General features: G+C 61.3%; 63 protein-coding genes, 1 pseudogene and 1 riboswitch (1 of these 65 cut by a window edge). Of the genes and pseudogenes, 29 read left to right on the plus strand and 35 right to left on the minus strand.

Annotated elements, in window-relative coordinates; genetic code table 11:
* A protein-coding gene (locus ASH00_RS14720) for a GH25 family lysozyme (protein WP_200954830.1) crosses the window boundary here: on the minus strand, nt 1–374 show its 5' end (the start). It extends 1,495 nt beyond the left edge of the window; only the first 374 of its 1,869 coding nucleotides appear in the window; its start codon is at nt 372–374; the stop codon falls past the left edge of the window.
* A gap of 262 nt (nt 375–636) precedes the next feature.
* Between ASH00_RS14720 and ASH00_RS14725 the strand changes: the two genes are divergently transcribed.
* The 4 genes from ASH00_RS14725 to ASH00_RS14740 all read left to right on the plus strand — a co-directional run bounded on the left by ASH00_RS14725 (nt 637) and on the right by ASH00_RS14740 (nt 3,519).
* A complete protein-coding gene (locus ASH00_RS14725; RefSeq protein ID WP_235563335.1) occupies nt 637–1,767 on the plus strand; it encodes a CpaF family protein in 1,131 nt (376 codons plus the stop codon).
* Between the two features lie 244 nt (nt 1,768–2,011).
* Nucleotides 2,012–2,488 (plus strand): hypothetical protein, encoded by a 477-nt coding sequence (locus ASH00_RS16905; protein ID WP_056549789.1) that lies wholly within the window; start codon nt 2,012–2,014, stop codon nt 2,486–2,488.
* A gap of 103 nt (nt 2,489–2,591) precedes the next feature.
* Nucleotides 2,592–2,834 carry a c-type cytochrome biogenesis protein CcmI gene (gene ccmI / locus ASH00_RS14735; protein ID WP_056549791.1) on the plus strand — a complete coding sequence of 81 codons (243 nt, stop codon included), beginning with the start codon at nt 2,592–2,594 and terminating at the stop codon, nt 2,832–2,834.
* A 19-nt stretch (nt 2,835–2,853) separates the two neighbouring features.
* Nucleotides 2,854–3,519: a DUF6308 family protein gene (locus ASH00_RS14740; RefSeq protein ID WP_056549793.1), complete on the plus strand. Its 666-nt coding sequence runs from the start codon at nt 2,854–2,856 to the stop codon at nt 3,517–3,519.
* Here the strand turns inward: ASH00_RS14740 and ASH00_RS14745 are convergent.
* The 5 genes from ASH00_RS14745 to ASH00_RS14770 form a co-directional block, all read right to left on the minus strand.
* A complete protein-coding gene (locus ASH00_RS14745) occupies nt 3,516–3,707 on the minus strand; it encodes a hypothetical protein (RefSeq protein ID WP_056549796.1) in 192 nt (63 codons plus the stop codon). The two genes, ASH00_RS14740 and ASH00_RS14745, sit on opposite strands and share 4 nt — an antisense overlap.
* Nucleotides 3,708–3,889: 182 nt before the next feature.
* Nucleotides 3,890–4,567, minus strand: a complete 678-nt coding sequence (locus ASH00_RS14750) for an endonuclease/exonuclease/phosphatase family protein (protein WP_327019706.1) — start codon at nt 4,565–4,567, stop codon at nt 3,890–3,892.
* 3 nt (nt 4,568–4,570) lie between these two features.
* Nucleotides 4,571–5,422: a hypothetical protein gene (locus ASH00_RS14755; protein ID WP_157359163.1), complete on the minus strand. Its 852-nt coding sequence runs from the start codon at nt 5,420–5,422 to the stop codon at nt 4,571–4,573.
* Nucleotides 5,423–5,607: 185 nt separating this feature from the next.
* A complete protein-coding gene (locus ASH00_RS14765; protein WP_056549803.1) occupies nt 5,608–5,895 on the minus strand; it encodes a hypothetical protein in 288 nt (95 codons plus the stop codon).
* Entirely contained in the window at nt 5,888–6,250 is a 363-nt protein-coding gene (locus ASH00_RS14770; protein ID WP_056549805.1) for a hypothetical protein, read from the minus strand. Before ASH00_RS14770 ends, ASH00_RS14765 begins: the two co-directional genes overlap by 8 nt.
* Nucleotides 6,251–6,316: 66 nt before the next feature.
* Here ASH00_RS14770 and ASH00_RS14775 point away from each other — a divergent pair, with 66 nt between their 5' ends.
* Together ASH00_RS14775 and ASH00_RS14780 are read left to right on the plus strand one after the other, a co-directional pair.
* The gene (locus ASH00_RS14775; RefSeq protein ID WP_056549807.1) at nt 6,317–6,754 is read left to right on the plus strand and encodes a hypothetical protein; all 438 of its coding nucleotides are present in this window, start codon (nt 6,317–6,319) and stop codon (nt 6,752–6,754) included.
* 211 nt (nt 6,755–6,965) lie between these two features.
* Entirely contained in the window at nt 6,966–7,226 is a 261-nt protein-coding gene (locus ASH00_RS14780; RefSeq protein ID WP_157359164.1) for a hypothetical protein, read from the plus strand.
* 24 nt (nt 7,227–7,250) lie between these two features.
* On the opposite strand, the gene ASH00_RS14785 is transcribed toward ASH00_RS14780, so the two are convergent.
* Nucleotides 7,251–8,432 carry a hypothetical protein gene (locus ASH00_RS14785; RefSeq protein WP_056549810.1) on the minus strand — a complete coding sequence of 394 codons (1,182 nt, stop codon included), beginning with the start codon at nt 8,430–8,432 and terminating at the stop codon, nt 7,251–7,253.
* Between the two features lie 109 nt (nt 8,433–8,541).
* Between ASH00_RS14785 and ASH00_RS14790 the strand changes: the two genes are divergently transcribed.
* Nucleotides 8,542–9,198: a hypothetical protein gene (locus ASH00_RS14790; protein WP_056549812.1), complete on the plus strand. Its 657-nt coding sequence runs from the start codon at nt 8,542–8,544 to the stop codon at nt 9,196–9,198.
* Between the two features lie 46 nt (nt 9,199–9,244).
* On the opposite strand, the gene ASH00_RS16765 is transcribed toward ASH00_RS14790, so the two are convergent.
* Both ASH00_RS16765 and ASH00_RS14800 read right to left on the minus strand, forming a co-directional pair.
* Nucleotides 9,245–9,691 (minus strand): hypothetical protein, encoded by a 447-nt coding sequence (locus ASH00_RS16765; RefSeq protein ID WP_157359165.1) that lies wholly within the window; start codon nt 9,689–9,691, stop codon nt 9,245–9,247.
* Nucleotides 9,692–9,700: 9 nt separating this feature from the next.
* Nucleotides 9,701–9,979, minus strand: coding sequence for a hypothetical protein (locus ASH00_RS14800; protein WP_056549816.1), 279 nt, complete (start codon nt 9,977–9,979; stop codon nt 9,701–9,703).
* Between the two features lie 162 nt (nt 9,980–10,141).
* On the opposite strand from ASH00_RS14800, the gene ASH00_RS14805 reads away from it, so the two are divergent.
* Nucleotides 10,142–10,693, plus strand: coding sequence for a hypothetical protein (locus tag ASH00_RS14805; protein ID WP_056549818.1), 552 nt, complete (start codon nt 10,142–10,144; stop codon nt 10,691–10,693).
* Nucleotides 10,694–10,819: 126 nt separating this feature from the next.
* On the opposite strand, the gene ASH00_RS14810 is transcribed toward ASH00_RS14805, so the two are convergent.
* Nucleotides 10,820–11,083: a hypothetical protein gene (locus tag ASH00_RS14810; protein ID WP_157359166.1), complete on the minus strand. Its 264-nt coding sequence runs from the start codon at nt 11,081–11,083 to the stop codon at nt 10,820–10,822.
* 74 nt (nt 11,084–11,157) lie between these two features.
* On the opposite strand from ASH00_RS14810, the gene ASH00_RS14815 reads away from it, so the two are divergent.
* From ASH00_RS14815 to ASH00_RS14845, 7 genes are all read left to right on the plus strand, one after another.
* Entirely contained in the window at nt 11,158–11,352 is a 195-nt protein-coding gene (locus tag ASH00_RS14815) for a hypothetical protein (RefSeq protein WP_056549821.1), read from the plus strand.
* The gene (locus tag ASH00_RS14820; protein ID WP_056549823.1) at nt 11,349–11,750 is read left to right on the plus strand and encodes a hypothetical protein; all 402 of its coding nucleotides are present in this window, start codon (nt 11,349–11,351) and stop codon (nt 11,748–11,750) included. The genes ASH00_RS14815 and ASH00_RS14820 overlap by 4 nt, the downstream gene beginning before the upstream one ends.
* Before the next feature lie 111 nt (nt 11,751–11,861).
* A complete protein-coding gene (locus ASH00_RS14825; RefSeq protein WP_235563336.1) occupies nt 11,862–12,317 on the plus strand; it encodes a GNAT family N-acetyltransferase in 456 nt (151 codons plus the stop codon).
* A 34-nt stretch (nt 12,318–12,351) separates the two neighbouring features.
* Nucleotides 12,352–12,834 carry a GNAT family N-acetyltransferase gene (locus ASH00_RS14830; protein WP_056549828.1) on the plus strand — a complete coding sequence of 161 codons (483 nt, stop codon included), beginning with the start codon at nt 12,352–12,354 and terminating at the stop codon, nt 12,832–12,834.
* 62 nt (nt 12,835–12,896) lie between these two features.
* Nucleotides 12,897–13,367 (plus strand): hypothetical protein, encoded by a 471-nt coding sequence (locus tag ASH00_RS14835; protein ID WP_056549830.1) that lies wholly within the window; start codon nt 12,897–12,899, stop codon nt 13,365–13,367.
* A 378-nt stretch (nt 13,368–13,745) separates the two neighbouring features.
* Nucleotides 13,746–13,913 (plus strand): helix-turn-helix domain-containing protein, encoded by a 168-nt coding sequence (locus tag ASH00_RS16825; protein ID WP_162252864.1) that lies wholly within the window; start codon nt 13,746–13,748, stop codon nt 13,911–13,913.
* 96 nt (nt 13,914–14,009) lie between these two features.
* Nucleotides 14,010–14,240 carry a helix-turn-helix domain-containing protein gene (locus ASH00_RS14845; protein WP_056549835.1) on the plus strand — a complete coding sequence of 77 codons (231 nt, stop codon included), beginning with the start codon at nt 14,010–14,012 and terminating at the stop codon, nt 14,238–14,240.
* Between the two features lie 14 nt (nt 14,241–14,254).
* Here the strand turns inward: ASH00_RS14845 and ASH00_RS14850 are convergent, their stop codons facing one another.
* From ASH00_RS14850 to ASH00_RS14865, 4 genes are all read right to left on the minus strand, one after another.
* Entirely contained in the window at nt 14,255–14,872 is a 618-nt protein-coding gene (locus ASH00_RS14850; RefSeq protein ID WP_056549837.1) for a hypothetical protein, read from the minus strand.
* A complete protein-coding gene (locus ASH00_RS14855) occupies nt 14,869–16,896 on the minus strand; it encodes a tyrosine-type recombinase/integrase (RefSeq protein ID WP_162252865.1) in 2,028 nt (675 codons plus the stop codon). The genes ASH00_RS14850 and ASH00_RS14855 overlap by 4 nt, the downstream gene beginning before the upstream one ends.
* A 478-nt stretch (nt 16,897–17,374) precedes the next feature.
* Nucleotides 17,375–18,502, minus strand: coding sequence for a tyrosine-type recombinase/integrase (locus ASH00_RS14860; protein ID WP_162252866.1), 1,128 nt, complete (start codon nt 18,500–18,502; stop codon nt 17,375–17,377).
* Between the two features lie 322 nt (nt 18,503–18,824).
* Nucleotides 18,825–20,348: a SulP family inorganic anion transporter gene (locus ASH00_RS14865; RefSeq protein ID WP_056549842.1), complete on the minus strand. Its 1,524-nt coding sequence runs from the start codon at nt 20,346–20,348 to the stop codon at nt 18,825–18,827.
* Nucleotides 20,349–20,525: 177 nt separating this feature from the next.
* Between ASH00_RS14865 and ASH00_RS14870 the strand changes: the two genes are divergently transcribed.
* Nucleotides 20,526–20,906, plus strand: coding sequence for a helix-turn-helix domain-containing protein (locus tag ASH00_RS14870; protein WP_056549844.1), 381 nt, complete (start codon nt 20,526–20,528; stop codon nt 20,904–20,906).
* Nucleotides 20,907–21,413: 507 nt separating this feature from the next.
* On the opposite strand, the gene ASH00_RS14875 is transcribed toward ASH00_RS14870, so the two are convergent.
* Genes ASH00_RS14875 through arsB form a run of 6 tightly spaced genes read right to left on the minus strand, consistent with a single transcriptional unit; the run spans nt 21,414 to nt 26,487 of the window.
* Nucleotides 21,414–21,839: an arsenate-mycothiol transferase ArsC gene (locus ASH00_RS14875; protein WP_056549846.1), complete on the minus strand. Its 426-nt coding sequence runs from the start codon at nt 21,837–21,839 to the stop codon at nt 21,414–21,416.
* A complete protein-coding gene (locus tag ASH00_RS14880) occupies nt 21,836–22,495 on the minus strand; it encodes an arsenate reductase ArsC (RefSeq protein WP_056549848.1) in 660 nt (219 codons plus the stop codon). The genes ASH00_RS14875 and ASH00_RS14880 overlap by 4 nt, the downstream gene beginning before the upstream one ends.
* A gap of 14 nt (nt 22,496–22,509) precedes the next feature.
* Nucleotides 22,510–23,895, minus strand: a complete 1,386-nt coding sequence (locus ASH00_RS14885) for an FAD-dependent oxidoreductase (protein ID WP_056549849.1) — start codon at nt 23,893–23,895, stop codon at nt 22,510–22,512.
* Nucleotides 23,896–23,934: 39 nt separating this feature from the next.
* Nucleotides 23,935–24,912, minus strand: coding sequence for a thioredoxin-disulfide reductase (gene trxB / locus ASH00_RS14890; RefSeq protein WP_056549851.1), 978 nt, complete (start codon nt 24,910–24,912; stop codon nt 23,935–23,937).
* Between the two features lie 26 nt (nt 24,913–24,938).
* Complete coding sequence (locus ASH00_RS14895; RefSeq protein ID WP_056549852.1) at nt 24,939–25,361, minus strand: arsenate reductase ArsC; 423 nt, start codon at nt 25,359–25,361, stop codon at nt 24,939–24,941.
* A gap of 31 nt (nt 25,362–25,392) precedes the next feature.
* Entirely contained in the window at nt 25,393–26,487 is a 1,095-nt protein-coding gene (gene arsB, locus ASH00_RS14900; protein WP_157359175.1) for an ACR3 family arsenite efflux transporter, read from the minus strand.
* 98 nt (nt 26,488–26,585) lie between these two features.
* On the opposite strand from arsB, the gene ASH00_RS14905 reads away from it, so the two are divergent.
* The 4 genes and pseudogenes from ASH00_RS14905 to ASH00_RS14920 all read left to right on the plus strand — a co-directional run bounded on the left by ASH00_RS14905 (nt 26,586) and on the right by ASH00_RS14920 (nt 29,040).
* Complete coding sequence (locus ASH00_RS14905; RefSeq protein ID WP_056549857.1) at nt 26,586–26,936, plus strand: ArsR/SmtB family transcription factor; 351 nt, start codon at nt 26,586–26,588, stop codon at nt 26,934–26,936.
* Nucleotides 26,937–27,290: 354 nt separating this feature from the next.
* Nucleotides 27,291–27,763, plus strand: a pseudogene (locus tag ASH00_RS14910) (ATP-binding protein); the annotation flags it as partial.
* Between the two features lie 90 nt (nt 27,764–27,853).
* Entirely contained in the window at nt 27,854–28,678 is an 825-nt protein-coding gene (locus ASH00_RS14915) for a sulfite exporter TauE/SafE family protein (protein WP_056549859.1), read from the plus strand.
* Between the two features lie 26 nt (nt 28,679–28,704).
* Nucleotides 28,705–29,040 carry a YnfA family protein gene (locus ASH00_RS14920; protein WP_056549862.1) on the plus strand — a complete coding sequence of 112 codons (336 nt, stop codon included), beginning with the start codon at nt 28,705–28,707 and terminating at the stop codon, nt 29,038–29,040.
* 422 nt (nt 29,041–29,462) lie between these two features.
* On the opposite strand, the gene ASH00_RS14925 is transcribed toward ASH00_RS14920, so the two are convergent.
* From ASH00_RS14925 to ASH00_RS14940, 4 genes are all read right to left on the minus strand, one after another.
* Nucleotides 29,463–30,032: a cation transporter gene (locus ASH00_RS14925; RefSeq protein WP_327019707.1), complete on the minus strand. Its 570-nt coding sequence runs from the start codon at nt 30,030–30,032 to the stop codon at nt 29,463–29,465.
* A gap of 213 nt (nt 30,033–30,245) precedes the next feature.
* Nucleotides 30,246–30,623: a fluoride efflux transporter CrcB gene (gene crcB, locus ASH00_RS14930; protein ID WP_056549866.1), complete on the minus strand. Its 378-nt coding sequence runs from the start codon at nt 30,621–30,623 to the stop codon at nt 30,246–30,248.
* Nucleotides 30,611–31,147: a fluoride efflux transporter FluC gene (locus ASH00_RS14935; RefSeq protein WP_082566184.1), complete on the minus strand. Its 537-nt coding sequence runs from the start codon at nt 31,145–31,147 to the stop codon at nt 30,611–30,613. Before ASH00_RS14935 ends, crcB begins: the two co-directional genes overlap by 13 nt.
* Nucleotides 31,147–31,680, minus strand: a complete 534-nt coding sequence (locus ASH00_RS14940; RefSeq protein ID WP_056549868.1) for a universal stress protein — start codon at nt 31,678–31,680, stop codon at nt 31,147–31,149. Before ASH00_RS14940 ends, ASH00_RS14935 begins: the two co-directional genes overlap by 1 nt.
* A gap of 308 nt (nt 31,681–31,988) precedes the next feature.
* Nucleotides 31,989–32,065: riboswitch (Fluoride riboswitch) on the minus strand.
* A 300-nt stretch (nt 32,066–32,365) separates the two neighbouring features.
* Between ASH00_RS14940 and ASH00_RS14945 the strand changes: the two genes are divergently transcribed.
* Nucleotides 32,366–32,806, plus strand: coding sequence for a helicase associated domain-containing protein (locus ASH00_RS14945; RefSeq protein ID WP_056549870.1), 441 nt, complete (start codon nt 32,366–32,368; stop codon nt 32,804–32,806).
* 42 nt (nt 32,807–32,848) lie between these two features.
* Here ASH00_RS14945 and ASH00_RS14950 read toward each other — a convergent pair whose 3' ends face one another.
* Nucleotides 32,849–33,505 (minus strand): HNH endonuclease family protein, encoded by a 657-nt coding sequence (locus ASH00_RS14950; protein WP_056549872.1) that lies wholly within the window; start codon nt 33,503–33,505, stop codon nt 32,849–32,851.
* Between the two features lie 159 nt (nt 33,506–33,664).
* Between ASH00_RS14950 and ASH00_RS14955 the strand changes: the two genes are divergently transcribed.
* The 3 genes from ASH00_RS14955 to ASH00_RS14965 all read left to right on the plus strand — a co-directional run bounded on the left by ASH00_RS14955 (nt 33,665) and on the right by ASH00_RS14965 (nt 36,210).
* Nucleotides 33,665–34,366 (plus strand): hypothetical protein, encoded by a 702-nt coding sequence (locus tag ASH00_RS14955; protein WP_056549874.1) that lies wholly within the window; start codon nt 33,665–33,667, stop codon nt 34,364–34,366.
* Nucleotides 34,367–34,555: 189 nt separating this feature from the next.
* A complete protein-coding gene (locus ASH00_RS14960) occupies nt 34,556–35,296 on the plus strand; it encodes a hypothetical protein (RefSeq protein WP_157359167.1) in 741 nt (246 codons plus the stop codon).
* Complete coding sequence (locus ASH00_RS14965; protein ID WP_056549878.1) at nt 35,293–36,210, plus strand: hypothetical protein; 918 nt, start codon at nt 35,293–35,295, stop codon at nt 36,208–36,210. Before ASH00_RS14960 ends, ASH00_RS14965 begins: the two co-directional genes overlap by 4 nt.
* Before the next feature lie 388 nt (nt 36,211–36,598).
* Here ASH00_RS14965 and ASH00_RS17260 read toward each other — a convergent pair whose 3' ends face one another.
* From ASH00_RS17260 to ASH00_RS15010, 8 genes are all read right to left on the minus strand, one after another.
* The gene (locus ASH00_RS17260) at nt 36,599–37,201 is read right to left on the minus strand and encodes a helix-turn-helix domain-containing protein (RefSeq protein ID WP_056549880.1); all 603 of its coding nucleotides are present in this window, start codon (nt 37,199–37,201) and stop codon (nt 36,599–36,601) included.
* Nucleotides 37,202–37,524: 323 nt separating this feature from the next.
* Nucleotides 37,525–38,169, minus strand: a complete 645-nt coding sequence (locus ASH00_RS14980) for a DUF7255 family protein (RefSeq protein ID WP_157359168.1) — start codon at nt 38,167–38,169, stop codon at nt 37,525–37,527.
* 333 nt (nt 38,170–38,502) lie between these two features.
* Nucleotides 38,503–39,732, minus strand: coding sequence for an RNA-guided endonuclease InsQ/TnpB family protein (locus tag ASH00_RS14985; RefSeq protein ID WP_056549887.1), 1,230 nt, complete (start codon nt 39,730–39,732; stop codon nt 38,503–38,505).
* A gap of 171 nt (nt 39,733–39,903) precedes the next feature.
* Nucleotides 39,904–40,164 carry a hypothetical protein gene (locus ASH00_RS14990; RefSeq protein WP_056549889.1) on the minus strand — a complete coding sequence of 87 codons (261 nt, stop codon included), beginning with the start codon at nt 40,162–40,164 and terminating at the stop codon, nt 39,904–39,906.
* Between the two features lie 109 nt (nt 40,165–40,273).
* The gene (locus ASH00_RS14995; RefSeq protein WP_056549892.1) at nt 40,274–42,226 is read right to left on the minus strand and encodes a DNA primase family protein; all 1,953 of its coding nucleotides are present in this window, start codon (nt 42,224–42,226) and stop codon (nt 40,274–40,276) included.
* 166 nt (nt 42,227–42,392) lie between these two features.
* Nucleotides 42,393–44,057 carry a hypothetical protein gene (locus ASH00_RS15000; protein WP_157359169.1) on the minus strand — a complete coding sequence of 555 codons (1,665 nt, stop codon included), beginning with the start codon at nt 44,055–44,057 and terminating at the stop codon, nt 42,393–42,395.
* Between the two features lie 55 nt (nt 44,058–44,112).
* Nucleotides 44,113–44,646, minus strand: coding sequence for a hypothetical protein (locus ASH00_RS15005; protein ID WP_056549896.1), 534 nt, complete (start codon nt 44,644–44,646; stop codon nt 44,113–44,115).
* Between the two features lie 738 nt (nt 44,647–45,384).
* On the minus strand, nt 45,385–46,107 hold the full coding sequence (locus ASH00_RS15010; protein WP_056549899.1) for a DUF2637 domain-containing protein: 723 nt from the start codon (nt 46,105–46,107) through the stop codon (nt 45,385–45,387).
* 104 nt (nt 46,108–46,211) lie between these two features.
* On the opposite strand from ASH00_RS15010, the gene ASH00_RS15015 reads away from it, so the two are divergent.
* Together ASH00_RS15015 and ASH00_RS16910 are read left to right on the plus strand one after the other, a co-directional pair.
* Complete coding sequence (locus ASH00_RS15015; protein ID WP_056549901.1) at nt 46,212–46,550, plus strand: hypothetical protein; 339 nt, start codon at nt 46,212–46,214, stop codon at nt 46,548–46,550.
* Between the two features lie 59 nt (nt 46,551–46,609).
* Nucleotides 46,610–47,260, plus strand: a complete 651-nt coding sequence (locus ASH00_RS16910) for a hypothetical protein (RefSeq protein WP_200954831.1) — start codon at nt 46,610–46,612, stop codon at nt 47,258–47,260.
* Nucleotides 47,261–47,462: 202 nt separating this feature from the next.
* Here ASH00_RS16910 and ASH00_RS15025 read toward each other — a convergent pair whose 3' ends face one another.
* Nucleotides 47,463–47,780 (minus strand): hypothetical protein, encoded by a 318-nt coding sequence (locus tag ASH00_RS15025; RefSeq protein ID WP_056549904.1) that lies wholly within the window; start codon nt 47,778–47,780, stop codon nt 47,463–47,465.
* Nucleotides 47,781–49,404: 1,624 nt separating this feature from the next.
* Between ASH00_RS15025 and ASH00_RS15030 the strand changes: the two genes are divergently transcribed.
* Both ASH00_RS15030 and ASH00_RS15035 read left to right on the plus strand, forming a co-directional pair.
* Nucleotides 49,405–50,946, plus strand: coding sequence for a hypothetical protein (locus tag ASH00_RS15030; RefSeq protein WP_056549905.1), 1,542 nt, complete (start codon nt 49,405–49,407; stop codon nt 50,944–50,946).
* 70 nt (nt 50,947–51,016) lie between these two features.
* Nucleotides 51,017–51,550 (plus strand): HAD domain-containing protein, encoded by a 534-nt coding sequence (locus ASH00_RS15035; RefSeq protein ID WP_056549906.1) that lies wholly within the window; start codon nt 51,017–51,019, stop codon nt 51,548–51,550.
* A gap of 36 nt (nt 51,551–51,586) precedes the next feature.
* Here the strand turns inward: ASH00_RS15035 and ASH00_RS15040 are convergent, their stop codons facing one another.
* Nucleotides 51,587–52,357 carry a metallophosphoesterase gene (locus ASH00_RS15040; RefSeq protein ID WP_056549907.1) on the minus strand — a complete coding sequence of 257 codons (771 nt, stop codon included), beginning with the start codon at nt 52,355–52,357 and terminating at the stop codon, nt 51,587–51,589.
* A 104-nt stretch (nt 52,358–52,461) separates the two neighbouring features.
* Here ASH00_RS15040 and ASH00_RS15045 point away from each other — a divergent pair, with 104 nt between their 5' ends.
* Nucleotides 52,462–52,797, plus strand: coding sequence for a hypothetical protein (locus ASH00_RS15045; RefSeq protein WP_056549908.1), 336 nt, complete (start codon nt 52,462–52,464; stop codon nt 52,795–52,797).
* The last annotated feature ends 480 nt before the right edge of the window (nt 52,798–53,277 follow it).

Here is a 53,277-nt window from a genome sequence, read left to right on the forward strand (position 1 = left end):
TCCTCCCCGGGTACCGGCTTTTGCGCATCTCCCGTCACTTCCAGACGCTCGATGCCCTGTCCCATGCTTGCCCCATGTTCTCCTATGAGGTCCGCGAGCAGGTCGGAGTTGTTTCGGTAATCAAGAGCAGCGGGCGCCTCTGGTGCTACTGATGACTGCGAAGGCGAGGCTGCCGGCGATGGTGCCGGTTCTCCGACGGAATCTGCGGGTTCGCTCGCTGGAGCCGCCGGCGGGGAAGCGGTGGCGACTTCCGCCGGAGCCGTGGGCATCGTCGTCGGCGTTTCAGTTCCGACCGCTGGCGCCATCCCGGCGAGGAGGCCAAGAGTGACCAGCGAGGAGAGTGCGAATGTTTTCGGGGCGCGGGAAGCTATCAAGGGAAATCTCCAGATAGTGCAAGCCCCGGCAGGGGCCGGGCGTTTCCCAGGAAAGGGTACCTGCGTGTTACTTATGTGACCAGAGGGACAGATGTGACGACTTGAAGCATGGTTGTCCACAGGTCGCTTCATCGGGCTAGGTAAGTTGTTTCGCCGTGGCCTACGCTTTGAGGCAGGGAAACAAACCTTTGATCGTGCATTACCAGTCTGACAGTCTCCGGCGTGCGTCTCCTCCCTGCATGCCGAATCCTTGGGGAAAACTATGGATGCAGTGCGCATTGTTGAGGATGAGGTAAGAGAACTTATCCGTCGTCGTGGTCTTGACCCGTCCTTGCAGGGTCCGGAGGTGCGGCGGCTTGTCGAAGCGGCAGTCAATGACTACGACGAACGCTCGCTTGTCGGTCCGCTGCCTCCGCTTGGGCATCTGGAGCAGGCCAGGCGCCATGTTTTCGACGCTGTGGCCGGCTACGGCGCGCTACAGCCGCTGCTCGACGATCCAGCCATTGAAGAAATCTGGATCAACTCTCCCTCGGAAATTTACGTCGCGCGCGCAGGAGAATCTGAACTCACCTCGCTGACTCTTACCGAGCAGCAGGTCCGCGACCTCGTCGAGAAGATGCTCAAATCGTCCGGTCGCAGGCTGGACCTCTCTTCGCCATTCGTCGACGCCTCCCTGCCGGACGGATCCAGGCTGCACGTCGTGATACCGGACGTCACCCGACGCCACTGGGCAGTCAACATCCGAAAGTTCATCTCTCGCGCCACGCGCCTTGAGCATCTGGTCGAGCTGGGGTCACTGACGCCGCAGGCCGCCAAGTTCCTCAACGCCGCCGTGGCAAGCGGCCTGAATATACTCGTTTCCGGCGCGACGCAGGCAGGCAAGACCACACTGCTCAATTGCCTTGGAGCAAGTATCGGTTCACGCGAGCGGGTCGTGACTGTCGAGGAAATCTTCGAGCTTCAGTTTCCCTTGCGTGATGTCGTGGGGTTGCAGTGCAGGCAGCCCAACCTTGAGGGACACGGCGAGATACCGCTGCGACGCCTCGTGAAGGAGGCACTTCGGATGCGCCCTGATCGCCTCATCGTAGGTGAGGTCCGGGAAGCTGAGAGTCTCGACATGCTCATCGCTCTGAATTCGGGCTTGCCCGGAATGTGCAGTGTGCATGCCAACAGTGCGCATGATGCGGCGCGTTGCAAAAGACGTGTACTTTTAGCGCGCATCTGCGCCCCTTCACCGAATGTCTCCTCGGGGTCAAGATGGGCGTTGGCTGGACGTCATGACGAGCATCTCCTAACGGTTCACAAAGACCGCCAGCCGCCTGGGATTCCCGTCGGCGGGCAAGTTCGCCAGTACCTCCCATCCGGAGGCTCCTGTGGCGCTCTGCGGGGCTAGCATGGATCCCGTGAGCGATTACCGGGTGTTCCATCAGGCGCCCAGCAACGACGCCTACAGCAGCTAGCTGGACCGGCTCGCTGACTCGTTCGGCGACGACGTCTACGACCACCCCGAGTATCACGGTGAAGCCGATGAGGAGACGCTGCGGCAGCTGCGGGCAGCCCGCGGCAACCCGGACGCCACCGTCAGGATTTACCGGGCCCTGCCCTCGGGCATCGGGGCCATCAACGCGGGCGACTGGGTGACCCTCTCCGAGGCGTACGCGCGCGAGCACGCCATCCAGGAAGACACCGCCGACGACTGGCCGGTCATCCACGCCGACGTGCCGGCCAAGCTCATCTTCACCGACGGCAACGACCTCTCCGAATACGGCTACGACGGGCCGGCCTTGACTGGCCTCGACGACGCAGCCCCCGTACAGGACATGTGGTCGGACCGGGACGTCCACTACCACGCAGCCCACCAGGCACTCCTGGACGGCACAGCACGCGCCAAGCTGGCAGCCGACTTCGAGGACTCAGGCCTCAACTACGAGCAGCTGGGGGAGAAGGTCGGCCACGACGCCCGCACCGCACGCAAAGTGGTCACCGGGAAGACCACCCTGGCCGTCTACACGGTCGCCGCATACTTCCAGGCCCTCGGGCACCTGCCCTCCGATGAGGACCGGGCAGCCCACGGCGCCGATTACGAGGTCATCACGCGGCTACGGGCATCCTGAGGCGCCGCAGGCAGTAGCTGCGGCGAATCGGCGCGCAGGCATGTATTTTGAAGATGATTCAGGGTGAAAAGCTCACCCGTCTCTACTCACATATGGGGGAAGTATGCAGATTCAGGGATGGCACATCCTCGTTCTCATCGCTCTGGTCATGATCGCGGCACTTGTCGTCGCGATCGTCCTTATCGTCAAAGCCGTATCGAAGCGTTCGCACACAACCGCAGCGGCCGCTCCTCGCCAGCCGTCGGGCAAGGAACAACGCCTTGCTGAGCTGGACGACCTGCGGGCACGGGGCCAGGTTACTGATGCCGAGTACGAAGCAGCCCGCGCCGACATCCTCCGGTCCTAGCCGAGGCCAGGGACGGCTCATGACCGTGAACCACCCCATTCTCATCGAAGCTGGGTTCGACCAGGCTGTCGATTACGTGCAGGGCTACTTCCACGACCCGGGGAAGTCTGGTCGTAAGTACTACACCGGCGCCTACTTCGACACCTGGGCTGGTGGCGGGGATGGCGCTACGGCCAATGAGTTGACTAGTGATGACTTTGTAGCGGTATCGATGCTGTCCGTTTTCGTGCCGGCCGATGCCGCTGTTGGTCTTCAGGAAAAGGCGAACGAGATCCGCGGGCTCCTGGCCGCATTGCCCGTTGGACTGGACTTCACGGACCTGAATCGTGCAGGCTTCGATCGACACTTAGGACCAGGCAGCGCCGCCCAGGAACTCTGGGATGTCCTGCGCTCACACGGCGACCCATGGGGTATCGGACCGACGACGGCCAGCAAGCTCATGGCCCGAAAGCGCTCAGCGCTCATCCCGATCTACGATTCCGAGGTCGGGCCCCAAATGGGCCTCCAGAACTCAGCCCTGCAATGGGAGAAGTGGTTCCAGGTATTCCAGGACGACCCAGGTCTGGGCGAACGGCTCGACCGGATCGGCGCGAAGGCCGGTGTCCCGCATATCTCCCGTCTCAGGATCATGGACGTCGCCCTCTGGCGCTACGCCAAGGACGAGCACCCGGACTCGGCAAGCTAGTAGTCCTGACCACCCTCGCTGCGTCGTGCTTCCGTCTCGAGCACCTGTTCGATGTCGAGGAACCGCCTCATGAACTCCTCCGTCTTCTCGTCGGTCAGGCTGTCTGGTGCATGGGCGGCCACATCCAGGAGTGAAATGACGGGTTGCAGGTGGAAGTCGCCACCCTCCTTGCCGCAAGTAAGTCTCACGTCTGGACGAAGGCGGTTGACGGCTCAACTGTCAGTGCCAGATGCTGTTATCAACTGCATCACAGCAGGATTACTTTGGGGCGGATATGGGAACAATCAAATGCAAGACCTGTCCTGGCACATGGACAGTCTCCACACCGAAGACCGAGAAGGTCATCGCCGAGAACCACACCAAAGGCTTCCTAGACAGTGGCAGCATCGATGTCGAGGATCAGCGGCATGTGGTCGCTGTAGGGTAGCCAGTCCTCCTGCCGGCCGATCTCGAGTGAAGCTGCGGCACCGCTGAGGAAGGCGTAGTCGATGTGGTGCCCGAAGTGAAGCTTCTTGGTGTGGAAGTACGTCTTCACTTCTTCTGAGCCGTGCGCGACGTCCTCCTGGCGGTGGTAGACACTATGCAGGCCCATGCCCGCCAGCTTGTCGACCAGCATCGAGTGCGTCCGGCCCGGGTGTCCCTTGTCCCAAGCGGTGTTGCTGTTGAAGTCACCGATCAGCAGCGATGGAGCAGAGCGGAGGAACTCGGCATGCCGGTCGACGATCTCGTGGGTGACCCGCACGTAGCGCAGCTCACGCGTACGGACATGAGCCCAGAGCGCGATGACGTTCAGGCCGTCCACGCTGAACGGGAGATGCCACGGCAGAAGCGTTCCTGCCTCGTGTTCGGCATAGGTGCGGTCCGTGAAGCCGAGTACGCCGAGGCCCTTGTTCGGGTTGGACCCCACCCACGTCTTGAACGGCACATCCGACTCGGTGATGGCCTTCATTGAGACTTCGGGCAGAATCGCGATGTCCGGGTTCAGGGCTTCGACGAGGTGCCGCTTCTTGGCAAAGCCCATCGCACAGTTCCACGAGACGACCCGCATCCGTCAGGCTGCCCCTGACGCCATGGCAGCGGCCTGCAGTCGGGGGAAGTCCTCCGGATACATGGCGGCCATGTCCTTCACCTTCGGGGGGTGGGCGCTGTTGTGCCAGAGGTAGCAGACGGTCCGCGGCTTGCCGCCGAGGTTCATCTCGATGACGCTCTGGCTCGGGTCGACACGACCCGTGGTTTTGTCGTCCTGGCCGAAGCGCGGGAATTGCAGGGCGACCTCCGGGTAGGCCCGCAGGAGCCGGTCACGGGCCTGAATGCCCACGACGATGATCAGGTTCGCCGGTGTCGCCGTGAGGATCCGGTCCATGTGCATGGAGCTGCAGTGGTCGGCTGCCTGCTTGACGCCGTCCTCGCTGCCGGACTTGCAGTGGACGATCTCGGTCATGGCGACGTGCTCGTACCAGGGGCGGTCGGAGCCTACCAATGCCTCGGTCTGCTGCTTGACCCAGGACCAGTATCCTTCCACTCGTCCGCGGGATTCCCCGTCCACTTTCAGGTGCTGCAGCTTCTCGTTCACCCATTTCTCCTGCTGGCCGTCGAAGCGGTTCAGCATGAAATCGGCGACCCGCTCGTCCTCCCAGTCGGCGGTTGGGTACATCTCGGCCAGCCGCTTGTAGGGTGCCGGCGCGTCCGGCACTCCGGCGCTGATAGCGGGGTTCGATGACAGGAAGACCACCTTGGCGGTCTCAAGCTTGCCGGCCCATGCCTCGGGCACCTGGAACGGGCCCTCGTACTGGTCTTGAGAATGCACGACCTTGTGGCACGGGTGCGTTGGGTCTTCCGCGGCCAGGGGGACTTCCGGGCAGCGGGCAACGCTCAGTGCGAGTTCGGCAAGATGGACAGGCATGGATTCCCCCAGATGGTTGACGTTGTGGTGAGCCTACCGTTTCGGATGCACCTCGATACGCACCTTGCACGGCAGTAGCAGCGTGAATTGTTCGGAGTGCGGCGGCAGCCACTGATAGTTCCCGCCGTCCTTGGGCGGCTCACCGTCGTCATGGCAGCGGACGCTTGTCAACCAGCCGGAGTAGGTCAACTCCCCCCCCCGGAGCTCTCCAACAGGATGACGTTGTGGAACTCGAAGTGATACAGGAAAATTGCTGAGCCCTCATCATCCCTGCGCTCATAGTCCCTCTCACTGATGGTGTAAATCCCGCGGTGCGTGAGGGACTGGATATGGGACGAATCAAAATCGGCTCCATCGATCACAGCCAGATTGAACTTGTGGGTCTTACGGGCAGCCTCCGCAACCGGCTCATGCGCGATGTGGATGAGGCTGTTGCCTTTGCCGGTGAAGTGCTTCGGCTCTGTCTTACGCATTACGGGGCCCCGCGTCTGTGGCGGCGGCTGTGACGGCGAGGTCTGCGTTGACGACGTTGTAGATGGTCCGGTCCAAATCAGCGCCGTAGAAATTCTGGACCAGTTCGACGATGGTCGTTGTTTCGAGTGGGACGAACACTTTGGTCAGCCGGTAGTCGATCAGGTACTGCTCCAGGAAGAGCCGGTTGAGGTCAGGGCCTTCACTCTTTGGCCGGTAGGAGAAGCTGTGGAGCCGGTCGTTCTCAATCAGCCACCTCCAAGCGGCACGGATCTGTGCATGCGTGTCGAAGAGGAAGGCGACGTCGGTCTCGGTGGTCAGCTTGCGGTTCACGGCGAGGATTCTCATGGCCGCCATGTGTGTGGCGTGCATCCTGTAGCTCACCGGGCAGCTGGAACACCACCTCCGCACACATGTGGTGGCATGAGAATCCTTCAGTCACTCCAATCCAGCACCAGCGCCCGGCGGTCCCTTCGACGGGCTGAGGCCCGCACCCAGCGCGAGCTGCGCAAAGCCAAAGCCCAGCTCGCTGAGGCCCAGCGCACCTTCCGTGCCGGAGGCTACTCGGGCCACCCCGAGGAGCAGCTCGAACTCATTGAGGACCGCCAGCGCCGGGTGAACCGGATCAGCGCCGCCATCTTTGAGCAGCGGATCCTCGACTGGGACGAGATCAACGCGTCGATCGCCGCACGGCGGGACTTCTACGACATGCACGGCTTCGAGAAGCTTCGCACCACGCCGTCGCTTCGGGCACTGGAAGCCAGGGCCCATGAGCGGGTCGATCTTGCGTGGGAGAGCGACCTTCGGCGGCCGGCTCCCCGACCGCTAACGGTTGCGTTGGATTGGCAGGAAGCCGCCTGACCTCTACCACCTGATGCTCGACAGTCGCTACCAGTAAGATTTCCGCATGGGGAAACATGTAGCAAAGTGGGTTGCCGCCCTCGGTTTACTTTGCGGCCTGACAGCGTGCGGTAGTACATATGGGACGCCGGACCGGGAGGAAGCTTTCTCCGTTCAAGGCGGAGAATGTACTGCGCGATGGTGGCTTGAGCCGTTGTCCGACGAGGTGCCCGTGGAAGCATCTGACGTCGCTGACCAGGCGCTATCCAACTCTGTCGTTTCCACGTCTGAGCTCGAAGAGTGGAAAGAGATCCTGCATGAGTCGAAGTCAGGTGACGGGCAGATCCCGGCACACAAGCTCGAAGGCGATGCCTACGTTGAAGCGGTTAGGGCTGACGTGCGAGCCGAGCTAGAGGCGGCCGGCTACCCAGACGCCCCAACTCGCGTCATTGAGGTCTACTCTGACTCGGACTGCAGCAGGTCCAGCTCATAAGCCAGGTTCGAAGCAGCCTGATCCTTACCGGGTGTAGGTGAAGTCGCGGATCGTAACAATGGTGGTCGGCACGTTCAGTGCAGGATAGGCCGCCAGCCCGCGGTCTTTGACCCACAGGTTGATGTTCACCTGTTCGTTGGCCGGAACCGGGATGTCCTCCGTTTCCTCGGCGTGAGCGATCACCGGTCCGGTCGTGTCGGCGCCCTGGAAGACGTCCCAAACAATCGAGTCTTCCTCCCACGTCATCCGGACGGTGGCCTGGGTGACGCCGGCTGGCCAGAGGACCCCCTTGGCGATGACCGGGTCACCACCGGTGTCCTTGAAGAAGTTGAGCAGTGCCTCGACGCCGTTGCCGTTCCAGTTGGAGAACTCGCCGGCGTTGATTTCGTTGTGCCCGCCGCTTGGTCCGTCAGTCCAGTCGTAGGTGAACAGCGAACCGAAGACGAGGTTCGGGTCGAAGTTCGCGAAGTCACCCTCCACGGTGATCTGGTAAGTGCCGTACCCGTAGGCCTTCTTGGAGATGATCTGGGCGCCCATCGGGTAGTTCCCGGACGGGTTGTACATCTTCAAATCCAGTGACCCGTCAGGGTTCTCGGTGACCAGGGATGAGTACCATTCCCCGGTGAAGTGCGGTCCCACCCCGAGCGCCGGATTCCAGGTGTCGTAGTCGCGCTTCATGAATTCGTGGCCGTTGAAGTCGAATGTGGGCATCCCCATGTCCGAAGAGTAGCGGGCCGGCAGCGGTGCGCCGATGCTACTGGACAGAGCCGTCACCGCATCAGCCTCCAGGCAGCCGGGCTGGTTGCTGTCAGTCAGGGGCTTCGCGTCGGTGCTCGTGTCCGTGAGGTAGAACGGGTCACCGGAGGCAGACCGGGAGATCGCCACATAGCAGGCGCCGGTTATGTCCGGCTGGGCCGCGAGGCTGGTGCTTTCCGCCAGAAGCCCAGCGTCCGTCATTTCCGACAGCGGAACGTACCTGCCGGAGCCGGTGGACAGGGTCACACCCGCCGCGGTCCGCAGGGCGTACAGGTCCTGCTTGGCTGCCGAATCCTGGGCGTAGGGGATGAGGGTGCCAACGCTTACCAGGACGCCCCCGGTGAGGATCCCCACCAGGACGACGCCCACCACAATGGATGAAATGTCGAACGCTCCTGCCGTTGAACGCAGAAGCCGTCCAGCGGTGCGCACCCAGTCGAGGGGTTTCATGTCAGCTCCTTCAGCCGTTCATGGCCGAGGTCCAGCCACCAGTAGATGTGCGGCGACGCGCAAATACGGTCGGAGCCGATGATCGTTCGCTCCGCACACATGTGCAGGCATGAGCACAAAACTTCACCACGGCTGCCGCCTCGCTGCAGGCACCGATGTCTTCGCTTTCATCGCCCGGTTGCGGACCGTCCTGGATCCGATCCGCGATGAGCTGGATGCGGCACGGCTGGCGGACAACGCCGTCGGCCTCGTCGACAACGCAGACCTGAAGAACGAGCCACGCCCAGAGGCTCCGCACGTGCAGGCTGTCCTGAACTGGTTGGAGGACCAGGAGAAGCTCGACCCGTCGTCCCGGTATTACGACCCGCACCGGTTCGAACTGGCCATCGGGTACGACGCCTACACCGACCGGCATCTCCTGCTGCCATTTGTTGACGCCGAAGAATTGCAGCTGGCATTCGTAGGTATGCCGGAGGTGGAGCCGTACTTCTACAGGGGCAGCTTCGACAAGCCCGAATACATCTCCCAGGAGGAGTGGGACGAGCGGCACGCGGCGTGGACCCGGGTGCTCGGCTACAAGAGCCCCAAGGAAGCGATGCTGATGATGTCGCTGCGGAACGGCCCCGATGCCGGAAGCGCCTTCGGAGAGGTCTTCTCAGCTGATGGGGCTCTCAGGTTGAAGGACGTCGCACCGAGCAAGGAGAAGCGGGCCTGGCGGCTCTCCATCACCATCTACCTTGAGGGCTCGCCGAGATGTTCCCTATAGACAAGCTGGCCAGTTCGGAAACTGCCTCGTGCCGAGTCTGGGGTGGCTAATTGAAGGAGCGTTTGGAACCGGCGCTGGTCGGTCCCAGCACCACCCCCTCAGGAAGCGGAGTGGGTGACTCACGGCTGTAAGGTACGACCCCAACCTGGAATGGGTCTTCGTACACGATTCTGCCCGGGTCTGCTGATCGTGAATGCTGATAATCGACTTTGTGGCTCTGCAATATCCCACAGAGTTCAGCAACTCGATCGACCATCTCGGCAGGAAGTGGATCTTTGAACCAGGTCACTGCACCGATCTTGTTCCCGTCTTCGTAGAAGGGAGGGTTTGGCAGTTCAGATCTGAACCAATCGTCTACGTCGAGATACAGTTCCACTTCCTTGTCGGCGAGATCACCTGCTCTTCGAAGATGATCCACTGCTACAAAAAGTCCCACCTCAACACCCAAGCGGCCGAAGTACCTTGTATGAAATCTTGAATATTCACCGGCCATAGCTGGAGCCTAGCAAGCTGTCGACTGGGTCGCATCAGCGTGTGATTGCGGCTGCCGGAGGAGCGCGCGGGGTAATCCGGAGACGACAACCCGGACACCATCAAACTCATCCGCCAGGCCGGTGCCGTCGACCGGACAGTGCTGACCGAGCTCATCATCCCGGTCCTTCCGGAGGTCACTGAGAAGCTCCTCGGCGCCGGTGTCGGTGAGCATGGCTGGAATGCCATCCGTGAGGCTCTGCCGGCCGCGTGCGGGAAGATCCACGACCAGCAGGCGGGATGAAAGCATGACCGGATTCCCGGTCCTCCTGGGTATCTGGCTGATCAGCCTGAATGGTGACGCTGTCCGTCGGGTCCTGAAGCCTCACCTCTATCGGCGGACGCCGAATGACCGTACAGTGTGCTCAGCCTCTATCAGCGGGGCAGTCTCAGACGAATACGGGGAAGCAGCATGACTCCAGTGCGGAGTGCGCGGAAATCGATTATCGGCGTATCGGCGGCGAGCCTGGCCGTTGTGGCTGGCCTCTGGCTGTGGGCAAGTGCCGAAGGTCCGATGCGCAGCGGAGGGGACCCTTCCGAGCTATGCACGCCAGCACCGGACCAGGGGTTCGCTGCCATCGGCGATGTAGTGGCCAACGATGGTGCCAGGCCGCTGACCATCACCGGTGTGGAACTCGTCGACCCGGTCGGGCTGACCATCGAGGACAGCTATGGCATGGTCATCGACGAAGTATCCGACAGAGACTCTCAGGCAGTACTTGGATCGACCACTACGGAATACGATCATCCGCTACACGTCGCAGCCTGGGAACGACGAACCAAGCTCGGCGAGCTCGATCTGGGTCCGGGGGAGAGCGCCAATATCGTCCTCACACTCTCCCTGCCCGGTGACACGGACGGCTCAGCTCAAGCGATGCGCGTCTCCTACACGGACGGCTTCCGAACCTTCACGGCCGACACATCCATGAGGCTCGTCCTCACCCACAAAGAGGCCTGCTTCTAACCTGTTCGCCGGGTTTAGTGGTCCGAATCGGCATGCAAACAGCAATATATTGCCGATTCGACGTTTGCGAGAACTCCCTGAGCAGGGAAACGCCAGAATCGGAAATATCTTGCCGATCGAGTGCTCTCAGGCGGCCGCCGGGATAACAGTGCATTCCAACGCGCCGTTCATATCGGCCATCAGCAGGTCCGCATCCCAGTTCCAGTGGGTGACTGCCCCGCGCGGAGACACCTTGATGACACCCCACATGCCGTCTCTGTCGTGGACTGCAATAACTCTGATGCCTTCAGGGTTGACGTACTGGAGTGCCTCTCCCACCGGAGGAAGGGTGCTGGCACTGCCGCCAGCCTGAATTGGGTGGACACTCTGGGAAAGGGCGTGGGATGTCATGGATCCCATGTGTGCGGAGGGCGGTACGGGTCTTCCCGGTGAGGATATTCAAAATGCCCGCACACATGTAGGACATGAACCCTTACCGCGTAGCCCAGGTCCTTCTGCTTCTCGCAGCACTCGTCATCGGTGTCAGCACCCCGGCCTTCAACGGCCTAAGCTTGCTGGCGCTGCTCCTTGCCGGGTCCACCCTGGTCATCGAAAAGCACCGCACGGCACGTGTTGCCGCCCCTGCCACGACCGAAACGACAGAGGAAGCCGCCGCATGACCGGCTCCCGCATGAACACTGTCCCAAGCGACAAGGAGATTGCTGGAGCGTTCGCCCCGTTCATCCACCGCACGCAGGTCGCAGCCCAGCTGGAGCACGCCAGCATCGCCCAGGAGAAGCTCGACGAACTCAAGGAATCCGGTGCCGGGCAGGAAGCCATCGACGCAGTCAACGAAGTCATGCGCACGATCTACGGCTTCGCACCCGAGACTCCGCTGAAGACGAAGGCAGCCCTGCAACAGGAGACGCTTGCGTCCCTGTCGTTGTATATCAGCCGTCACACCTGGACGCAGCTCACGACCGAACAGAAGGAATGCCTCGCCGACGCCATCGACAAGGAGTTCCGTGACCGGGATCTGGAGTTCATCTCTCCAGTTGACCGCTGGTGGCGGGAATAGGCTCTGTCGCTTTGCTTGAATGGGAGAATGATGCGCCTCGCGAGGATGGATGAGCTTGAGCTGTTGCGCGAGATCGAATCTGCGGCGGACCAAGCATTTCGCACAATAGGCATGGACTTAGTCGCAGAGTCTGACCCCGCACCTCTCGCGAGCCTGCAGGATTACCAGCATGCAGGACGAGCCTTCGTCCACACGGAGGATGCAGGCCTGCCGGTTGCGTTCCTCCTGCTTGGCCTGTTGGACGGCTCAGCTCACATCGAGCAGGTATCGGTTCACCCCACGTATGCACGGCAGGGGAGAGGCCGTGACCTAATCGATGCCGCAGAGGCATGGGCTGAAGCTGAGAAGGGATTGCACAGCCTGACACTGACCACCTACGCGAACGTCCCGTGGAACGCGCCATATTACGCACGTCTCGGCTTCGACGTTGTCCCGCCCCCGGCGTGGAGTCCTGGTATCCGCGCCCTTCGCGAGCGGGAGGCTGCTATTGGACTTGATGCCTGGCCCCGAATCGTCATGGCTCGAAATCTTCACCGTACGATCGGAAACCGTGAGCATCCGTTGTGATCACTCCTACGACTCGGACCGGTAGGTTGGGCGGATGAACGAGGTAGAAGTCCGCCGAGCCCAGGCCGATGACGCACCTGGAATAGCCAAAGTCCACGTCCAGTCCTGGCAGGAAGCGTACGCCCACCTAGCCCCTGCCGAGGCCCTGGCAGCCCTGAACGTCGAGCGAAGGGCCCAACGCTGGGCCGACATCATCAGCGAAGGCGCGACGGAAGTCTGGGTGGCACTGGACTGCGGTCAGATCGTCGGGTGGATGTCTGTTGGTCACGGGCGCGATGATGGTCCGCGGCCCACTGAGCTGGTAGGGCTCTACGTTCTGGCAAGCCACCATGGAACAGGAGCAGGGCAGGGACTGCTGGAGGCGGGTGTCGGCACGGATCCCGCCTACCTATGGATGGCGGCTGACAACCCCCGGGCACGAGCTTTCTACGCACGTAACGGCTTCGCCCCAGACGGCGAATCGGACACCCACGAAATCGTCGGCACGCCGGTCGAGATCATCCGCCTCGTTCGCTGAGTCGCTTCCGCAGGCCCGCCTGGTTCTTGCTTATTCTGAACGTATTCAGAATAATTGGGGACATGAGTGTTCCTACCGTTAGCCGTCACGCGACCTCTTCGGACCTCTCGCGTAACCCAGCACAGGTGTTCCGCAGCGCTGACGAGGGGCCGGTGACGATCTCACGCCGTGACGGTGAGCCGCTGACACTACTTCCTTCTCGCATGATCGAGCGTGAGCACGCAGCCTTTGGCGTGGTGGCGAATCTCGCTGCCGCTTCGTTGGCACCTGGCGGCCTCAGCTTCCCCGAGCGTCTCCTGGCGCCCTTCCCCTGGCTCGGTTTCCTGCCGATCAGACAGCGTGAACAATTCGCCGCAGAGATCGTGGAAACTACGCGGGCCTGCGTCTCCATCAACAACTTCGACCGGCTGTTTGTCGTCCTGGCCGAGTGGAAGGCCACAGCTGAAGCAGTTGCGTCCGGTGTCACCCCAGACGCCGAACTCGATTGGCTCGACGAAGCCGAATCGGTCCCACACCCCGGGGCAGGCGCTTGAGCCCGAAGCGGGAAGCTGTTTCGCGACCTCTGCGCAAGAACGAGTACGAGATCGTCTTCGGCACGTCCAACGCGCAGAAGGGCTGGCGGGACGTAGTAGCGACACAGCGCAACGTAGTCGTCACGGCCTGGGAGCGACTGACAACCGACCCCTTGACTGATGACACGACCTGTCACGGGATGAAAGGAGACCTTGAGTTTGTGACCACCAGGGCAAGGGCCATCGCCGACGGCAATACGAGCTGTCGAATGGAGCCCGGATCTGGTTCTACGTGGACGGCAGGAGCGTCATCCTCATCGACGTCCACACTCATCATCCCAACGCAACGAAATGACCGCCTCCACAACGGTGGCAGTCCTGCCCGGTAGGGTTTTTGACATGACCGGACCGCGTTTCCTGAAGCTTGATGACGTCTGTGAGGAGCTCAGCATCTCCATGTCGCAGGCGCGCGCTTTGGTGCGCTCCGGTGATCTTGTTGCCATTCAGGTGGGCGGCCGCGGTTATCTCAAGTTCTTGAGCCGGTTTGTCGAGTCAACCTGCTCCTGACCTGCGCAAGCGTTGCTTGTCGGTCTTTTGGTGAGGGTGAGTATCGTGGGTTTCGATAGGGCGTGTCGAGCATGTTTGTGATGAGGGAGGGGCACGATGGCGGAGAAGCGCTTCCTGACTCTGGCGGATGTTGGGGAAGTTTTGAACATTTCTTCGTCCCAGACTTATGCGATCGTTCGTTCTGGCGAATTGCCAGCGATTCAGGTGGGTGGCCGGGGTCAGTGGAGAGTTGAGGCTTCTAAGCTTGAGGAGTATATTTCGGATGCTTATGAGCGCGCCGCTGCCTCGATACGGGAGTTGAACTCGCAGGAAGGGGACGAAAAGTAGCCCCCCTAGCTGGTTTATCTGAGAGGTACGACGGACCTCTCTTGAGAGTTCTCTCTCATGAGCATTTGGTTGATTCTCCTGGCCGCCCGCAGCTCATCCTGCGCGTCTTCAAGGTCGTCTCGTAAGAGACTGCTGCGAGTTTGGGATTCTTCGAGGTCCACGCGGGCTCGTTCGAGGGACCGTTCAAGTAGCCCGATGCGGGTTTTGAGTTCACCTTGGGTTTCGAGCTCAAGCTGCTCACCGATCTTCTTTCTCAGTGCTTTCTTCAGCTGATCCCTTTCCGCGGCGGTTCTTGTGAGCCTGGCGCTGAGCATCACGACTTCGTTGCGCAGGCCGTTCATGGTGGGCGCAGAGCCGGTCGATTTTCTACCAGCGTCCTCCTTCGCGTGGCTATGCGCTGCAGCGCTACGGACGGCCTCGAGGAGGTCCGGCACGTTATAGATCAGCCAGGTGCTCACTCCAGCGGACCGGGCGATGCCCGAGACCGTAATCGACCGTCCTGCCTTCGTATGCGCCGCTATAGCTTTGAATACTGCTTCACGCCGCCGTTGGCCGTCGGTCCTCTTGGCTGCGATGAGCCGTGCTGTCCGAAGGGCAGACTTACTCGATGTCTCGTTGTTGTGGACGTTCATGCTTCCTTTGGCGTCAGTGGCAGGAGCTTGCGTGGAACTGCGGCAAGCGGGTCCTGGGCTGGCGCGGTGGAAAGAGCTTGGAGAAGTTCGGCTGCCCGGTCGATCTCGCTTTGCTCTGTTGGAGAGAGTTTGGTCTTGGTGTCGGCGAGCAGTCGCCTCATTTTGCGGTAGGAGTTCAGCTCGGCGGTGAGGCTCTCGAGTACCCAGGTATCGGCGATGGGTCGGGCGAGTTCCAGGTCGGTCGTGAGAGCGACGATGTGAGCGTCGATCAAGGGTAGGTGGGATACGTTGGCGCGGAAGTAGGTGCATCCACCGCATTTGCTGCGTGCAGGACACGCTTGCCCGCCTGCTTTGACGTTGGATGGCTCGGTGCAGAGCCCCAATGGTGTGGCTACGGACCCACGAGTGTACGCGGGGTAGCTGTGCGGGGGTTGCGTGGCGCCGTGGCGGTCAATGGTGGTTCTATCGACGATGCGGATGGCATCGGCTTTGCGTTGCCGGTTGATGCGAATGTAGCCGGCGGACGTTTCGAACCTCTTATGGTTCATCAGTTCCTGAATGACGTCCGGGGCCGCGTTGTTGTCGGAAAGCCTCTGAGCGTAGGTGTGCCGCCATGAGTAGAGGCGCAGCCGGGAACGATCGAACGCTTCGGCAACGCCGCCTGCACCCTGGATGTGGCCGGGCAGGTCCTTTATGCGCTCGATCCACCGCCAATAAACGGTGTGATACCCGCTGATCGTTATAGGTTTACGTGCCGCTGGCCCAAACCCTGAGAGCGAGGGAAACATTAGGTCAGCAGCGCGTGGTTCTATGTCCGTGACTGCGTTGAGACGGTCAAGCCATGCTGTGATGATGTTTGCCGTGGAGTGATGGATGGGTAGTTCCAGACCGATGTCGCCGGTCTTTGGGGCGTCGTAGCGGATGAATGGCCGCGCGTCATCGTAATGCTGCAGCGCATCGCGTTTGAGCCCGAGAATCTCAGAGGGGCGCCGGCCTAGGTCCCGCAGTAGTTGATAGATGGTTTGATGCATGTGGTTATAGAGTTCGGCTGGACGACCATTGGTGTAGGGGTGATCTTCGGCGACGGTGAACAGGTGCAGGTTCTCGTCCAGTACCTTGATGACCTCGTCCGGAATGGATTTGTTGACCGTGCTGCGCTTGCGGCCGCTGGAGATGGTGTCGGTGGCGAGAAACCGGAACGTTGGGGCCAAGCGTTGAAGGGCGTTCAGCTCGCGTCCTTCGTGCAGGAGCCGACGGAATCGGTGGAAATGTTCGTATCTGTATCGTTCCGAGCGGGTAGCCCCATCGTGGGTGGTTAGCGTGGAGTAGGCGTGGAATGCCGCTTTCGCGTCAGCCCTGCCCAACCGATCTGGGGTGGTTCCATATGGGCGTCGTAGTAGTGCGTCTGAGGCGATGCTGCAGGACCGGATAAGGTCGCGGATTTTGTCGGCTGGCAGTTCGAAGACGGCGGCGTATTCCTTCGCCGCTTCGCGTAGCCAGTGGATGCGGACGGGGCGGAAGTCCAGGGTGCCTTTCGAGCAGATGGTGTCGCTGCCGGACTGCGCCCGGAGCATGAGCACCGCGGCGTCCCAGACATCGTCTTTCCTCGCATCGGTTCCGGTGTGCTGGTACCGCCAGCGGGCCGACCACATCCGTGCGTAGTTCGTGAAACCCTTTTGCAGCTGCTGATTCGTCGTGCTCGCCAGCATGATCTGGTGAAGCTTCTCCATTGTTCGTGCCCCATTCTCCAAGGCGATGGTGATGCAGCGCCGAAGCACCCAGGGATCCAGCCGGTAGCCCTCCTGGTCACGTTGTTGCAGAGTCAGGAGGAACTCATGCCGAAGAATTGGTGGAAGATCGACCAGCGAGAATTCGGTGGTGGACCACTGCCGGCCGATGGGACGCGGGACGGCGATGAATTCCTCCAGAGTGATGCCTTGGCTTTTGAGCCGTTTCCATTGGAAACGGTGGCCGAGACACAGTGCCTTCTCAAAACGCCATTCCTCGGTCCGGCATCCCGGCACGGCGCACTGCTGGCCACGTGGGAACACGCCCCGAGCTGTCGCTTGATACTTTTCCAGCGGGTAGTCACCGCCCGCGGCGGTGAGACGTTTCCGCCAGGCGTGATAGTGGTGATAACACAGACCGTGGTGGCTCGACAAAGCCCTGCAGGACTGTCCGCTGACCGTGACGGTGCACCGTTCGGCGGCCTTTGAGGTCCGATCTGCCCCATGGTCTGCGCGGCGCCCGCCTTTCGTGCTGCTCCTGGCCGCCGACTTGCAGGGCACGCAGAGGGCTCCATTGCCTCTGGCTAACCCGGGGCAGCCGGCAGCCCTGCACGGATAGGCGGCTGTAAGCGGGTTGGCGGGATCCGAGGTGAAATGCCAGAGCTTGCCGTCCCATTCGCTGGGCCGCCAGCTTCTGTTGATGCGTTGCCGCAGGAATGCGAGGTACGTCCCCGGTTCCGTGCCGGGAGACTCTGTGAGTAGCATCTGCCGGAACTCAGCTGTCATTGTTCCCGCTACGTCCGCAGGTGACCGAATCGACTGCTGCTCTCATCTCCTCCGCAGACGCGTGCAGATAGACCTGCGTCGAGTCCAGGCTTCTATGGCCCAACAGTTCCTGGACCACATCGAGGGGATGTCCTGCCCGAACCCACCTGGTGGCGGCAGTGTGCCTGAGCTGGTGCGGGCGCACCCGCACCGTTGTCCTTCCTTCCCATCGCCTGAACATGGCATGGACGCTGGCATAGCGGAGCGGCTCATCGGGTGGGCTATTACGGGAGTAGAGGTTCACGAAGACGTAGTCGCCCGAGATCCCGCCGAGGAGCTGGTAGCGCTCATCCTGGTAGGCGGCGTACGCCTGTGTCATTTCATCCGTCACTGGAACGCTGCGAGTCTCGCGAGATTTCGCCAGGGCACCATTGCTATTGATTCTGCGGTGAATGTGAACATGCGGACCGCGTTCGAAGCACCCAGCATGGGTCGACTCCGGCAAAAAGTGGAGGTCTTCAAGGCGCAGGCCCAGGGCCTCTCCCACTCGTAACGCGCAGTGCAGCATCAACCGGACCAGCAGCGCATCGCGCGGATTCGTCGCGCACGCCATCAGTCGCGACTCCTCATCAGCGCTGATCGGCTGTGGGCGTTTCGTCGCCTCCCGCGATTTGAGCATCCGGCTCAACCGCGGCACGCGATCGGGATCTCCGCTTCCGTCTTGTGGGTTCGCGGACCGCAGCCCAGCCTGATCGAAAAATCTTCTATCGACATCAACATCGCATAAGCCTTCGTGGGTGCAGAACCTCAAGAACTGCAGGACCGCGACAAGATACACGTTCACTGTCTTTCCCGACCGGGAACGTTGACCGGGAGCGGAAGTCTGCAGGTGCAGCTTGTATCTGATCAAATCGAGCAGCGCCAGATTCCGCCAGTCCACCCCTTCAGCAGACGCCCACGTGAGGAAAACCGCCAACTTCGTCTGATAAGACCGTTGAGTGTTGATAGACCGGCCCGCCTGGCTCAGCCAGAGTGAGTAGAGCCTGCTCGCCTCGGGCACCGTGAAGTCTGAGTCAACGACGACGTATACCCGTTCCCCGTTAGAAAGAGGAACCTCAACCGCGCTGTATTTGGTCACGAGGCCTGACCCTACCCCGGTACCGACTGGCATCAAGTCAACGCAAACAAATCGATCGGGCTAAATCCACCAAAATCAATCCAACGCACCAGAAGTCACTCAACGCTAAGGTCGAAGCAACGTAACAATGAGCATGTCAGATCGCACGGCGGAATGGGCCAGCACTTTCAAGAGCGTTCCAACGTTCTGACAGCTGAAGGGAGATCGCATCCGGTTACCCCCTCCTGGCATTCATTTGACGCTCACGGATCCGGCCCGGTGTGCGCATGAAGGAGGCCTCTACCGCAATGAGTGGAAGAGGCCTCCTATTTGGGTTGCTGAACTAGTGGCCGGCGCTCAGTTTGCCGCCGAGGCGTTCGCGCATCAGAGCGCTGGCGTCGTTCAGACCGATGATCTTCACTTCTTTACCGTGGTGGTGGTATTTCTCGGTGATGGCGTCCAAGGCAGCGATAGTGGAGGCATCCCAGAGGTGGGAGGCGTGCATGTCAATGATCACGCGCTCGGGGTCCAGCGCGTATTCGAACTGGGTGTAGAGGTCGTTCGAGGAGGCGAAGAACAGTTCGCCGTCCACGACGTAGGTCGCAGTTTCGTGGTCGCCGATGGTCGTGACGGTTCGTTCGACGGTGACGAAGTGCGCGACGCGGCGGGCGAACATCACCATGGCGACGAGGACGCCGGCGCCGACGCCGATGGCGAGGTTGTGGGTGGCGACGGTGATGATGACGGTGGCGAGCATGACGACGGTTTCGCTCTTGGGCATCATTTTCAGTGTGCGAGGCTGGATGCTGTGCCAGTCGAAGGTTGCGACGGAAACGAAGATCATCACAGCGACCAGGGCGGCCATGGGGATCTGCGCGACGATTGTGCCCAGCGAGACGGCGAGGATGAGGACGAAGACGCCGGCCAGGAAGGTCGAGATCCGGGTGCGTGCTCCGGAAGCCTTGACGTTGATCATGGTCTGGCCGACCATTGCGCAGCCTCCCATGCCGCCGAAGAATCCGGTGATGATGTTCGCGACGCCCTGGCCCCAGCTTTCCCGGGTCTTCTGGGATCGGGTGTCGGTGATGTCATCAACGAGCTTGGCGGTCATCAGGGACTCGAGGAGGCCGACAACAGCCATCCCGAGGGCGAACGGTGCGATGATCTGGAAGGTTTCCAGGTTCAGCGGAACGTTCGGGAAGAAGAGCGAGGGCAGACTTTCGGGGAGGTCGCCCTTGTCTCCCACGGTGGGCACGTTGATTGCGAACACGACAGCTACGAGGGTGAGGACAACGATGGCGACCAAGGGGGCCGGGGCGACCTTGGTGATCCGTGGGAGCAGGTAGATGATGACCAGGCCGGCCGCGACCATCGGATAGACCAGCCATGGAACGCCGATGAGTTCGGGGAGCTGGGAGCTGAAGATCAGGATGCCGAGGGCGTTGACGAAGCCGACCATTACCGAGCGGGGGATGAAGCGCATGAGCTTCGCCACGCCGAGAATGCCGAGGATCACCTGGAAGACGCCGGCGAGGATGACCGCCGCGATGAAGTAGTCGACGCCGTGGCTGCTCACCAGGGGTGCGATCACCAGTGCGGTTGCTGCGGTGGCGGCGGAGATCATCGCGGGCCTGCCGCCGAGGAAGGCGATCGAGACGGCCATGGTGAAGGAGGCGAACAGGCCAAGTCGTGGGTCCACGCCGGCGATGAGGGAGAACGCGATGGCTTCTGGAATCAAAGCGAGTGCGACGACGAGCCCAGCCAGGACCTCGGTCTTGAGCCGCCGCGGGGACATCAGGGTGAGCCTGACGGATTGAAGCTGTTCAGGTGTGAACGCCGGAGGGCGCTCGGTTTGCGTGACGGCCATTTCTGGCTCCGTTCATGGTCGAGAAGACGCGCGTCAGCGGCTTCGTTTTGCTAGTGAATAAGGGACGCAGCGCCGCGCCATGAAAGTGGGGATAGCCATAGCGTCTCAACCCCGACCACCACAACCCTAACCTAACGTAATGGTAGAGTTTAAATCCGAACCAGACGGAGGACCCTCATGACGACGAACACCAGTGACACCAGCACCATGCATATAGGTGAGCTGGCGGAACGGACGGGCCTTTCCCTGCGGACCATTCGGCATTACGACGAGGTCGGCCTCCTTCCCGCCACGGCGCGCACGGACGGTGGATTCCGGGTGTACTCGGAGGAAGATTTCGAGCGTCTGACAGTCATCAAGCAGATGAAGCCGCTGGGATTCTCACTCGAGGAGATGGCTGACATTTTGAGCCTACTGTCGCCCCGAGACGGCGCAGACATTGGACAATCAGAGACGCTCGCGCGATACCTGGAAACAGCCTTACATCAGCGGGCAAAGATGGCGCGGAACCTGGCCCAGGCTGACGAGTTCATTCAAAAGCTCAGCAGCCAGGCCTGAAATCGTGCGTGCCGGGGGTTGAGTGACTCCTCCACCCGGCACGCACCAAAACGGCCCCAAATAGGGATCCCGGTAGGAGTCGGTCATCATCGCCGTGGAAGGCGAAGAGCGAACCATAGTCCGCATCGTCGGCAGATGTAGGCTGCTCCATCTTCCACCGCGTGCAGCTTCCCCAGGGCAAGGTGACGTCCGCAGCATGGTCAGGTTGCAGTCGTTCCACTGGTCTTGCCGTTGGGGTCATGTGCCAGATTAGGAGTGCGCACGAGGTGCCGGGTATTGGACCCCGATCCAATCCTCATCGCTCACCACTTCGGACATGGCTATGTGAGCAAGCGAACACCATCAGCGTCGCCATGAAACACGGGCTGACAACCCGGCAACTGAAATCAACCACCGCCGTTTTACCCATCAACGGTTCCGATCTGGGCTCCATGCTCTAACTGGCCCCACCGTCATCGATGGTCCGATAGGTGTGTCTCGGAGAACTGAAGCTTCCGAGCGGATGCGCTAGTTGTGGGCGGTCAGTTCGCTGTGCAGCTGTTCTACGCGGTGTTTGATGTCGTCGCGGACCAGGCGCATCCGTTCCATGCCTTCGATGCCGCGAAGTGATGGTTCGTCGGTTTCCCATACTTCGATCGGTTGTCCGGGCAGGGCCGTGACCTTGGCTTCGGTACCGAGGACGATGACAATGTCCACCGCTTCGAGTACCTCTTTGGTGACGGGTTTGGGGTATTCCCCTTCAACATCGGCACCGATTTCGCGCAGCGATTCCACGGACTGCGGGTTGAGCGCCTTCCCGGGTTTAGTTCCGGCGGAGTAAACGGTCACGGCGCCGCGGGTGAGCTGGCGCATGAGGGCTGCGGCCATCTGGGATTTGCCTCCGTTCTTGCTGCAGACGAACAACACACTCGGGGTGGTGGGTGTCTGATTCATGCTAGCGACTGGTCCTTTTCCAGGAGAGAAGCGCTGAGGGCCTTGACCCGTTCGTGAATAGCGTCCCGGATGGCCCGGACCCTGTCGACGGGTTCCCCGGCCGGGTCGGGGAGGTCCCAGTCCTCGTAGTGTTTTCCCGTGTAGATGGGGCAGGAATCACCGCAACCCATGGTGATGACAACGTCGGAGGCGCGCACGACATCATCGGTCAGCGGTTTGGGATAGTCCTTGGTGAGGTCCAAACCCATTTCGGACATCACGGTGATCACGTTCGGGTCGACTTCTGCTGCGGGCATGGACCCGGCGGAACGGACGCGGATCCTGCCCTTGGATTCCACCGTCAAGAGCGCCGCCGCCATTTGGGAGCGGCCGGCGTTCTGCACGCAGACGAACAATACTTCCGGGGCCTCGGACACCGAGATGCCCTTCGAGGTGGCCAGGGCGGTGAGCCTGTCAGCGGTGAAGTGTTCGGTGGTGGCCGGCAGATAGGTGGTAATGGTCGCGGTCCTGGCTAGTGCTGTGTAGGACTCGAAGACGTACCGTTCGACCGTTTCGGTGGCGAAGACTCCGGTGAAACGCGTTGCGAGGCGTTCACTGATCCGGTGCAGGACCGCGGAATGGTCCTGCAACCCCAGGCCGCGGGAGGAATGAGTCATGGCGTGCTCCTGGTCTAGTTGTTGTCGCCTGAGCGGCCGTGGGCAAGTCCGGTCGGGATGCCGATGAGTACCGGTTCCGGGGACCCGCAGCAGGAAGACTCGGTTTCCGCAGCCGCAGCCGCAGCCGGAGCTGGAGCGTCGCAGCTGGTGCCGGCGTCGGAGGAACAGACCCCGGTCTCGGGCAGTTCCAGGTGCACCGTGTCCGCGGCTTCCCGGTCTCCGGCCAGCGCGGCCGCGACGGAGCGGACCTGCTCATAACCGGTGGCCAGGAGAAAAGTGGGCGCCCGACCGTAGGACTTCATCCCGACAATGTAGAAGTTGGATTCCGGGTGGGACAGGAGCTTCGCTCCGTGCGGGGCGACGGTGCCGCAGGAGTGGAATTCCGGGTCGATGAGCGGGCCGAGCTCACGCGGTGCGTCCACGGCCGGGTCCAGATTCAGGCGCAGTTCCTGCAGGATGCCCAGATCGGGCCGGAATCCGGTGCAGGGCACGATGACGTCGGCCAGTACGGTGCGGCCGTCCACCGACTCCACTGTCACACTGTCCGCGCTGTCGTGGAGGGCTTTGATGCCGAAGCCGGTGTGAAGTTCGATGGTCCCTGCTTCGACGAGGCGGCGCAGCCGCGAGCCGAGCTGGCCGCGGGCGGGCAGCCCGTCGAGGTCTCCACCGCCATACACCTTGTCTGCGGACGGTCCGCGCACTGCCCAGAGGATCCGGGTGTCGGGTGCGTCCTTGGCCAGTTCGCTGAGGCTGATCAGGGTATTGGCCGCAGAGTGGCCGGCACCGACGACCAGGACACGGCGGCCGGCGAACGACTTTCGGTCCCTGTCCTTCACGTCCGGCAACGGGGAGGACACCCGGCTGGCGGCCGCGTCTTCGCCGATGGCCGGAAGGCCGGAGACGCCCAGCGGATTACGGGTCGACCAGGTCCCGGACGCGTCGATGACCCCTGCCACCATATGGTCGCTGGTCTGCCCTGTGGTGTGTTCGACCCGGACCAAAAAGGGCGTGTTCTCGCGGTTCCTGGTGTGGGTTTTGTCCATGCCCTGCCGGGTCACGGCGACAACCCGGGCACCGGTGTGCAGACGGGAGCCGATGGCCGGGATGGCGGCCAAAGGTGCCAGATACTCATCGATCAGGTCGCCGCCGTAGGGCAGGGCCGTGGGCCGGGGAAACTCCCAGCCCGTCCCCTCCAGTAGCCGCGCAGCAGCCGCGTCGATGTTGTATTGCCAGGGGGAGAACAGTCGGATGTGTCGCCACTGCTCAATCGCGGCACCGGCGGTGGGCCCGGACTCGAAGATGACCGGCTCCAGGCCTTGTTCGAGTAGGTGGGCGGCGGCGGCCAGTCCGATGGGTCCGGCACCGATCACGGCAACCGGGAGGTTCGTCAGCGAATCCATGGTGTCCTCTTTCAGCAATGGGATGGGCAATGAATGTGTCTAGGCGTGGGTGGGTGCTTCGACCAGGGCGGTCGCGATGCTGTCGGCATCCGCCAAGGCGGCGAGGTACCGTTCGGCGTCCAGGGCGGCGGCGCAGCCGGTGCCGGCGGCTGTGATCGCCTGACGGTACCTATGGTCGACCGCGTCACCGCAGGCGAAGACTCCGGTGAGGTTGGTGACGGTGGTGGGGGAGTCCACCTTGATGTAGCCCTCCTCGTCGAGGTCGATTTGACCGGTGACGAGCTCGGTGCGGGGCAGGTGACCGATCGCGACGAAGATCCCGGTCACTTCCTGGTGCCGGGTGTCCCCGGTGCGGGTGTCGGTCAGGGTCACGCCGGAAACCTTGGTCTCGCCGTGGATGGCGGTGATCGCGGAGTGCCAGGCGAAACTGATCTTCGGGTTGTCCTTGGCGCGTTGGGCCATGATGCGTGAGGCGCGCAACTCGTCACGGCGCACCACCACGGTCACCGACCGGGCGAAACGGGTCAGGAACGTCGCTTCCTCCATCGCCGAATCCCCGCCGCCGACGACGATGATGTCCTGATCGCGGAAGAAGAACCCGTCACAGGTCGCGCACCAGGACACCCCATGCCCGCTGAACTTCTTCTCCTCGGGCAGGCCGAGCTCCTTGTAAGCGGACCCGGTCGCCAGGATCACCGCAGGCGCTTTATGGATGTCACCGGCACCGGTGGTGACCCGCTTCAGGTGTCCGGTCAGGTCCACGTCGGTGACGTCGTCGAAGACGACTTTCGCGCCGAACTTCTCCGCCTGCGCTTGCAGGCCTTCCATCAGGTCCGGTCCCTGCACCCCGGTGGGGAAGCCGGGGAAGTTCTCCACCTCGGTGGTGTTCATCAGAGCGCCGCCGGCGGTGACGGATCCGGCCAGGACCAGCGGGCTCAGCCCGGCCCTTGCGGCGTAGATCGCGGCTGTGTATCCGGCAGGGCCGGATCCGATGATGATCAGCTGTTCGGTGCTCACTGGCAGTCTCCTCGATACCCGGTGGGTTACTTGGCGGCGGGGGTCAGGGACTCGATGAGTCCTTCGATGCGGGACTTGATCTCATCGCGGATAGGGCGGACGGACTCAACGCCCTTACCTGCCGGGTCTTCGAGGACCCAGTCCTCGTAGCGTTTGCCGGGGAAGTAGGGGCACTCGTCGCCGCAGCCCATGGTGATGACGACGTCGGATTCCTTGACGGCCTCGGTGGTGAGGACCTTCGGGATCTCATTGGACATGTCGATGCCGACTTCTGCCATGGCCTCGACCGCGGACGGGTTGATCTTGTCGGCGGGCTGGGAACCGGCGGAGCGGACCTCGATAGCGCCCTGGGAGAGGGTGGTGAGGAATGCTGCGGCCATCTGGGACCGGCCGGCGTTGTGGACGCAGACGAACAGGACGGATGGCTTGTTGGCGGTTTCGGTAGTCATGAGAAGTCTCCTGGTGAAAAGGGAAAGGCAGTCAGTTGGCGGGCAAAGGGCAAGGGGTGAAGAAGCGTTTCCGGGCCCAAAGGGCGACATAGACCAGTGCTACGAGGACCGGCACTTCGATGAGCGGTCCGACGACGCCGGCCAAGGCCTGACCGGAGGTCACTCCGAAGGTGCCGATCGCCACCGCGATGGCCAGCTCGAAATTGTTCCCGGCCGCGGTGAACGCCAGCGTCGTCGTCCGTGCGTAGCCGAGGTTGAGCCACTTGCCGGTGAGCATGCCGGCGGCGAAAACCACCAGGAAGTAAACCAGCAGGGGCAGGGCGATGCGGGCGACGTCGAGCGGACGGGCGGTGATGGTTTCGCCCTGCAGTGCGAAGAGCAGCACGATCGTGAACAACAACCCATACAGGGCCCAGGGGCCGAGCTTCGGCAGGAGCGTGTTCTCGTACCAGTGCCTGCCCTTGGCCTTCTCGCCGATCGTCCGGGTCAGGAATCCGGCCAACAGGGGTATGCCCAGGAAGATCAGGACGGACACGGTGATGGCCCAGAAGGAGAAGTCCGCACTGGTGGTGGACAGGTCCAGCCAGGCCGGCAAGACCTGAAGGTAGAACCAGCCGAGCGCCCCGAACGCGATGACCTGGAAGACCGAGTTGATGAACACCAGCACGGCTGCCGCCTCGCGGTCGCCGCAGGCCAGGTCGTTCCAGATCATCACCATCGCAATGCAGCGGGCAAGACCAACGATGATCAAGCCGGTGCGGTACTCGGGCAGGTCAGGCAGGAAGATCCACGCCAGAGCGAACATGAACGCCGGCGCCGCCAGCCAATTGATCACCAGCGACGCGATCATCAGCTTCCGGTCAGCCACTACCCGGTGAGTCTGGTCGTAGCGGACCTTCGCCAGGACCGGATACATCATCACCAGCAACCCGATCGCGATCGGCAAGGACACCTCACCAATTTTCACCGCCTCGAGGGCAGTGTTCAACCCCGGGATCAGTGACCCAAGGACCAGGCCGAGCACCATGGCAGCGATGATCCACACCGGAAGAAACCGGTCGAGGGTGGACAGCTTGCCGACGACGGCGGCGTCAGCGCCAGGGGACGGCAGGGGGTCAGTCTGGATACTCACGGAACTCCTGGGAAGCAGATAAATTGATAGGAATCGATATGAATACCACCAGCTATATCGATCATTGTCAATCCATGTGCATAATGGGTCCTATGAACACTGCGCAAACACTCGAACCCACACTGGATGCTTCCTGCTGCCTCCCCTCCGAGCAGCCAGCAATCAGTGTCGAGGACGCGCAGCAGCGGGCCCTCATGTTCAAGGCGCTGGCGGACCCGAACCGGCTACGGTTGCTGTCCATCGTGAAAGCAGGTAGGTCAGGGGAGTCCTGCGTCTGTGACCTGACTGAACCCTTGGATCTCGGGCAGCCGACCGTCTCGCACCACCTGAAAATTCTCGTCGAGGCCGGCCTCCTCCACCGCGAGAAGCGCGGCACCTGGGCCTACTACTCAATCGTTCCCGGTGCCCTCGACAAGGTTGCAGGCCTGATCATCAGCCTCTAAGTGCAAGTGCCGCCGTCATTCATGTGGTAACCGGCATCGCTCAGGCATCTCTTCCCACATAGTCGATTGAGGGAACGCAGTCAGACCATCGATTCTCACTCGAACGGAAGGCACCGAGAAATCGAGGGCGGGATTGATCGATCCTCATGACACTGGCAACATAAACTGCGCTTATTCCGGAGAACAGCGTGGTCTCCCTACCGAACGGCAGCAGAACTCCTACCGGCTAGAACCTTCCCGGTGGTCAGAGTCAGCACCCTCTCGGGCAGCGGCAGCCGACTTCTCGTAAGCGCGGGCGATGAAATCCTCCAAAATATGGGCTTCGACACGCCACAGACCCCTCTTATCCCAAGTCGCAAGGGCGCACCCCGATGCCTGATCGGCGACTCCGGTACCGGCAAATCCCACCTTCTCATCGGGCTCGGAACTCCCCCGAGAAGGGTTACCGGGTCAAATGCACCCTCGCGACCCGCCTCGTGAACGAACTCGTCAAAGCGGCGGACGAGAAGGTCCTGGCCAAGATCATCGCCCGCTACGGCCGCGTCGATCTGCTGTGCATCGATGAGCTTGGCTATATGGAACTGGACCGCCGTGCCGCCGAGCTCCTCTTCCAGGTCCTCACCGAAAGGGAGGAGAAGAACTCGATCGTGATTGCTTCCAACCGGTCGTTCTCCGGCTGGACCAAAACCTTCACCGACCCACGCCTTTGTTCCGCGACCGTTGACCGATTGACCTTCAACGGCGCAATTGTTGACCGGTTGACCTTCAACGGCGCAATTATTGAAACCGGCACGGACTCCTATCGCCTCGCCCACACCCGTCAATAGCAACAGCCAGCCTGAAGCCCGTTACCCACTGTGTCAGCACCGATCCTCCGCGCGTCATGCTCCACTGGCTGCTGCTGATAATTTTCAGGTATGACAAGCACCGCTCTGCCGCCGGTGACCCCGGGACCGGCACGCCAGCACTCCCTGGCCCTGGTCTTCCTTGCCGGCGCTATCATCGGTGTCCTGGGCGGCATGATCGGCCTGGGCGGCGCCGAGTTCCGGCTGCCCCTGCTCATCGGGGTCTTCGGCTTCGCCGCGTTGCAGGCCATCATCATGAACAAGGCCATGAGTCTGATCGTCGTGGTCACCGCCCTGCCGGCCCGGCTCTTCGGCGTCCCCCTGGCGGAGCTCTCGCCCTACTGGTTCATCGTGCTGAACCTCCTGGCCGGCAGCCTCATCGGCGCCTGGATCGGAGCCCACTGGGCCACGCGCCTCAAGTCAAAAACGCTCTATCGGGTCATCGCGGTCCTGCTCGTCCTGATCGCGGTGCTGCTGTTCGTCACCCATTTCTTCGCCGTTGACCCGCTCAACCTTCCGGCCGGCCCGCGGACCGTGCTCGGAATAGCCGCCGGGGTCATCATCGGCGTCGTGGCTGCCCTGATGGGTGTCGCCGGCGGGGAACTCCTCATCCCCACGATCGTTCTGCTCTACGGCACCGACATCAAGATCGCCGGAAGCCTCTCCCTGGCGGTGTCACTTCCCACCATGGTTGTCGCGTTCGCCCGCTTCAGCAGAGACGAGAGCTTCGCCGTCCTGGGACAGAACAAGCCCTTCCTGATCACTATGACACTGGGCTCCATCGCAGGGACCATCATCGGCGGGCTGCTTTTGGGACTCGTGCCCAGTCTTGTTCTCATACCGCTGCTGGTTCTGCTACTGCTTCTGTCCTCCATCAAGGTCTGGAACCACGACTAGCCGGCCACAAATGACAGGATGGGATCATGCCCATTGCCAAGTCCGTGTTGTTGTTCGCCCTCGCTGCTGTCGCTGAAATCGGGGGCGCGTGGCTGGTGTGGCAAGCAGTCCGGGAAGGCAAAGCTTGGTGGTGGGCCGGTCTCGGCGTCATAGCCTTGGGGATCTATGGTTTCGTGGCCACCCTGCAGCCAGACGCACACTTCGGCAGGATCCTGGCCGCTTATGGCGGTGTTTTCGTCGCAGGATCACTGGCATGGGGCATGATCTTCGACGGTTTCCGCCCCGACCGCTGGGACATCATTGGTTCCCTAGTCTGCCTGATGGGCGTCGCCGTGATCATGTTCGCGCCCCGCAACACCTAGCTGCCTACTGGCAGGTTCCATGGTGCTGCGAAAGCATCAACGCACCAAGGCCAGACCACGCAGGGCTTGAACCGAACCAGGCGCAATTCCGTTAGGCCGGGGCCAGATGTAACCGTCTCCCCGGGGGCACAAATGGTCGACAAGATCACTCAACCACAGTGCGTAGAGCCTGCTCTCCTCGGACACCGTGAAATCCGTACCGACACCGTGAAATCCGTACCGACGACAACGTAGACCCGCTCTCCATCGGGAAGAGGAACTTCCATAGCGCTGGATCTGGTCACGCTGCCTGACCCGACCTGCTACCAACGACATCAAATCAGCGGGAGCTATTTCGTTGGCCGAGTCTCTCCCGGCGTTCGGGGAGATCCTGAAGGAGTAGTTCTGTTTTGCGCCGTGGCGGTCGAGTTCGATATGGCCGTTCAGTCGATGTCTTCACCGGCGAGGGCTTTGGAGGCGAGGTGTTCTTCCTGGGCTGTTTCCCATACTTCTTTCGCGGCGGTGATATTCAGGACGATGATGACAAGCCCGAGAATAAGATCGGGCCAGCCGGACATGGTCCAAATAGTGGCTATTCCCATGGTGATGATGGCGATGTTTATCAGGACATCATTACGGGCGGACAAGAACGCTGCCCGTGCCATGGAACTGTCGTGGTGGCGGAACCGGGCCAGGATGAAGGAACACGTGAGGTTCACCAGTGCTGCCCCGCCAGCAGTGAAGATCAGGGCCAGTGGATCTGGTGGGGTGGGGTTGCTGAATTTTGTGAAGGCCTGCCACGCCGCGGCTAGAGCCGGGAGCAAGATGATGAAAGCCATGAATTTACCCGCGATGGCTTGTGCGTGTAAGGACCATCCCAACGCCACAAAGATCAACAGATTGATCGCGGTGTCTTCAAGGAAATCGATACTGTCTGCGAACAAGGACACCGATCCGATGAGCAGGGCGACCGTCATCTCGACGAAGAAGTAGGCGAGGTTGAGTCCTGCCACGATAAGGACCGCGGCTTTGAGCTGCGGAGCAAGAGCACTGGGGCGACGTCGTTCGGGCATCACGTGCCTTTCAAATCGGTGGGGTTTGAGACGGAGCGTTGGGAAGCACGATCACAACCGATCCGTGGGTCTTCCTCATCGCTTGAGCCTCTTTCTGGCCAGTTGGCTGGCGATCGGAAGGTTTGGTAACGAGCCGTCCCGGCTCGGCTGTTGTCATTCGATGCTTCCGAGGAACAAACCAAGGAGGGCTGCGGCGAGGCTGAGCAGCACGGTCCCGACAGCGTTCACGAGGCCGCGGCCGGTCCGTCCGTCCTGGATGAGCCGGACCGTTTCGACGCTGGCGGTGCTGAACGTGGTGTAGCCACCGAGGAAACCCGTTCCTAGCACCGCTTCTAGCTCTGCGTGGACTTTTCCTGTCATGGTTAGCCCGACGAGCAGGCCCAACAGTAGGGATCCGGTGACGTTGATGAGGATGGTCGAAACCGGAAGCGCGGTGTGGAAGCGTGTGCGGATCAGCCCGTCGGTGATGAACCGGACGGCGGCGCCGAGGCCTCCTGCAAGAGCGAGTAACGAAAGGGTCAGGATGCCCATGGTTCTTTCCTAAGGTCAGCACTTCGACGCCGCCGGCTCCTAGCACGGTGATGGGTACTGGCCGCCCAAATCCCTCCGAAGCTGGCCAGCACACCTCCGATCAGGCTGACAGCAACATACAAGAGTGATCCGGCAGCGTCTCCTGTGGTGCCCAGGGTCACCGCTTCCAGCGATAGGGTGCTGTAGGTCGTAAACGCGCCGAGAAAACCGGTGCCCACAAACAAGCGGATCACTCGGCGCTTACCTGTGTCCGTTCCGCGGCGTAGCAGCGCTTCGAGGACCACTCCGAGCAGGAGCGCTCCGCTGAGATTGATGACCAGGGTTGGCAGCGGCCACGCTCCCGGTGCAGGCAGCAGGGTTCCCAAGCTGTAGCGGGTGAGGGTTCCCAGTGTCCCGCCCACGAAAACCAGCGAACCATACCGGAACCGCAGGTGTGCTGGCCGCCCTGAGCGGTTGCCGAGCTCCCGGTCCTCCGGGGTGACATCGTGTGTACTCGTCGTGCTTCTAGCTGCTTCATCGGCCATCAGCGCCCCCCTCCGTAGCGGTGTGGATGAAGCGGTATCACCACAACCGGACGGCTTTGATGATGGGCCAGATGGGCGGCGACGGAACCTTCGACGAGTTCTTCCAGCCGTTTACTCAGCCCGGGGCGCCGGGTGCCAACCACAATCATGGATGCGTCCAACCGGTCAGCCAGGATGGACAGTTCGTGGGCTGGTTCCCCGGCGAGCCCCCGCAGTGACCAGCGCACGGTGGTCCCGGCCAGGCGCCGTTCGAGTTCCTCTTGAATCCGGTCGACGGTTCCTTGATCGAATCCGTTGAGCGAGTCAGGGTTGATCGGAATGAAGCGCTCGACACCGTCACGATAATTACGGGCGGTATAGCAACTCATATCCACATACGCGCACACCAGCCCTGTTCCGAACGATGACGCCAGCGCCGCAGCATGGCGAATGACCCCTTCGGGCTGGTCCGGGATGACGGCGGCAATCACCGGCCCTGAGTAGGTCAATGGACCGGACGGCAAACCGGACGCGGACGAATCGTTAGCGATCATTGCGGGTTCCTTTCGAGAGTCGCAGTGCCTGAATTGAAGCGCCGTGTAAGGAACCGGTCGAGGGCCTGAGCATGCCGGCGAAGGCACCGTGGATCCCGTGAGGTCCGTGCAGAGTGTTTCCTCTCAGGCATCCATCACAGCCGCGAGCAGGATCAGCTGGCACGCACGCGTCGACTGGATGCAATGCGCGATGGGTGGAGCCTCGATCAATGGGTTCTTTGAACGGCTGCTCGGTAGGGAAAGTCCTTCTACAGAGACAGAAAAGCGTCAACTGGTCGAAAACCGACATGGGTCACCTGCCTAAAGACTCGAAGGCAGGAACCATCAGCCACTGCGGCGGTTCGGACCCAAGTGGGTCCCGGCGGGATCCATCGCCGGATTCGACGACTATATAACAGCCGGACATTCCTTTCCCATAGTCGGTAGGTCCTGAGATGTGCGGTTCTTAAGTCGCAAGGGTGCCCCCGGTTCCGCGTGAGGCCATGCTGGTTCCTCACTCCACATCGAGAAAAGTGAGAATCAACATTAGACACCCTCGATTCTCAAGAAGCTCACACCGCAAACCAAACTTGAGATAACCGCGGTCAATGGCGGATTGAGCGGTCCAAGCTTGAAGAGTACATAGCCCGCATGTACGAGCAGGCGGCCAGGAACCTGGACAAGCTGCCGGCGGAACCCAAGGACGATGACGGCTGAGAAGCCTGCCGGCCGGAGCGACGACCCGTGGCCGCCAGCGGCGTCCGAGGACGAATGGCTGCTGTTCTACCTGCGCGGTCTGACCTTCGCCCAGATAGCGCGCTGGTGCCGCGTCAACGCCGAAACAGTCCGCTACCGGATCCTGCAACGGGTGGCCCTCGACCCGTCCATCGCCGGACGCCGACTGATGCTCCATGACCGGCCACGCTTTCAGCCCTCCAGAGTGGGCCGAGATCGTGCGTGGGACAAACGGTACGCGGCAGTCTTCCGGTTCGTCGCCGACCAGGGCCGCCATCCGAAACAGCTCGGCGGACCAGCCGAACGGGGCATGCAACGATGGCTCTACGTCCAGCGGCTCAAGCTCGAGGCTGGGGAGTTGGATGAACGTCGGCTGGAGCTACTCGATGCTTTGGGGGAGTGGCGGGGCTGACGGCGCTTCAGCCGAGGACCGGAGAGCGCCGTCAGGGCTCGATCAGGCTTTCGTGATGGTGAGCTTCACCGCGGCGCACTTGTCGGCCCATTTGATCAGCGCGGCCTTCTCGGTCTTGTCTACGGTCATTGCCCAGCGCGCCTTCACGACGGTCCACTGGGCAATGTAGGAGCACTGGTTGGCCGGCGGCATCCACTGTTCCGGTCCGGAGGCCTGCTTGGAGGAGTTCAGGGCGCTGGTCTGGGCGTTGAGTGATCCGGCGTAGCCGAGGTCGTTGTAGAACGCCACCCGGCGGGCCTGCGTCCAGTTGCGGGCCCCGGAACCCCACGCCTCATGGACGGGCACCATGTGGTCGATCTGGACGGTGGTGGCCGACGTGTGGGTCTTGTTGTCGAACGTGGTGATCCACTTGCCCGTCGCGACCGAGCACAGCTTCGTCGACGTGAACTTCGGGGCGACCTTGCTTTCGGAGATGAGGACTTCGTGGCGGGTGTTCTGGCAGTCCCGGTTCTGGTCGATCCACTGCCCGAAGTACCGGTTCCGGTCATAACCGACATTGTTTTCGGCCGCCACGGGTAGGGCCCGGACCGCGCTGCGCAGATCCGTCGTGTACGTGGTCGCTGCCTGCGCCGGCGCGGTGAGGCCGGTGAAAAGCAGGCCGGCGGTGAGCGCAGTGACAAGCGCGGATTTCAATCTCATGGTGTTCCCCCAAGTGATGGAGCGTCCACGTGGACGCTGGAACTGATCATGGCACCCGGCACCTACATTTCGCTTTGAAGTGCGGATAAGCTTCGCAAACCTTCGCTATTGGCCGAAGTGGCCAGCTTCCCGCGGATGGTTCATCAGTGAGGATTTCTCGTGGTCATTGATCAGCAGCGCCAGCCGATGAACGCGTCACCGGTTTTCGGCATCATCTCGACGGCAGCCGCGGGGTGCCTGTCCCTCATTGACCCGTCCGAGCTGGATGCGACGCAGCGCCGTGCTGTACACGCCGTAACGGCCGGCCTGACCGGGATTTACGTCGCCGCCACGGTCGCCGGCAGCAAGACGGGACTGGTGCCGCTGAAAGTGGCGGCCGGGATCGCGGCCACCGGTATCGCCCTGCGTTTAGCGGACGCCGGCGATAGAATCGATCTGCGCCTGGAAGCGAAGCTGCGCGAAGCGGGGGCCAGGCATCCGCGCCGCTGGATGGCAACGGTGGCAGTAGCGGCTACCTTCGCCGGTTACCTGAGCGACCGTGCTGCGGCGGCCCGGAAGGACAGGTACGAGATTGTGCCCGGCCATCCGCCCGGACAAGAGAGGGACCTGGACCCAGGGCTTCGAAGCCTTGTCGAAGGCATCCTGTGTGCACGGCGCATCCCTGGGGCGCCGGAACTCCTGACGCAGCTCGCCGCCGCGCAGGAAGTGTATTGGGGAGAAGGGTTCGATTCCACGGCTCACTTCCGCGTGCCGGAGGATCTGCCACGAGCCGTGCCCCACAATCAGGTGTTCCCGGTTCGCGCGCAGTTCACCGGGCAAAAGACGTGTACCTTGCTAGCTGTAGCGGTCTCCCGAGCGTGAATGCTTGTGAGGTAGGGCCACATCGATAATGTTCTGGCGGGGACTCTGCCCCCAAGCTGGCCCGGGGGCATACTCGGCATCCATCCGTGAACGCCAGCTCACCAAGTCAGGGCGTCAACAGGACGGGGGCAGTCCCTAGTGGCCGGGACTGCGCTTAGTCGATGGCGTGAGCGTGCCCTGGAGCGCGCAATGGTCACAATGTATGCTCCACTCACTGAAGCAGGCCGCGTTCGCCAGAGGGGATGGAAGCGCATGGGTGGAGTGCGTCTGAAGGAAGCATGGGCGGAAGCTCAGAAGAAAGGGTGGTCGACCGGGACCGCGACGAACCTGGAAACCTTGCTTTTCGAAGCAAGATTGGCTGACTGGGAGGAAGTCGAAACCAGGAATGGCCAGGGCACAACGACCGTATTGCGTCCGACAACTCAGGCCGCTGCTCCCTATCCTCGCTCGATAAGCGCGGTATACGGCCTGGATGAGCAGCCGCTGCATGTGGATGGCGCGCACACGCACTCCCCGCCGGATGCAGTGCTTCTTTTCTGCGAGGAGCCGAACGAGACTCCCACGAATGTATTGAGCATCAAATCCTTAAGCCTGATTGCCAAAGAGACCGGGTCACCCGTTCCCTACGATTCGTTGCACCATGGGCTTTTTGTCATTGGCAGTGGTCCGGCCGCCTTCTTAGCTCCGGCACTTGAAAGCGGGTTACTCCGGTACGACCCGAATGTGATGGAACCTGCTGACTTCAGAGCCAGGAGATCTGCCGCCTACTTAGCGTCAATGCAGGACAGAGCTACTGCGTTCGAATGGACGACACCAATGTGCTTCCTTCTAATCGCAAATCGCCTAGCGTTGCACGGGCGAGCGAAGGTGGATGAATCAGACGTGAAACGTAAGGTATCGCGCGTCGCCTTCCGGGTGGTGACGAAATGATGAGTCAGCGATCGTACGATTACGAAGCGCTGTGGCTCAAAGGAAAGCTGTTCATCAACCGTGCGATGGATGAGGAACCTATCTCGTTCGATGAGCAGGCGCTGTGGGCGTCCTTAGCCCTAGAACTGCTAGGGAAGTCTGCGTTAGCGAAGATCTCGCCGCTTTTGATAGCGGAGCCCACGGAGGAAGGAAAAAACATCCTCGCCGCGTTGGGTATTGGAGAAGGCGACGGGAAGTTCACCACTGTCAGCGCATCGACGGTGTTCAAGCGTTGTAAGCGTGCGTTCCAGACCTTCGACCTGGATCATGCTAACGACATCGCGTCCGCGAGGAACGAATATTTGCACGGTGCGGGCATCGGCTTTGGCGCTATCTCTGCGGATAAGTGGTGGCAGCGGTTTTGGAGCGTGACTAGCACCCTCCTCGATGCCCAAGATAAGACGATTGAGGAATTGGTCGGCTGTGAACGAAGCGACCTTGTCGCCAAGTATCTCGAACAAAATAAGCAATACACTGCACAGCGACTTCAATCACTCATTGACAGGGCCAAGCAGAGATACGCCCAGAAGCTAAGAGGCGACCTTCCGGAGAAGCTTCAGAAAGCGTGGCAATCGGAGATGCAATTAGCGGCAGGGCTTACACACTCTGACGTTGCGACCTGTCCGGCGTGCGGAAACTTGGGCAGGATCGAAGCCGAGGACGTGCAGAACGAACGCTCAGACGGCTACTTCGACTATGCAACCGGGGAGTCTGACAGTTGGGGTGTTGCAGACGCTCTTCCTGACTATTTCTCATGCGCAGCCTGTCAATTAGTGCTAAGCGAGTATTCCCTCTTGGAAGAGGCGGGGCTTGATGAGCCTTTCGAAGTGCAAGGAGATGAGTTCCGAGAAGAGCCTCAATACGGCAACGACTGAGGAGTAATCCCGATCCTTCTATGTGCTCTGCTAGAAGCAAAGAAGCGCCCTCCTCGGACGATGAGCGGCGCTTCTGCATTCTCATGTGCCGGGCCCCCTTGGCAGGCCCTCCAGCGCTCGCGTCGGTCCTCCGTCTTCGTGCAACGGCGGCAACCGTCGCGCCGGGTGACGCCGCCGCGGCGCCTGCGGATTTGGTTTAGGCGGCGCGGTTCCTGGCACGCCGGACAGGGGCGGGTCTCGGCCGTCGTCGCTGGCCGGCTCCTTGCAGGCGGCGCGATCGAGGCGCGGTGATTATCGCTTGGTAGGGTCGGAACTGAAGCGAGGCGGTGGCCCCGCAGTCGTCAGAGTGAGCCGTAGCGTCCGGTGTGGCCAACTGGACAGCTCTGTCTCATTGCCCTGTGTGATGTCTGGCCACGTCGTCGCCGAGCTCGTCCTGAAGCAGTTCGCGAACCCGGCGGATAGTGCTGTCGTCGGCGCGAACGAGCAATGAAACCACGAATCCTAAGTCAGCTACACGACTCGTCGAGAGACCTTCGCGAGCCTGCCGTGACGGGTCCGATTCTTGTGCATCTATTGCTCGGCGTGAAGAACTGATCGTAGTACGCCGCGCTTCGCGGATTCGGCTTGTAAACTCCACAAGCACTGGCTCGTCATCGGACGGATCAAGAAGAATTAGGTCTGGCCTGTCGCCGCCTGGTTGGAGCCGCCCCACTTCCCCGTCCGCGTGGTACGCATCTAGAAAGCTGCGCATCTGTCCGAGGGCGGGGGTGCGCCTGCCCAACTCTATGAGGCGCAAGTATTCAGCGGATACTCCGAGCGCCGCCGCCACCTCCGCGCGGGACAGGTCAGCGTGCTCGCGTATCCTCTCTAACAACGCCCCGAAGCGGCGGTTGCCGGAGGCCATACCAGGACCCACAGCCATGTCGTACGGCGGTTCCTCACATTGCATCCCAAACAGGTTTTGGTCTAGTCCATCCATACCAGCAAGCATACAACAACTGATTTTGTTGGAGTAGTTGCATCCAGTGATGTTGGCGATTACAGTCCAACTACTGGTAACAAATAACCAACAACTGGAGTGGAAGAAATGGATAAGAACATGAATTACGAGATGGCCTTCTCAGCCGTTCGCCGTCTGGTCACCTACATGGCACCAACCGCCACCGGCCCAACGGTGTCACGAATCGCTAAGGGGGCTTTTGGTATGTCGATGGTTGTAGCTACCGCGGCGGTTACGGTGGTTTACTGTACCGAGTCGCCCACGCGCAGGACGACGGAGTGATCTCCAGCCACCTCGTCGCATGATGCGTAGGCTTACTCGCGCTCCATGCCATAGACGGTACGAGCAGAGACAAGCTTGCGCAGTCCTTCCCGATTTAGGAGTCTGCCCCTTTTCAATTCCCGATCGACGCTTTTACCGTCAATCTGGTCGGCGACTGAGATCCTGGCTAACGCAAGATTCTTGTGGCGTGCATAGGCGTCCTTGACCGCGTCATAGAGGGCACGCTGCTTCCACCTCGATGGCCCAAGGGGGCCCAGCATTCCAATCGGGTCTGAACCTCCGAACATGCAGTCTGAGTTTTTGCTGGCCCACATTCCTTCGAGCCGGATTCGTTGGGATTTGTACTCGAACCTTTCGCAGTACTCGTCGTAGTCCGCGGACCACGGAAGTGTTTCTGCCCAGGGCAATTTGAGCGTCGCCGAACGGTACCGGTTGAAGTGAAGAAATTCGTCGAGTTCAATCTTGAGGCCATCGACCAAATTGAAATCCCAGTCGCCAGCCGCGAAATCCTGTACATCGAGTACGCCGCCCAGATGTTCGTAAAGGCGAGTTAAGGCGTCTCGCACTTCACCGGGAAGCTCATCTGTGATTGCAGCATCGTTTGGGACTTTGTCTTTGATCTTGTAGCCGGCAGCTCTGAGGGAAGCTTTCAGAGTCCTAGCCCGTATTCCTGTCATCCCTGCATGCTAACGACGCTCGAACGGTGGTGCGCATGGCCAAGCCGACCGTGCGGTTCCTGTATCGAGCGGGCGCACATCAAGTAGTCGCGCCTAGCTCTCCGATCCTCGCTCTGACCGCATACCGGGCCCCTGAGCTACGCCCGGTGACATCTGGAGTGGCGTCATCGTCACGAATGATTGAGCGGAGGGAGGAATGGCCCGACGCTTAGCCGAACACGAGGATGGGGAGATATATCCGTCATGGGGCGAAAAACTGCCGCCGACGTCTACGCATTTGACGTGCTCCCCGCAGATGAATCCTCGGAGATCAGAAAGCGGTCAGGCCGCTGTTCACGCTTGACGCTGCGCCCAATGGGTGGCTGATGCGTCCGTGGACCGCCCGTCCAGCGGCAATTTGTCGTGTGCGCGGTCAAGGATGTTTCGTCCCGCGTTGGTGTCTGCATGCGCTTTGTGACCGCAGCCTTTGCAGTGGAAGACCGCTTGGCTCTCGCGGTTCTCTTTGCTGATGTGCTTGCACTCGTTGCAGGTGATGGAGGTGTAGCTGGGGTTCACCAGGATGACTTGAGTTCGGTGGTGTTCGGGGGTTGTGGCCGCCTTGTCGGAGATCCTGCGCGCGAATTTCCCCCAACAAGCAGCGTAAATGCCTCGGTTGCGATGTGCCTTTGCTCCGGCACCATTTGGCAGGAAACCCCCTGCGTTGTCGGGGTCAGGTCGAGCTGGCGCCCTTCTGGCCATATTGACCGTGTTGAGCGCCTCAAGAGCGATCAGGTCGTGGTCGATAACGAGGCTCGTAGTCGCCTTCTCGATCCAATCGTTCTGACGATTCCGAAGTTTGTCTCGCAGGCGGTTCAGCTTCAGCTTTGTAACCTCACGGCGGGCGGAACCGGGTACTTGGCGGGACAGTCGGCGTTCCAAGGCGAGAAATTTGTCTCTCTCTGTCTTGGTGAGGGTGGGTATTCTTGCGTGGACACCATCCGAGGTGCTGAAGGTCTGTTTGATGCCACGGTCAATCCCGACCATCTTGCCGGTGGTGGTGCGGTTGAAGGGAGCCGGGTGAGTGGTGATGCTGACGTGCCATTGACCGGACTTGGACAGCGTCACTCTGGCACTTTTTGCAGCAGCGACATCAGCCCATGGTCGGCTGAGGCGGAACTTGATCTTCCCAGCTTTGGGTATCGATACCAGGGCCCACTTCCGGTTAAGCCGCTGCACCTTCAAAGTCCGAATGATGAAGCCTTGGCGCTCATTCTTCGAGCGGAAGGTTGGGTGCCTGAATTTGCTGGGCTTGCTCCACCAGTTCCGATACGCCCGGTCCAGGTCGCGCAGTGCTCCTTGCTGAACGGCAGACGATCCTTCTGCAAGCCACGGAAACGCCTCCCTGGCTTCGGTAAGTTCTCTCATCTGTGACGCGGCGGTGATCTTGAACGTATGCCTCTTGAAGGGGTGCCACATCTTGCGTTGTTCCAGCCCGACATTGAACACGAACCGGGCATGGGAGCAGTGCATCTCGAGCGCAGCGGCTTGTTCCGGTGAGGGATACAGCCGCTGCCGGATGCTCATCTGGCCTCCTTTACGGCAGACATGCTCAAGTAATAGCAGGGAGCTACTTGCTGGGGAAGGCATTCTCACCCCTTGAAGCGGATCCGAGGGTGAGCGTTGCGGCGGTCAGTCAGGCCGCAGTTCACGCAAGCTTTTCGAGACGGGGCGCGAAGACAAGCTTCAGCTCAGGTGTCAGGCTGCGACTTCAAGCATTCGGCGCACGTCTGATACCCGGATATACCGACGGCGACGCTTGCGCTTGCCATCAGCATCCGGTTCGGCATCCAGGTTCGCCTGAGCAGTATCAAGATCTAGGGCTGCATGCACAACCGGCATGCCAAGCGTCCCGTCATCAGCCCGGTTGCGGACCCCTTCGACGGACTGTCCGGTAATCTGGGCGAATTCGCTCAGTGTGACCAGGACTCGGGACTGGAGTAGCTGTTCGGCATTCATGGGATAGTTCCTTTCGTCTTTTGTAATCTGATTACATCATATAGCAGCTGTTGGCATCTGGTGGCAAGGCGGGAGAGAGTTTTACCCCCGTTGCCTGTCGGTGGGTGGATTAGGCGACTTCGGTCTGGCCTTGGTCCTGGGTGGGAAAGGGAATGACGATCCTGCCGCCCCTCGAGGAGGTGCAGTATGCGCTCGAGCATCCGGTGCAGCCTCCGCCTTCGCCTTCGCACCCATTGTCGATCAGCTGGTTGGGATCGAGGGGAACGTTGCCGCCGAGGTCATCGGTGCTGTCGTGGTAGTTGTAATCACCGTATCCACGGCCGATGTACAGCCCCGGGACCCAAGTGGCCGGTGACTGGCTCTTGCCGGCGTTCTTGCCGGCGCGGAGCGTCCACCTGACGTTCCCATCTGTACGCGGGAATCCCGCCTCAGCAAGTTCCCGGTAGAACATGCCCTTCTTCATGCCCTTCCCGCTCGTGTATTCCTGATAGTTCTTGTACAGATCCACAGCCTTGACTGGGAAGCCCGAGAGGTGCTCCTTTTCAACGAGGATGATGTTGTCGCCCAGCCAGCCCTGCAAGGTGTCCATATCGCGGGTGTATTCGGCGAGCTCGTCCGCGAAATAGTCGGGCGCCTTCAGCGCGTCGTTGTTCGCGCCGCCGGTGTACCACTTGATGGCGCCCCTCACTGCCCAGGCGAGGATCGCTTCCATGCCTTCCTTGCTCTGCAGGCTCTCCTTAACCCCCTTCGACCGCTGAGCCTTGGGGAGGGGTCGGGTGACCTCGTAAGGCTGGAAGCGCTCCATGAGCCCTTTGTTCTCCGGCGCGACGACGGTCAGCTTGTTGGATGTCATGAGGATGGACATCTTCGGGAAGTACTTCGTGGAGACTCCACCCGCCCTCCGACTATCCCAGGCGTCTCCACCGGAGATCGCCGTCAGTTTTCCGGCGTCAACCATCCCGCCCTGCATCTCGATGACACAGACCATGCGGCAGCGGCGCAGGTGGTGAAAGCCTTCATCGTGGCTGGCGGATTTCTTCTGGAACGCCTCGGGCTTGGCCGTGGATGCGAAAGAGGTTGCTTCGTCCCCGCCCTCACCCATCATGTACATCGTTGAGTTGAACAGGGTGCTCTTGCCTACTTGAGCGGCGCCAAACACGTACAGGATTGACGCGGCCGAGACCTCACCCGTGATTGCCTGGCCGATCCAGCGCTGCATGTACTCCTGAACTTCCTTGCGGCTATCCGAGAGGTGATCCAGGACGTTGTACAGGGCGTCGATCGTGGCGTCCGGGACGTAGTCGCACTTGGTGATCTGGGTGAACCTCCAGGGCCGTCGATGAGGGAGGAGTTCACCGGTGCGCAGGTTCACGACACCGTTCTGGCAGTTCAGCAGGTGCTTCGGACCATCCCACTGCTCTTCAGGAACCGAGAGGTGCATGGCGGCGCCGTTGGCTGCGGCGCGAACGGCCGTCTCCAGCTGGCAGCGCAACCCGTAATCCTTGTGGTCGTTCTCCAGCTTCTTCTTCAGCGCACGGAGCTGGGCTGCGAGTTCCTTGGCTTCTTCATCATTTGTCGCAACGGCGGTCTTGAGCTCCTCCTGGAGGGTCAGTACGCCCGGGTGATTGGCGGCGAGATACTTGGCTTCGACGTGAATGATCGCATCGGCGACGCACCGGACGGCGTTCATGACCTGCAGATTCTTCACATCGGTGACGTAGGTCTTCCCATCCCACCGCATCCAGGAATCTTCGGCGGGGCGATAGGAGAAGGTGGTGCCGTAGTGGGCGATGAATCGCCGGATCAGCCCATTCGGGCTCGCATCGAAGGCGAACGTGGTGGTGCAGATGCTCTCATCAGGGACCTTGAATTCAACCTCAGGTGCGTGCTCATCGCCGTCGGTCTGATCCGTCGCTTCGCCAGCTCGCTGGTCGGGAGCTTCATCGGACTGGTCAGCGACGGCCACGAGAGCTGGAGAGGTGGAGTCCATTGTTTCGGTGCTGTCGAGTGCTTCCTCGACAACGCCTTCATGCAGTGACTCAGTATCAGCGGCACGCTTCATGGGTTGCTCTTCCCTCTAACTGCGGTGACCCGGGTCTGGGTCTACGGCGTGTGTTCTGATTCCATCATACAACATAAACGGGCAAGTTTAGGCACGCTGTGCCAGAGAGATGGCCGAGTAAGTCACGGTGCGGTGGTGGGGTCAACCGCACGGTGCCTGGTCCTGCTTAATTGGCCTGGCGCGTCCTGGATATGAGGGCGATCCGGTTCAGGTATTCGGACCAGGCCTGCTTGGTTCGGACGCCCTTGGCAAGGCGCCCGGCCCGCTGAGCGTCGCCGTCGAGGGCGTCGACAACGATGTCCCAGGATGTTTGGGTGCACTCACCGTCGAGGGGCTCACCGTAGATGGCCAGCGCCGCATCCTCAGCCGTGCAGTTCTTCAGCACACGGTTCATGGCATCCTTGGGGACGACGCCCCGGGCCAGCTTCTCCAGGTCTGCGTCCGTGAGGTCGAACGGCTCCGAGGACGCAGCGGGCGCCAGTTCGACCTCGGGTTCTGGATCCGGCTTCACGCCGTGCACGTTCTCCTGCATCCAGTCGATCAGTCCGTCCATGTCGTCATTCATGAGGAAGCGGCGGGCGACTGCGGCGGCCATCCGGGTGCTGGTTCCGCAGAAACGCTCCACCAGCAGGCTGAACGATCCGTAGGAATCCTTGCCGGCCTGGATTGCCAGGTTGCCGGCGGTGAGCTGTCCGTTAGCCGTGAAGCGTTCCACCCCGTCTGAGTCCTGGTACAGGGTCACGTGCGCTGTGGTGCCGTTGTAGTAGCTGCCTTCGGTCAGCCACTCCTCTGGAGAGGTCATGGTGGTGCCGTTGTGCTGCATGAAGAAGACCCGCTCCAGGATTTCCGAGACGGGCAGTTCGCGATCCAGGCGGTACCACGGGGTGAGCATCTTCTCGTCGTCGCTCAGCCCGAGCGAAGCGCTTCTGGTCCGCCGGGCAAGCTCCCGCTCTTCCCGTGCGATTTGTTCGGTGACCCGCTTCATTCGGATGGGCAGCCGGTCGAAATCTTCGGGGCTGTACCGCATGCCGGATTCATAGACCATCTCCACCCGGCGGTTCGTGTTCGGACCCGGCTTGCCGTATGTGGTGCCGGCCATGCGAAACAGGATTGCTGGGTTCCGGGTGACCTTTTCATCGCCTGCGTGGACGCCGTGCTGATCGCTCAGGTTCTCGATCCAGTCAGCCAGGCGATCCCAGAGCGCCCGCGCCTCCTCTACCGGCACGGGCTCCGTGAAGCACCAGTGCCCGTGCCAGCCGCCACCGCTGCGGTTGATGAAAGTGGGTGGGCCGAGAGGGCATTCCGCCATCCATGCCAGAACCTGCTCATTCGTAGGGAGGTTCTTCTCCTTGTGATTGCCGTCGGTCGTGTCGAAGTCAGCGATGATTTCGGAAAGATCCAGGAGGTCCGCTTCTTTGCCGCGGGTCTTGCTGCCGTTATTTTCGTCATCGACGATGCTGCCCTTACGGGGGACGTAGCCGATGTAGGCGATGCCGTACTGGGCGATGGCCCTCTGTGAGACCTTCCAGAGGCGCTCCGTGTCGAACATGGGGACATGTTCGGTCTTGATGTACTTGCCCTCAAGGTGCTTGAGCTCCCGCACTCCGGTTTTCTTGTCCGTGACCCACTTGTCGAAGCTGTAAGGGACGGCCCAGGAGACGCCGAGCCGCGCATTAGGGTCCTGCTCCCGGTAGTGGTCTTCGTGGACGCCGTAAACCAGCTCGTGGTGGCGCATGAAATCTTCTTTGCTGGTACCGGTTTTTGCTCCGGTCACCTGAATGGCGGCAGTCGTCATCATCTTCCCTTCGTCGTAGCCATATGATGCCATCATATTGCACGTAAAGGCAAGTAGGAGTCAGGCCGCTGTCGCGTCGTCCTTCTGTTTGTCAGGCCGGCAGGGGGTCGCCCGGCAGGAAGTACCTCGTCCTTACGGTCCCTGAATTCAGCGTCACCTTTTGCATCTGGATCTCGCCGGCCGCTACTCGCGCAGGAAGCGTGCGTGGATCGCAGCCCAAGAGCCTGGCCGCTTCCGCCGCGCTACGGCCGGGGACGTCGGGTGTGGCCATGGAAGGCCTGCGGCCGCCAACCCGCTTCTTCAGTGATTCCAGCCGCTGCTCACGACCTTCGGCCCACCGGTGATGTGCGATCTGGGCTGAGCTAAGGTTTGCGGCGGCGGCTATCTGGCCCCAGGTGTATCCGTTGGTGTGCGCCTTTCGGGCAACCTCGAGGGTGAGCTCTTCGACGATGTCGGGAAGGAGCATGGCCGCCTTCACGTAGTCGAGGTCAGTCTTTTCGTCATAGGACTCCTGGCCTTCATCGTGATGCCAGGACATGTCTTCCCAGTGCTGGACCTGCTGCTCTATCGCCTTGGATAGGGCGTCCTTGAGCGAGGTGAACTGCTCATGCTGTTCTGATGCCATCTTACGAGCGTATACGGCCTCAAGACCGCTATCGATCCTGCGTTCTGTGACTTTGTGACTTTGTGACTTTTTCCTGTGCCTGCTGCTCCTATAGGGCAAGGAGGTGCAGAAACGGTGGTTTGAGCCCCATCTGCAAGAGTTTTTTCATGTATCTGCCAACCCCCTTAAAAAAGTCACAAAGTCACAAAAAAGAGAGAGAGCCCTCAAAATCCGCTAGCTCCCGGGGTTTTTGGCTTGTGACTTTTAGGATTAGAAAAGTCACAGAGGTCACAGGCCTGACAAAAAAGTCACAGGATCTCCGATGCACACCCAACCTCTGTGACTTTCCGCTGAAGGCTGTGACTTCTGGGGATTCCATGTCACAAGATTCCGGAGGGGTGATGATGAGCGACTCGCCCTCGGCCCGTCACGCTATAGATCGTTTCCCGACTAGTGCGGATTCCGACTTGAAAGGGAGGCCCTGTTGCGAAGGCGGGTAACGAGCGCCCCTGCGTCCTACCTACGATGAAAGCAGATCGCACACACAGAAGAGCCGGGCCCGTGGGGAAGCCCGGCTCTTCGCTTTCTATTGTGGGGTGCTGGTTGTGCCCGACGCCAAGAAGATCAGCTTGGCCCAGGCATCGGAATCCTACGCGGGCTGCAGCTCGCGCACTGCCTCTTTCGATCGTAGACGCTTGACCGTTGATAGGGACATGCCGGTCTTCGCGACGATCTCCGGGTTGGAGAGCCCTTCGCTGCTCAGGCCGTTGACCAGGCTGGCCTGTTCTTCCTTGTCGAGGTCCTTCCAGTCCAATGCTGGAGCTTCGGCCGACTGACGCCCCCCCCTGTAGTCTGCGAGGCCGACGGTCGGGCGGCAGCGACCGCTGGGCGGGAAGCCTGGGCTGCTGCCATAGCGGGACGAGCGTCGGCCGCGACCTTCACCGACTCCTTCACAGGAGTCCGAGCGGCTACCGCAGGAGCAACAGCCTTCACAGGTGCCGCCTTCGGGAAGGCGGCCGACTCTGCCACCGGCTCGCCATCAGGTCGTGCAATCAGGACGTTCTCGAGCACCAAGGATGCGCCCAACGCGGCGATCGGCATAAGCGCGGCCAGGCTTGCTCCGGCATATGTGCTGACCGTCCAGGTCTCCAGCGCCCCAGCGGGGATTAGCACGTGGAAGACATTCCCGGCGATGCTGACTGCCACCCAGAACGCTGCAGCCAGGTTGGTGACCACGGTCGACTCACCGCGGTGTCGGCGAAGCAGCGTGGCCAAGGTGAAAAGCACTAGAGCCAGATCGACGACGGCCGGCACAACGTAGTGCAGCTGGCGGGGGATCAGCATGTGCTGGGCGAGGTCCATCAGGCCGTGGTAGCTGGCGGCAAAAGCACCCGCGTAGATGAGCACGGCCAGGGTTGCTGCGCCATAGGCGACAGGGCGGCTCTCCGGGCTAATCCGTGCAGGCTTTTTGGGGTGGGGCACTTGAGCTCCGATAGGTCTAGGAATTGCAACGCTTATGTTGCATTAACTGTAGGTGATGACACGCCCGCGTTGCAACTAGGGGGCTTGAGGCAGAGACTGGAACCGTGCAGCAAGCAGAGCCGCGGAACCTACGAGGACTCGTCCAGACGAAGGATCTGGCGGACTACGTTGGCGTCCCGGAAGCCACCATCAGAGTTTGGCGCAAGCGGCATTCGGACTGGGTGGCTCGCGGTCGGCCGGTATCGAAGGCCCTGCCCTCCCAGTTTCCCGAGCCGGTCAGCGATCCGCAGGAGCCCGCAGGCGCACCATTCATGGTCAATTCGGCGCCCGTCTATGACGTGGCGGATGTCATGCGCTTCGGCGCCTATCTCCGGCAGCATGAGCGCAAGGCTGGCAATCCCACCTGGCTACTGCCAGCCGGCCAGCGTCATAGCTTTGGGTAGCTGTGCTCATCGTTGTCCATACCTCCCCGTTGGTCAGCGCCCGCCGGTAGGGTCCGAGCATGAATCAGATCGCAGGCATGCCCTCCACACATCACGCATCGCTCCGGGAGGCGGCCCGCGGCGATGACACCGGCAGCGCAGGGACCGAGATGTTGATTCGCGCTTTCAGTGGCCGGTTCGCGGCCCCCGGCAACCCCTGGGTGATTGAGCGGCCGGAGGGTGCCTATGTCGACTTTTCGCTGATCAAAGAGGGGGTCGGGCCGCTCTCCAGCGGCGAGCGTAAATTTCTCCTGATGGCGGCATCTATCGGCGGAGGCGTCGAAGTGAAGGTCGCGGACGCAGTCTCCAGTCTGGACCGCGATCTGCTGGCCCTCGTCCTGACCGGGATCGCTCCTGCCGCCGGCAGCCATCATTCCGGAGTTGTCGTTGAGAACCCAGACGGGTCCGCGTCATTCCGCCGGATGCCCACCGTCTTCGATTGGCCAGGGAGGAGGCGCCAGCCTAATTGGCGTGCGTTCTTTGTCGAAGCGAGCTCTACCTCGGGCGCCAAGGTGTCTCGGGCAAAAGAAGACCCCGGCCCACATTCGGACCGGGGTCTTGCTGGTGCTGCAGGTTGCCCTCAGGAAGGTTTGTTCCTGGCGATGAAATCCTCGACCGTGAGCCGATCCCAAACCCAGGAGCCACCAACTTTCCGAATCGGCTTCGGGTAGGCGGGCGTTGATTCACCCTTCTCTTCACGGTGGATATTTGAACGGGTGGTAGCGGGGCTCTTCCCGATCAGGGCGGAGACTTCCGCGTTGGTCAGGATCTGGTGCTCTGATGTTTTAGTCATTGCCACCAGTCTACCGCTACGCAACATATATGTTGCAATATTTTGCGCCTAATAAACCTCCGGCTGCCATGCCCACATTTTCATTTGGCCCTTAGCGGCGTTACTTCGGCGGCTGTTTCAAGATCCACCACTTTCGGGCGTTGGGCGCCCTTCTGGCCCTTTCGCTCCGCGTAGAACTGCTTGAACTCAACGATGGCGTCGGCCCTCCATACGACGCTGGTGCCGAGTGTTCCACGCGGGTCGGGGAATCGGTCGTGGATGCCTCGAGCCTCGCCCTTCTTCTTCCGCAGTACCCATGAGCGAAGGGTGATCTTGTCTACGCCTAGGTATTTTGAGACCCGCTCGGCGTCGACCAGTCCGTCCACCGGGTCGAGAATCTTCTCGTCGTTTTCTTCCATGTGCACACCATTGCACCAACGGGTCCGTTGCTGCAAGAAACCCGGCTGCGGGGCGACTTCAGGCGGATGTGGTGTCCTCTTCAGGTGTGAGTGCTCGGCTTCGCACGAGGCGGTCTGCGGCTGTTTTCTGCCGAAGGCGCTGCCCGGCCAAGTCTTCAATCCTCGACGGCTCCTCAGGAGGCCGTAGGAGCCCCTATGAGGGCTTGGAGGCCGCACCAGGGTGTGTGGGCGTGGCGGAGCTTATAGGGGCTGTGGGAGGCGCACGCGGCCGGGAGGGCATCTTTTTGTCCATAGCCGTGAGTAACAGGGCGGGTGCGGAGCTGCTGCAGGTAATTGAAACGGAGGTGATGCCCTCAATGAGGTGCACCTCGATGACGAGAAGACTGCTCCACGCATGGCGCCGACGACTTGCGGTCCGATGCCAGAGCGCACCCGCCAGCCTGCACCATCGGTTGCCGGCCCACCGCTCCCGCGGCAGAGCAGTACAGCCAGCGGTAGGGGTTCGGCGCTATGGATGACCTGGCACCTCGGTGTGACCCTGCTGGACGTGAACCGGCGAACGAGCTCAGGGGCAACCTTCACCCGGCTCAGTGTGCTCACAGGGTGTGTAAATGTGGCGTCCCCCTAAGCGGCTACAGGACGCCTGACTCGTCGGCCTCGTGGACCCTCCCCATCGCAGGGTCAGAGTTCACCCCAAGGATGCCCTGACTCGGATCAGACTCACCGGATGAACCTGGCTACACCGACAGAACGTACCGGCCCAGACGCCTGCGCGCCGGCTCACGAACCCCCACTGGGTCAACTAGTGCCGGCCGCCAGTGAACCGGCTCAGCATCGAGGGTGAACCGGCCGGGAGAAGGGCCACCGGCCACCCGTGAACCAGGCCATGACCCTGCATGGCTGACCCGACCCGGCGACGGATGAACCGACGGATGAACCTGCCTGGCGGCCGCGGGTGAACCGGCTCAGGGGATAGCTGCGGGATCGGTGACCCTGATGGATCCGGCCGGCGGGGGAGAGGCGACCTGGTTGACGGATGGGAGGCTCCGGGTAGATGCGAGGCGTCGGCCGGGGCCAAGAGGATGAGATGGATGAACCAGGGAGGTAATCGAGGAGATAACCAGGAAGGAGAACGACCAGGAATCAGGCAGGGACCAGAACCGGGAAGAAGAACACAAAGAGAAACAAGAAGAAGTCATATTGGTCATCACGAGCCTCTCTGCCAACGTCTAGGATCACTCGACGCTTTTCGTCTTGTCTGCGAATCGAAAACGAGCAAGCCGTAACGAAGGCGATAGCCGAAGTGCAGGTGCAGCCGTTATGCCAACCAACACACGAACATCGCCCTGCAAACGTAAAGACGGCTGAAGGGAACCCCGCTGAGAATCTGAACCCAGAAGCATGCTCCGGCTTTCCGATTACTCCTTGCGTTGCGTCTTGCTTGCGTGACGGACACGGTCCGTGCTTACGGCCGTCTCTTCCCTTCACGGCTTCTTCACCTATGACAGCGGTTCATCCAAAAGGTCTTGATCCGCTGTCATGTCACAAGCACGTTTCTATATGCCACTTCCTATGCCGCTTAGTCGCTTACGCTCCAGCGGCATAGTGGCCTATACTTATTGTCATGCCTGCGTTTCAATTTACTGATCCCGCTTCGATCGAAGCCTTGGTCAAAACTGCCTCCGCCTACCCCTCCACCCACGCCACCCCACACGAGTTCGTCAAGGCCGTCGCAGTGCGTGCCTTCTCGCTTGATCTGACCGAAAACGAACTGGGACTCTTTCTCAAGAAACAAACCGCTTCCCATCCCGGTCTTGCCGAACTGATTGCTAATCGCTCCGCATACCGCCGACTCGTCTCGTCCTGCCGCGCAGCTGCTCGTTCTTCCTCTCCTGCGGCGGCGCCCGACAACTCGCTCAAAACGGCCCGCCTCACCCTCGGCCGGATCCTCTCGCCGGTGCCGATGATCGAGTCCGAGGATGGAACTGGAAAGCTCGTCCCGGTGCTTACGACAGCTCGCCAGATTCGTGCCCGGGCAACCCTGGCGATCCTGTGCGTGGAACAGCTCAAATCCATTCAGGGTGAGAAGGGGTGGAACACGTTGATGGTGCCGCTGCCTTGGCTCGCGCTACGCATGGGCGTCACCGTGATCCCAGCTCGTGCAGCGATGCGTGACCTTGTTGAGCTGGGCTGGGTCACCCAGGTCGGTGGACTCCGAAAGGACAATGCTGGACGGTACAAGATCTCTGGCAGGCTGACCCGTGAACAGGGTCAGATCATTGAACCGGCTCACCTCTTCACGGCCATCGGTTCACTGGCTGGGCTCAATGATGAACCGGCTCAGACCGCCGACGTGATCCGGTCCGTGACCCACCCGGCGTGGACCTACGGCACTGCCCCTCTCGGGTTCAAGGCCTGGCTCACGGCCCTGGCTCACGCGGCGGCAGGGGTTGACCCGGTTCAGCTGGGCCTGACGACTCGGTCTATGAACCCGGCCAAGAACGTTCTAACCCTGGCCGGACTGACCCTGGCTCACCCTGTTTTAGGGGACACCAACTCTGTCATGGACCGGCTCAATGAATGGGGTCAGCAGACTGGTTCATTCGCGGCCGCCACCGAGGCCAAGGCCGCCTACACCGCCAGGACCGCCGAGCGCGTTGTAGACCTGAACCGGGTCAGGGCTGGCAGGGCGAAAGCCAAGGCGGACCTCGAAGAGGCGATCGGTCTGGTCTGTTCAATCCCTGCCGCGGATGCACCGGTGGACCGCCGTAACGCCTGGCTGAACCAGGCAGCTCAGGCTCTCTCAGTTGAGCCGATCATCGATGAGCGCCGGAAGGCTCTGCGGTACGAGCTGACCCGCCGGCTCAAACTCCGCGGCTACAAAGGGGACACCACTTCTCGCGTCGTGGACCACCTCCTGGGTCATGCACCCGCCCTCATGGATGAAGACTCCATCCCGGCTTCAACCGAGGAAGCGTCCGTGAAGCAGCAGTGGCTGCAGGGTGCCGCGGAAGCTGTGGCCGGCCGAGTCATGCAGTCCACTGAGCGCGATGTGTTCAGCGCTGAGATCTTCAGGAAGCTCCGCCGGAAGGGCTACGAGAAGGAGAAGGCGCAGCAGCTTTCGGACCTGATCACGGGGAATGTCCACCTGGTTCAAGCAGCTTAGAGAGGACACCGGATCTCCTTCATTGTCTACTGTAGCCCGCAGGAATGCTTGAGCATGAAAGGCTGTGCCAGTGACTCGAACGTTGGTTCTGATCGACATCGATGGCGTGCTGGTGCCGATGCGCCACCGGAAGGTGGTGCCAGCTCCAGATGAGGTCAATCATCAGATAGCAATCCCGCCATTGGTACCCCGAAGCGTGGACATTCGCCCGTTGGCCATTGAGGCCGTGAACCGCTGGGCGGCATCAGGCGCGGACGTCCAGTGGCTAACGTCCTGGGGGTGGCGCTCTAAATGGCTGGACCAGGCTGGGTTGCCCGAGTTGCCGGTCTTCTATGATCCCGACCCCTACGAGGTATATGGCTGGGGGCGAAGTCAGCGATCATGGAAAAAGCCGGCGGTGGAACAATTCCTGGAATCTCAATCCGAACCGATCCGCCTAGCTTGGGTCGATGATGACGCCTTCTTCTTCAGGGCCGCGGAAGCTCGAGTTCAATTGCTGGCACGCCACGCATGCCTGTCTGATCTGCTCCTGGTGGAGACCGACGGGTACATAGGGCTAACGGATGCTGAGATTCGCCGTATCGATCGATTCCTGGCCACATAGCTTCAGGGGACACCAATCTCACATGCCTCGCTGAGGTCAGCGCGTCGTGATCTTCAACGGCTCGATCCGCAATGGTGTGACCCCCGGCCACACCAGGACACCGTTACCCATGTTGTACAGCTCGTTGGCCAGAACATCGACCCGAGTAACCGATCCGTTCTCGTGCTCGATTTCGTGGATGCAACGCTGATGCCAGTGCCCGGCGAAGACCTGTGGAGGTCGCAGCGCTCGTACCACCTCATCGAGCAAGATCCTGGTTTTCTCCGCCCTCGCGATGACGTCGGCGGGCAGCTTCAAGTCGCTCTTCATAGGAACGGAGGCTGGGACATCGTGCGTGGTCAGGATGTCCACCCGCCCGCCCGCTACCAGGCGGTCCGCTTCTTGCTGGGTGGGCTCCTCGGCCGACCAGTAATCCTTGCCCTCGGTGCGGTACTTCTGATCCACGCTGTAGGCGCCGCCGAGTCCGCCGATCGTCAGGCCTTCAACGATGGTGCGGTCGCCGCGGGGGAGGACCTTGATATTGGACCGGAAGTGGGCCAGACCGTCGTCCTGCACTTCCAGCTTGGAAATCGTGTCGTGGTTGTCGTGGTTCCCAGGACTCACTATGAGCATCATTTCGCGCTCGACCAGGACCATATTGAGCTTCTTCTCGTACCTGCCGCGGTTCTTCCCTGGGAAGTCGAGCCCGAAGTCCCCAACATGAATGAGTGTCCGGGAGCCAGCTTTGAAGGCGGCGTCAATGCTCCCCAAGGCCCAGCCCACGTGGGAGTGCCAGTCTCCGAAGATGCTGATCGGGCGCTTACTCATCACCTCAGCCTAGGTGTCCCTACTCCCAGAACCTGGAGCCTGACGTCTCACTTAGGGGGGGGGGCACCACTCTTGCATGTACGGAGGAGGCGTATTTTGGGTTCATGGACGTTCACCAGGTTGCACGGGAGCTCAACTCAGCGCTTGGTCCGACCCTGGTTGCGGCGCTGTCTGGCGTCGGCGATCGAGAGCTGCCGACGCGTTGGGCGCAGTCCGACGGCCCAGAGCCCGCCCCGGAATGTGCGCAGCGACTTCGGTTCGCACACGAGCAGTGGACTCGTTTCGCAGCTGGCGAAAGTGAGGACGCGGCCCGCAACTGGTTCATCTGCGGCAACCCACGTCTGGATGAAGGCACTCCGCTGACCGCCATCCGTGAGAATCGCTGGCAGGATGTCTCAGCCGCGGTAACTAGCTACCTCGAGGGCGGCTGGAACGGGTGAATCTGCCTCGTACGGATAGGGGACACCGGTTCCACTGCCCCAATGGATAGGGGCAGCTCAGGACAGAGTGCGCTCCTCCGAAGCTTTCGATGCCAGGGACGTCACGAACATCTCCAATGATGGCAGTCGTGCCACCATTAGGCCAGTAAGGGGTGCCATGGCACCGCCCGGGTCGGCGTAACACTAGAACGTCTGAGCCGCCCTCTGCGGGCAATTCTCAGTGCTGCTTCTACGCGACTCGGCACTCCTGCTATCTGCCGACCAGGGCATCATGATCGCATAGGGCCACTCAAGTTTCGGCTTACGGGTGGTTCCCGTGGTGCCCCACCTAGGAATCGTGGTGTCCCAGCGGTTGGTTTCGGATCAATGCCGATTATGCTGAGAAATCGGACTATCGATCATTTGGGGAGATTTTGGCAACTGCTGCAATGGGAGCGGTCTTGGCCATCCCTGTGTCTGCGCGGGACAAAGTCCGGAACG

Source organism: Arthrobacter sp. Soil782 (assembly GCF_001428435.1).
GTDB lineage: Bacteria > Actinomycetota > Actinomycetes > Actinomycetales > Micrococcaceae > Arthrobacter_D > Arthrobacter_D parietis.

What these genes read in the sequence shown, in the direction of transcription:
- ASH00_RS14995 (WP_056549892.1), bottom strand. Translation starts at nt 42,226, where the DNA reads ATGAAGCGTGCCGCTGATACTGAGTCACTGCATGAAGGCGTTGTCGAG.
- ASH00_RS15005 (WP_056549896.1), bottom strand. Translation starts at nt 44,646, where the DNA reads ATGGCATCAGAACAGCATGAGCAGTTCACCTCGCTCAAGGACGCCCTA.
- ASH00_RS14915 (WP_056549859.1), top strand. Translation starts at nt 27,854, where the DNA reads ATGACAAGCACCGCTCTGCCGCCGGTGACCCCGGGACCGGCACGCCAG.
- ASH00_RS16825 (WP_162252864.1), top strand. Translation starts at nt 13,746, where the DNA reads ATGACCGGACCGCGTTTCCTGAAGCTTGATGACGTCTGTGAGGAGCTC.
- ASH00_RS14850 (WP_056549837.1), bottom strand. Translation starts at nt 14,872, where the DNA reads ATGAACGTCCACAACAACGAGACATCGAGTAAGTCTGCCCTTCGGACA.
- ASH00_RS14805 (WP_056549818.1), top strand. Translation starts at nt 10,142, where the DNA reads ATGACTCCAGTGCGGAGTGCGCGGAAATCGATTATCGGCGTATCGGCG.
- ASH00_RS14905 (WP_056549857.1), top strand. Translation starts at nt 26,586, where the DNA reads ATGAACACTGCGCAAACACTCGAACCCACACTGGATGCTTCCTGCTGC.
- crcB (WP_056549866.1), bottom strand. Translation starts at nt 30,623, where the DNA reads ATGGGCATCCTGACCCTTTCGTTACTCGCTCTTGCAGGAGGCCTCGGC.
- ASH00_RS14825 (WP_235563336.1), top strand. Translation starts at nt 11,862, where the DNA reads ATGGACTTAGTCGCAGAGTCTGACCCCGCACCTCTCGCGAGCCTGCAG.
- ASH00_RS14820 (WP_056549823.1), top strand. Translation starts at nt 11,349, where the DNA reads ATGACCGGCTCCCGCATGAACACTGTCCCAAGCGACAAGGAGATTGCT.
- ASH00_RS14750 (WP_327019706.1), bottom strand. Translation starts at nt 4,567, where the DNA reads ATGCGGGTCGTCTCGTGGAACTGTGCGATGGGCTTTGCCAAGAAGCGG.
- ASH00_RS14990 (WP_056549889.1), bottom strand. Translation starts at nt 40,164, where the DNA reads ATGAATGCCGAACAGCTACTCCAGTCCCGAGTCCTGGTCACACTGAGC.
- ASH00_RS14965 (WP_056549878.1), top strand. Translation starts at nt 35,293, where the DNA reads ATGATGAGTCAGCGATCGTACGATTACGAAGCGCTGTGGCTCAAAGGA.
- ASH00_RS14870 (WP_056549844.1), top strand. Translation starts at nt 20,526, where the DNA reads ATGACGACGAACACCAGTGACACCAGCACCATGCATATAGGTGAGCTG.
- ASH00_RS14865 (WP_056549842.1), bottom strand. Translation starts at nt 20,348, where the DNA reads ATGGCCGTCACGCAAACCGAGCGCCCTCCGGCGTTCACACCTGAACAG.
- ASH00_RS14755 (WP_157359163.1), bottom strand. Translation starts at nt 5,422, where the DNA reads ATGCCTGTCCATCTTGCCGAACTCGCACTGAGCGTTGCCCGCTGCCCG.
- ASH00_RS14960 (WP_157359167.1), top strand. Translation starts at nt 34,556, where the DNA reads ATGGTCACAATGTATGCTCCACTCACTGAAGCAGGCCGCGTTCGCCAG.
- ASH00_RS14950 (WP_056549872.1), bottom strand. Translation starts at nt 33,505, where the DNA reads ATGAGATTGAAATCCGCGCTTGTCACTGCGCTCACCGCCGGCCTGCTT.
- ASH00_RS14935 (WP_082566184.1), bottom strand. Translation starts at nt 31,147, where the DNA reads ATGGCCGATGAAGCAGCTAGAAGCACGACGAGTACACACGATGTCACC.
- ASH00_RS15025 (WP_056549904.1), bottom strand. Translation starts at nt 47,780, where the DNA reads ATGGAAGAAAACGACGAGAAGATTCTCGACCCGGTGGACGGACTGGTC.
- ASH00_RS14940 (WP_056549868.1), bottom strand. Translation starts at nt 31,680, where the DNA reads ATGATCGCTAACGATTCGTCCGCGTCCGGTTTGCCGTCCGGTCCATTG.
- ASH00_RS14895 (WP_056549852.1), bottom strand. Translation starts at nt 25,361, where the DNA reads ATGACTACCGAAACCGCCAACAAGCCATCCGTCCTGTTCGTCTGCGTC.
- ASH00_RS14875 (WP_056549846.1), bottom strand. Translation starts at nt 21,839, where the DNA reads ATGAATCAGACACCCACCACCCCGAGTGTGTTGTTCGTCTGCAGCAAG.
- ASH00_RS14885 (WP_056549849.1), bottom strand. Translation starts at nt 23,895, where the DNA reads ATGGATTCGCTGACGAACCTCCCGGTTGCCGTGATCGGTGCCGGACCC.
- ASH00_RS14775 (WP_056549807.1), top strand. Translation starts at nt 6,317, where the DNA reads ATGAGAATCCTTCAGTCACTCCAATCCAGCACCAGCGCCCGGCGGTCC.
- ASH00_RS14800 (WP_056549816.1), bottom strand. Translation starts at nt 9,979, where the DNA reads ATGCTTTCATCCCGCCTGCTGGTCGTGGATCTTCCCGCACGCGGCCGG.
- ccmI (WP_056549791.1), top strand. Translation starts at nt 2,592, where the DNA reads ATGCAGATTCAGGGATGGCACATCCTCGTTCTCATCGCTCTGGTCATG.
- ASH00_RS14920 (WP_056549862.1), top strand. Translation starts at nt 28,705, where the DNA reads ATGCCCATTGCCAAGTCCGTGTTGTTGTTCGCCCTCGCTGCTGTCGCT.
- ASH00_RS14790 (WP_056549812.1), top strand. Translation starts at nt 8,542, where the DNA reads ATGAGCACAAAACTTCACCACGGCTGCCGCCTCGCTGCAGGCACCGAT.
- ASH00_RS14740 (WP_056549793.1), top strand. Translation starts at nt 2,854, where the DNA reads ATGACCGTGAACCACCCCATTCTCATCGAAGCTGGGTTCGACCAGGCT.
- ASH00_RS14985 (WP_056549887.1), bottom strand. Translation starts at nt 39,732, where the DNA reads ATGAGCATCCGGCAGCGGCTGTATCCCTCACCGGAACAAGCCGCTGCG.
- ASH00_RS14785 (WP_056549810.1), bottom strand. Translation starts at nt 8,432, where the DNA reads ATGAAACCCCTCGACTGGGTGCGCACCGCTGGACGGCTTCTGCGTTCA.
- ASH00_RS14880 (WP_056549848.1), bottom strand. Translation starts at nt 22,495, where the DNA reads ATGACTCATTCCTCCCGCGGCCTGGGGTTGCAGGACCATTCCGCGGTC.
- ASH00_RS14835 (WP_056549830.1), top strand. Translation starts at nt 12,897, where the DNA reads ATGAGTGTTCCTACCGTTAGCCGTCACGCGACCTCTTCGGACCTCTCG.
- ASH00_RS14725 (WP_235563335.1), top strand. Translation starts at nt 637, where the DNA reads ATGGATGCAGTGCGCATTGTTGAGGATGAGGTAAGAGAACTTATCCGT.
- ASH00_RS14980 (WP_157359168.1), bottom strand. Translation starts at nt 38,169, where the DNA reads ATGACAGGAATACGGGCTAGGACTCTGAAAGCTTCCCTCAGAGCTGCC.
- ASH00_RS14830 (WP_056549828.1), top strand. Translation starts at nt 12,352, where the DNA reads ATGAACGAGGTAGAAGTCCGCCGAGCCCAGGCCGATGACGCACCTGGA.
- ASH00_RS14845 (WP_056549835.1), top strand. Translation starts at nt 14,010, where the DNA reads ATGGCGGAGAAGCGCTTCCTGACTCTGGCGGATGTTGGGGAAGTTTTG.
- ASH00_RS14945 (WP_056549870.1), top strand. Translation starts at nt 32,366, where the DNA reads ATGACGGCTGAGAAGCCTGCCGGCCGGAGCGACGACCCGTGGCCGCCA.
- ASH00_RS16765 (WP_157359165.1), bottom strand. Translation starts at nt 9,691, where the DNA reads ATGGCCGGTGAATATTCAAGATTTCATACAAGGTACTTCGGCCGCTTG.
- ASH00_RS15040 (WP_056549907.1), bottom strand. Translation starts at nt 52,357, where the DNA reads ATGAGTAAGCGCCCGATCAGCATCTTCGGAGACTGGCACTCCCACGTG.
- ASH00_RS16910 (WP_200954831.1), top strand. Translation starts at nt 46,610, where the DNA reads ATGAATCAGATCGCAGGCATGCCCTCCACACATCACGCATCGCTCCGG.
- ASH00_RS14765 (WP_056549803.1), bottom strand. Translation starts at nt 5,895, where the DNA reads ATGCGTAAGACAGAGCCGAAGCACTTCACCGGCAAAGGCAACAGCCTC.
- ASH00_RS14770 (WP_056549805.1), bottom strand. Translation starts at nt 6,250, where the DNA reads ATGGCGGCCATGAGAATCCTCGCCGTGAACCGCAAGCTGACCACCGAG.
- ASH00_RS15030 (WP_056549905.1), top strand. Translation starts at nt 49,405, where the DNA reads ATGCCTGCGTTTCAATTTACTGATCCCGCTTCGATCGAAGCCTTGGTC.
- ASH00_RS14815 (WP_056549821.1), top strand. Translation starts at nt 11,158, where the DNA reads ATGAACCCTTACCGCGTAGCCCAGGTCCTTCTGCTTCTCGCAGCACTC.
- ASH00_RS17260 (WP_056549880.1), bottom strand. Translation starts at nt 37,201, where the DNA reads ATGCTTGCTGGTATGGATGGACTAGACCAAAACCTGTTTGGGATGCAA.
- ASH00_RS14810 (WP_157359166.1), bottom strand. Translation starts at nt 11,083, where the DNA reads ATGACATCCCACGCCCTTTCCCAGAGTGTCCACCCAATTCAGGCTGGC.
- ASH00_RS15045 (WP_056549908.1), top strand. Translation starts at nt 52,462, where the DNA reads ATGGACGTTCACCAGGTTGCACGGGAGCTCAACTCAGCGCTTGGTCCG.
- ASH00_RS15000 (WP_157359169.1), bottom strand. Translation starts at nt 44,057, where the DNA reads ATGATGGCATCATATGGCTACGACGAAGGGAAGATGATGACGACTGCC.